This window comes from Shewanella sp. YLB-07 (assembly GCF_009377275.1).
In genome coordinates this window covers 1-57,671 of sequence record NZ_VOQB01000013.1, presented here as the reverse complement: position 1 = coordinate 57,671, position 57,671 = coordinate 1, and the positions used below count along the sequence as shown (strand labels likewise).

At 46.1% G+C, this 57,671-nt stretch carries 40 protein-coding genes and 4 tRNA genes (1 of these 44 running past the window's edge); 21 read left to right on the top strand and 23 right to left on the bottom strand.

Annotation, left to right across the window (positions count from 1 at the left end; genetic code table 11):
• Positions 1-572: the 5' portion of an ABC transporter substrate-binding protein gene (locus FS373_RS23665; RefSeq protein WP_185976909.1), read on the bottom strand. The gene continues 460 nt to the left of window position 1, outside the view; only the first 572 of its 1,032 coding nucleotides appear in the window; the start codon lies at positions 570-572; its stop codon lies beyond the left edge, outside the window.
• A 365-nt stretch (positions 573-937) separates the two neighbouring features.
• On the opposite strand from FS373_RS23665, the gene FS373_RS23660 reads away from it, so the two are divergent.
• The 7 genes from FS373_RS23660 to cysE all read left to right on the top strand — a co-directional run bounded on the left by FS373_RS23660 (position 938) and on the right by cysE (position 8,542).
• Entirely contained in the window at positions 938-1,291 is a 354-nt protein-coding gene (locus FS373_RS23660) for a RidA family protein (protein WP_144048288.1), read from the top strand.
• A gap of 101 nt (positions 1,292-1,392) precedes the next feature.
• The gene (uvrD, locus tag FS373_RS23655; RefSeq protein ID WP_152830758.1) at positions 1,393-3,558 is read left to right on the top strand and encodes a DNA helicase II; all 2,166 of its coding nucleotides are present in this window, start codon (positions 1,393-1,395) and stop codon (positions 3,556-3,558) included.
• A 123-nt stretch (positions 3,559-3,681) separates the two neighbouring features.
• Entirely contained in the window at positions 3,682-4,545 is an 864-nt protein-coding gene (gene ubiA, locus FS373_RS23650) for a 4-hydroxybenzoate octaprenyltransferase (protein ID WP_144049137.1), read from the top strand.
• A 332-nt stretch (positions 4,546-4,877) separates the two neighbouring features.
• A complete protein-coding gene (locus FS373_RS23645) occupies positions 4,878-5,465 on the top strand; it encodes a hypothetical protein (RefSeq protein ID WP_227993200.1) in 588 nt (195 codons plus the stop codon).
• A 168-nt stretch (positions 5,466-5,633) separates the two neighbouring features.
• Positions 5,634-6,740, top strand: coding sequence for a hypothetical protein (locus FS373_RS23640; RefSeq protein ID WP_144048286.1), 1,107 nt, complete (start codon positions 5,634-5,636; stop codon positions 6,738-6,740).
• Between the two features lie 105 nt (positions 6,741-6,845).
• A complete protein-coding gene (locus FS373_RS23635; protein WP_144048285.1) occupies positions 6,846-7,550 on the top strand; it encodes a DUF4336 domain-containing protein in 705 nt (234 codons plus the stop codon).
• A gap of 206 nt (positions 7,551-7,756) precedes the next feature.
• A complete protein-coding gene (cysE, locus tag FS373_RS23630) occupies positions 7,757-8,542 on the top strand; it encodes a serine O-acetyltransferase (RefSeq protein ID WP_144048284.1) in 786 nt (261 codons plus the stop codon).
• Positions 8,543-8,550: 8 nt separating this feature from the next.
• On the opposite strand, the gene FS373_RS23625 is transcribed toward cysE, so the two are convergent.
• From FS373_RS23625 to ilvY, 3 genes are all read right to left on the bottom strand, one after another.
• Positions 8,551-9,354 (bottom strand): GGDEF domain-containing protein, encoded by an 804-nt coding sequence (locus tag FS373_RS23625; protein WP_152830757.1) that lies wholly within the window; start codon positions 9,352-9,354, stop codon positions 8,551-8,553.
• Positions 9,355-9,503: 149 nt separating this feature from the next.
• A complete protein-coding gene (locus FS373_RS23620; RefSeq protein ID WP_144048282.1) occupies positions 9,504-10,334 on the bottom strand; it encodes a substrate-binding periplasmic protein in 831 nt (276 codons plus the stop codon).
• Between the two features lie 98 nt (positions 10,335-10,432).
• Positions 10,433-11,305: an HTH-type transcriptional activator IlvY gene (gene ilvY / locus FS373_RS23615; RefSeq protein WP_152830756.1), complete on the bottom strand. Its 873-nt coding sequence runs from the start codon at positions 11,303-11,305 to the stop codon at positions 10,433-10,435.
• A gap of 187 nt (positions 11,306-11,492) precedes the next feature.
• Here ilvY and ilvC point away from each other — a divergent pair, with 187 nt between their 5' ends.
• From ilvC to FS373_RS23575, 7 genes are all read left to right on the top strand, one after another.
• A complete protein-coding gene (gene ilvC / locus FS373_RS23610; RefSeq protein ID WP_144048281.1) occupies positions 11,493-12,974 on the top strand; it encodes a ketol-acid reductoisomerase in 1,482 nt (493 codons plus the stop codon).
• Between the two features lie 507 nt (positions 12,975-13,481).
• Positions 13,482-15,137 (top strand): acetolactate synthase 2 catalytic subunit, encoded by a 1,656-nt coding sequence (ilvG, locus tag FS373_RS23600; protein WP_194165929.1) that lies wholly within the window; start codon positions 13,482-13,484, stop codon positions 15,135-15,137.
• 39 nt (positions 15,138-15,176) lie between these two features.
• Positions 15,177-15,404 carry an acetolactate synthase 2 small subunit gene (gene ilvM, locus FS373_RS23595; RefSeq protein ID WP_144048279.1) on the top strand — a complete coding sequence of 76 codons (228 nt, stop codon included), beginning with the start codon at positions 15,177-15,179 and terminating at the stop codon, positions 15,402-15,404.
• 103 nt (positions 15,405-15,507) lie between these two features.
• The gene (locus FS373_RS23590; protein WP_144048278.1) at positions 15,508-16,431 is read left to right on the top strand and encodes a branched-chain amino acid transaminase; all 924 of its coding nucleotides are present in this window, start codon (positions 15,508-15,510) and stop codon (positions 16,429-16,431) included.
• A gap of 172 nt (positions 16,432-16,603) precedes the next feature.
• On the top strand, positions 16,604-18,454 hold the full coding sequence (ilvD, locus tag FS373_RS23585) for a dihydroxy-acid dehydratase (RefSeq protein WP_144048277.1): 1,851 nt from the start codon (positions 16,604-16,606) through the stop codon (positions 18,452-18,454).
• A 1-nt stretch (position 18,455) separates the two neighbouring features.
• Positions 18,456-20,006 (top strand): threonine ammonia-lyase, biosynthetic, encoded by a 1,551-nt coding sequence (gene ilvA / locus FS373_RS23580; RefSeq protein WP_144048276.1) that lies wholly within the window; start codon positions 18,456-18,458, stop codon positions 20,004-20,006.
• A gap of 369 nt (positions 20,007-20,375) precedes the next feature.
• Entirely contained in the window at positions 20,376-21,518 is a 1,143-nt protein-coding gene (locus tag FS373_RS23575) for a pyridoxal-phosphate-dependent aminotransferase family protein (protein WP_144048275.1), read from the top strand.
• Positions 21,519-21,600: 82 nt separating this feature from the next.
• Here the strand turns inward: FS373_RS23575 and FS373_RS23570 are convergent, their stop codons facing one another.
• Entirely contained in the window at positions 21,601-23,535 is a 1,935-nt protein-coding gene (locus tag FS373_RS23570; RefSeq protein WP_144048274.1) for a hypothetical protein, read from the bottom strand.
• A gap of 169 nt (positions 23,536-23,704) precedes the next feature.
• The gene (locus FS373_RS23565; RefSeq protein WP_227993198.1) at positions 23,705-24,778 is read right to left on the bottom strand and encodes an MBL fold metallo-hydrolase; all 1,074 of its coding nucleotides are present in this window, start codon (positions 24,776-24,778) and stop codon (positions 23,705-23,707) included.
• Between the two features lie 166 nt (positions 24,779-24,944).
• Here FS373_RS23565 and FS373_RS23560 point away from each other — a divergent pair, with 166 nt between their 5' ends.
• Positions 24,945-25,553, top strand: coding sequence for a TetR/AcrR family transcriptional regulator (locus tag FS373_RS23560; RefSeq protein WP_144048273.1), 609 nt, complete (start codon positions 24,945-24,947; stop codon positions 25,551-25,553).
• Positions 25,554-25,716: 163 nt separating this feature from the next.
• Here the strand turns inward: FS373_RS23560 and FS373_RS23555 are convergent, their stop codons facing one another.
• The 4 genes from FS373_RS23555 to creD all read right to left on the bottom strand — a co-directional run bounded on the left by FS373_RS23555 (position 25,717) and on the right by creD (position 30,246).
• A complete protein-coding gene (locus FS373_RS23555; RefSeq protein WP_152830754.1) occupies positions 25,717-27,075 on the bottom strand; it encodes a sodium-dependent transporter in 1,359 nt (452 codons plus the stop codon).
• 245 nt (positions 27,076-27,320) lie between these two features.
• The gene (locus FS373_RS23550; protein ID WP_144048271.1) at positions 27,321-27,803 is read right to left on the bottom strand and encodes an Lrp/AsnC family transcriptional regulator; all 483 of its coding nucleotides are present in this window, start codon (positions 27,801-27,803) and stop codon (positions 27,321-27,323) included.
• Positions 27,804-27,938: 135 nt separating this feature from the next.
• The gene (locus tag FS373_RS23545) at positions 27,939-28,745 is read right to left on the bottom strand and encodes a phosphatase PAP2 family protein (RefSeq protein WP_227993197.1); all 807 of its coding nucleotides are present in this window, start codon (positions 28,743-28,745) and stop codon (positions 27,939-27,941) included.
• Between the two features lie 82 nt (positions 28,746-28,827).
• Positions 28,828-30,246: a cell envelope integrity protein CreD gene (creD, locus tag FS373_RS23540; RefSeq protein ID WP_407695617.1), complete on the bottom strand. Its 1,419-nt coding sequence runs from the start codon at positions 30,244-30,246 to the stop codon at positions 28,828-28,830.
• 473 nt (positions 30,247-30,719) lie between these two features.
• Here creD and FS373_RS23535 point away from each other — a divergent pair, with 473 nt between their 5' ends.
• On the top strand, positions 30,720-31,562 hold the full coding sequence (locus tag FS373_RS23535) for a DUF417 family protein (RefSeq protein WP_152830753.1): 843 nt from the start codon (positions 30,720-30,722) through the stop codon (positions 31,560-31,562).
• A gap of 86 nt (positions 31,563-31,648) precedes the next feature.
• Here the strand turns inward: FS373_RS23535 and ubiK are convergent, their stop codons facing one another.
• The 4 genes from ubiK to FS373_RS23515 all read right to left on the bottom strand — a co-directional run bounded on the left by ubiK (position 31,649) and on the right by FS373_RS23515 (position 37,200).
• Positions 31,649-31,909, bottom strand: coding sequence for a ubiquinone biosynthesis accessory factor UbiK (gene ubiK, locus FS373_RS23530; RefSeq protein ID WP_144048269.1), 261 nt, complete (start codon positions 31,907-31,909; stop codon positions 31,649-31,651).
• Between the two features lie 210 nt (positions 31,910-32,119).
• Positions 32,120-35,209 (bottom strand): multidrug efflux RND transporter permease subunit, encoded by a 3,090-nt coding sequence (locus FS373_RS23525; RefSeq protein ID WP_152830752.1) that lies wholly within the window; start codon positions 35,207-35,209, stop codon positions 32,120-32,122.
• 12 nt (positions 35,210-35,221) lie between these two features.
• Positions 35,222-36,340, bottom strand: a complete 1,119-nt coding sequence (locus tag FS373_RS23520) for an efflux RND transporter periplasmic adaptor subunit (RefSeq protein ID WP_152830751.1) — start codon at positions 36,338-36,340, stop codon at positions 35,222-35,224.
• Positions 36,341-36,603: 263 nt separating this feature from the next.
• A complete protein-coding gene (locus tag FS373_RS23515; protein ID WP_144048267.1) occupies positions 36,604-37,200 on the bottom strand; it encodes a TetR/AcrR family transcriptional regulator in 597 nt (198 codons plus the stop codon).
• Positions 37,201-37,482: 282 nt separating this feature from the next.
• On the opposite strand from FS373_RS23515, the gene rep reads away from it, so the two are divergent.
• The gene (gene rep, locus FS373_RS23510) at positions 37,483-39,495 is read left to right on the top strand and encodes a DNA helicase Rep (protein ID WP_152830750.1); all 2,013 of its coding nucleotides are present in this window, start codon (positions 37,483-37,485) and stop codon (positions 39,493-39,495) included.
• A gap of 79 nt (positions 39,496-39,574) precedes the next feature.
• Here rep and FS373_RS23505 read toward each other — a convergent pair whose 3' ends face one another.
• Complete coding sequence (locus FS373_RS23505; protein WP_144048266.1) at positions 39,575-42,205, bottom strand: diguanylate cyclase domain-containing protein; 2,631 nt, start codon at positions 42,203-42,205, stop codon at positions 39,575-39,577.
• A 247-nt stretch (positions 42,206-42,452) separates the two neighbouring features.
• On the opposite strand from FS373_RS23505, the gene FS373_RS23500 reads away from it, so the two are divergent.
• The 4 genes from FS373_RS23500 (at position 42,453) to FS373_RS23485 (ending at position 43,218) form a co-directional block, all read left to right on the top strand.
• A tRNA-Arg gene (locus FS373_RS23500) sits at positions 42,453-42,529 on the top strand.
• A gap of 54 nt (positions 42,530-42,583) precedes the next feature.
• A tRNA-His gene (locus FS373_RS23495) sits at positions 42,584-42,659 on the top strand.
• A 209-nt stretch (positions 42,660-42,868) separates the two neighbouring features.
• Positions 42,869-42,945: transfer RNA gene (locus FS373_RS23490), tRNA-Pro, on the top strand.
• Between the two features lie 196 nt (positions 42,946-43,141).
• Positions 43,142-43,218 (top strand) — tRNA-Pro (locus tag FS373_RS23485).
• 117 nt (positions 43,219-43,335) lie between these two features.
• On the opposite strand, the gene FS373_RS23480 is transcribed toward FS373_RS23485, so the two are convergent.
• From FS373_RS23480 to FS373_RS23445, 8 genes are all read right to left on the bottom strand, one after another.
• Positions 43,336-43,530: a DUF1059 domain-containing protein gene (locus FS373_RS23480; protein ID WP_013053116.1), complete on the bottom strand. Its 195-nt coding sequence runs from the start codon at positions 43,528-43,530 to the stop codon at positions 43,336-43,338.
• Positions 43,531-44,189: 659 nt separating this feature from the next.
• Positions 44,190-46,115 carry an EAL domain-containing protein gene (locus tag FS373_RS23475; protein WP_144048265.1) on the bottom strand — a complete coding sequence of 642 codons (1,926 nt, stop codon included), beginning with the start codon at positions 46,113-46,115 and terminating at the stop codon, positions 44,190-44,192.
• An 8-nt stretch (positions 46,116-46,123) separates the two neighbouring features.
• A complete protein-coding gene (locus FS373_RS23470) occupies positions 46,124-46,831 on the bottom strand; it encodes a transglutaminase-like cysteine peptidase (protein ID WP_144048264.1) in 708 nt (235 codons plus the stop codon).
• Positions 46,832-46,849: 18 nt separating this feature from the next.
• Positions 46,850-47,449, bottom strand: a complete 600-nt coding sequence (locus tag FS373_RS23465; RefSeq protein WP_144048263.1) for an OmpA family protein — start codon at positions 47,447-47,449, stop codon at positions 46,850-46,852.
• Positions 47,449-48,864 (bottom strand): TolC family outer membrane protein, encoded by a 1,416-nt coding sequence (locus tag FS373_RS23460; RefSeq protein ID WP_152830749.1) that lies wholly within the window; start codon positions 48,862-48,864, stop codon positions 47,449-47,451. The genes FS373_RS23465 and FS373_RS23460 overlap by 1 nt, the downstream gene beginning before the upstream one ends.
• Before the next feature lie 30 nt (positions 48,865-48,894).
• Positions 48,895-50,277 carry an HlyD family type I secretion periplasmic adaptor subunit gene (locus tag FS373_RS23455; RefSeq protein ID WP_152830748.1) on the bottom strand — a complete coding sequence of 461 codons (1,383 nt, stop codon included), beginning with the start codon at positions 50,275-50,277 and terminating at the stop codon, positions 48,895-48,897.
• The gene (locus FS373_RS23450) at positions 50,270-52,447 is read right to left on the bottom strand and encodes a type I secretion system permease/ATPase (RefSeq protein WP_144048260.1); all 2,178 of its coding nucleotides are present in this window, start codon (positions 52,445-52,447) and stop codon (positions 50,270-50,272) included. The genes FS373_RS23455 and FS373_RS23450 overlap by 8 nt, the downstream gene beginning before the upstream one ends.
• A gap of 110 nt (positions 52,448-52,557) precedes the next feature.
• Positions 52,558-57,671: VCBS domain-containing protein (locus FS373_RS23445; RefSeq protein WP_152830747.1), on the bottom strand; the 5,114-nt coding region annotated here is incomplete at its 5' end.

The window sequence follows — 57,671 nt, the reverse complement described above, 5'->3', positions numbered from 1 at the left end:
CAAGCTTGGTGTTCATCGAAAGAGCAGGCGATGATGTTGACATCTCGGGCACTAAGCTCTGCCGCATCCAGTGCACCGTTAAGTAGAATCGCGCCAACAGCTGTGTATTCCACGGCGATATTTTTTCCCTTAAGTTGTGTCAGGGAGCTGATTTCTGGCTTGCTGAGTAGAACATCACCGCCATTGGAAAAATCCATCACTAAGATGACTTTCAACTGGTAACCATCTTCCATCACAGTCAATACTTCATCCAGAGTTAGCGCAGCTCCTTCTATGGTGTGATTACGTAATGCATGAATGACCTCGGATGCAGATGTCATCTCAACTAAGTTCACTTGAGAGTTTTGATAGTAGCCCAAGGTACGAGCAAGATAGAGAGGTTCATATCCGGGCCAGGTATTGCTGGCAATACGCAGTGGCGCTTCCGGTATTGGCTTACAAGAAGATAGAGGAAGTATTAACACTAGCGCTAAGAAGATGAATTTCAGGCAGTGAAATAGGGACTCGCTAAAACGAGGTTGTATCCTGTGAGAGTGTGGGGAGAGGTTCAAGTGTGAAAGAGAATAAGTCACTAAACGCACCATCCTTTAGTCCATTAATTGATCAAGTTCATCTCTGCATCTGAACTGAGCGGATATATATAGGTCGATAAGAGTTCAGTTATTAGCTTGCTTATAATCTTAATGAGTATAGTTGAAAAATTGAGCGGGCTAGTATTGACGAATGTAATTTTTTCAGATTATTCAAACTCATCCATGAGCCAGAGTAGCCAAGGTGTAGTCTTTTATAGTTGATGCTACTGCGTTCCCAAGATGTTGGGTTTATGACTGATGCACCTCTTCGATTTTCAGTCATCATTTTCATCTATCAATGGTCGATAATTGAGGCTCTTATCGGTAAGATAGCCCTCTTTTAAACTCTCCTTACAAGGCTTCCAATGACAATCGAACGTTTAGAAACGGGTACCCGCATGAGTCGTATCGTTAAGCATAATGGCACTGTTTATTTATGTGGTCAGGTATGCAAAGACGCCAACGAAGGGATCACTGAGCAGACATCCAGCATGCTCGAAAAGGTTGACGCTCTTCTTGAGCAGGCGGGAAGTGATAGGAAACATATACTTTCTGCGACAATTTATATCAAGGATATGCAATACTTCGCCGAGATGAATGCGGTATGGGATGCTTGGGTTGCCGAGGGGCATGCCCCCGCTCGTGCTTGTGTCGAGGCTAAGATGGCCCGCGATGTTTTATTAGTCGAGATATCAGTAGTGGCGGCCGAAAAGGTCTAAAACAAGGTTTTAGAACCTAGAACCAAGATCCTAGGGCCTCGTTCCTAGGATCTCATCACCCGCTCCTGTTATACTGCTTCTTCGATTTTTTGGAGGCAAGAATGGACGTATCTTCTTTACTAGACGGCCTGAATGATGAACAGCGCGCAGCCGTAGGGGCACCTCAATCCAGCATGTTGGTATTGGCGGGGGCAGGCAGTGGCAAGACTCGGGTGTTGACCCATAGAATTGCCTGGTTGATGCAGGTCGAACAGCAGAGTCCATATTCAATTTTAGCGGTAACCTTCACCAATAAAGCGGCGGCAGAGATGCGCGAGCGAGTGGAGAAGGTCAGTGGCAGCAATATGGGCCGCATGTGGATAGGGACCTTCCACGGTTTAGCTCATCGTCTGCTAAGAACCCATTATCAAGACGCTAACTTGCCCCAGACGTTTCAGATCATCGACTCTGATGATCAGTTACGTCTAATCAAACGTATTCTTAAGAGCCTTAACTTAGACGAGAAGCAATATCCGCCTCGCCAAGCTCAGGGCTACATCAACGGCAAGAAAGATCAGGGATTAAGGCCAAAGCATATCGATGCGGGTGGTTTCCCGATAGAGCAGAATCTTTTACAGATCTATCAAGTTTATCAAGAGTCCTGCGATAGAGCCGGTCTGGTCGACTTTGCCGAAATTTTACTGCGTGCCCACGAGTTATGGCTCAACAAGCCCCACGTTCTTAAACATTACCAAGACAGGTTTAAGAACATTCTGGTAGACGAGTTTCAGGATACCAACGCGATTCAGTATGCTTGGATCCGTGTGCTGGCGAGCGAAGGGGCCAATGTGATGATCGTCGGTGATGACGATCAGTCTATCTATGGTTGGCGCGGTGCTCAAGTCGAGAATTTACACAAGTTCCTCGAGGACTTCCCCAAGGCTGGCACTATACGTCTGGAGCAAAATTACCGCTCCACCGGCCATATTCTCAAAGCCTCCAATGCATTGATTGCCAATAACCCAGATCGCTTGGGCAAGAAATTGTGGACCCAAGATAAAGACGGTGAACCCATCTCAATATACTGTGCATTCAATGAGATGGATGAGGCTCGATTTATTGTGGGACGCATAAGTGATTGGCACGATATGGGCGGAGATCTAAGTGGTTGCGCCATTCTGTATCGTTCTAACGCTCAGTCTCGAGTATTAGAAGAAGCCTTGCTCCACAAGGGCTTAGCCTATCGTATCTATGGTGGACTGAGATTCTTCGAGCGCCAAGAGATTAAAGATGCCATGAGTTATCTGCGTCTCATCAACAATAAAGATGATGATGCGGCCTTCGAGCGAGTGGTCAATACCCCAGCTCGTGGGATTGGCGGACGTACACTAGATATCTTACGTTCTACCGCAAGGCAGCAGCAGTTAACTCTGTGGCAAACTTGCTTACGTGCCCTCGAAGAGAAGCTGCTCAGTGGTCGTGCGGCTAATGCTGTACGCGGCTTCATGGATCTTATCGTAGAGATGCAGCAAGATACCCAAGAGATGACACTGCATCGTACAACCGACCATATCATTGCCAAGTCAGGGCTCAAGGCTATGTATGAGGCTGAGAAAGGCGAAAAGGCGCGTTCTAGAGTGGAAAACCTCGATGAACTCGTGACCGCTGCACGTACCTTTATTATGCCCGAAGAGATAGAAGATATGGGTGAGCTTAATGCTTTCCTATCTCATGCGGCGCTAGAGGCCGGAGAGGGTCAGGCTGATGCATTTACCGATGCGGTGCAGCTGATGACATTGCATTCGGCTAAAGGCCTGGAGTTTCCAGTGGTATTTATGTCGGGTGTCGAAGAAGGAATATTCCCCAGCCAGATGGCTATGGATGAGGGGGATAGACTCGATGAAGAGCGTCGTCTCTGTTATGTCGGCATGACTCGAGCTATGGAGAAGCTGTACATCACCTATGCCGAGACGCGTCGAATCTATGGCAGGGAAAATTTCGCCAGACCATCACGCTTCATCAAAGAAATCCCAGCTGAGCATGTGGAGGAGATCCGCCTTAAGACTCAGGTGAGCGTCCCTCGGAAAACCAGTAGCTCCCGTACTCGTAGCATAGTGGTAAATGATTCGGGCTTTAAGGTTGGCCAAGGGGTGATGCACCATAAGTTCGGTGAAGGTAAGGTGACCAATACCGAGGGCAGTGGTTCCCAAGCCAGAGTACAAGTCAATTTCTATGATGTCGGCAGTAAGTGGTTGGTTGTTGCCTATGCTCGACTAGAGACTTGCTAATAACCTACTAGAAAGCGGTTGAGTTCTTGAATGTGTCGGTCATGATGCCATTTATGATGATTCACAAGGTTAGGTTTAGATCGTTAAATTGAGCGTTTGAGCAGTATTTGGAGAGCCTGAATGATGAGTTTTTTAAAGGGAAAGTTAGACGTTTATATGCGTCTCGCTCGCATGGATCGCCCAATAGGGACTTTATTGCTGTTGTGGCCTTGTTTGATGGCGTTGATATTAGCCGCAGATGGTATGCCCGATCTCAAGGTGCTGGCGATCTTTATTTTAGGTGTGGTGGTGATGCGGGCCTGTGGTTGTATCATTAACGATTACGCCGATAGGGAGCTCGACTCTCACGTAGACAGGACTAAGTCCCGGCCCCTAGCCAGTGGCGAGATCTCCAGTAAAGAGGCGCTGCTACTATTTGCGGTAATGGGGCTATTCGCTTTCGGTTTAGTCTTGATGCTCAATCCTCTGGTCGTCCAGTTATCTGTCGTTGGCATCATATTGACTGTTATCTACCCTTTTACTAAGCGCTTTACCAACATGCCGCAGATGTTTCTCGGTGTGGTGTGGAGTTGGTCAATTCCTATGGCCTACGCGGCGCAGACTGGCAGTGTTCCTGCCGAGGCCTGGTGGTTATTCTTCGCCAACTGGTGCTGGACCGTAGCCTACGACACCATGTATGCCATGGTGGATCGAGAAGATGATTTGAAAGTTGGTATCAAGTCCACGGCTATCCTGTTTGGTCAATATGATAGGCAGATCATTGGCTTGTTTCAGCTAGCCGCGTTAGCCTGTTTTATTACGGCGGGTTGGGCGGCAGACCGTGGCCTGGTATATGCTTTAGGTGTGATTACTTTTGTTGGCTTTAGCCTTTATCAACAGAAGCTGATTTACGCTAGGGAACGTGCCCCTTGCTTCAAGGCGTTTCTCAATAATAACTGGGCAGGCCTAGCCCTGTTTGTTGCCTTAGGTGTCGATTACCTTATTTAAACTTTTCGAGACATTGAGCCTGGTGGTTCAATGTCTTTTCCTCTTCACTTTCTCCTGCTTTTTTTGCTCCATTCTCTATACTTCATCTAGTATTAGTTAGTGCTTCATTACGTCTATAGCTTCATCTCTAAATGGAATGTTTCTTGTGCCAAGACTTATGAATAGTGAGGCGTATCCCTATGTGTAATTTTATTAGATGCTCTAACGCTACTTTACCGTTGAAATTAGACGCGTATCGCGTTTGCAGAAATTCGTTTGGTATTTTACTACAATGTTAGGTTATTATTTGTTCACTTTCTCATGGTTAGAGTGAGTTTTACTGCAAAGAGTAAATGGATTTAGTTATTTATATGGAGGGATTCATGGCCTATTCAGGTACGGCTTTCGAAGCGGGAGAGTGGCAACTCTTCGAGCTTATTTTGGCTGCCAGTGTCGCAGCACTTATCATTTTTTGGTTGATTTTGACTCATTTCAAGCGCCAGGGATTTTTGTCCTGGGGCTTGGTGATTCTGGCGAGCGTTGGAATGGGGAGTCTATGTGTACATAGTCGGTTGAATGCCTTGCAGCTAGATAGCTTGCTGTCTCAAGGGAAGGGCATAGAGATTATCGATGGTGAGTTTCGTTATGGAGAGTATCATTTTCCCTATATGGCAGAGCATGGCATAGATTATCGTGAGATCAGTCTGGATGACAGAGTCATAAAGCTCTATCACTCAGGTTATCTGCCAAATTCTCGCTGTTATCGTGATTTTTATAGTGACAACCACTTCAATGATGATGTGAATCTGCGTCTCTATATTCATTGGTTCGAGAGTGATTATGAGTTCCAGCAAAAGACTTATAAACTCAAGGCACCCTGCATTATTAAAATTGAGCGGCTTAAAGCCACAGGTAATATGTCAGTGGCTACCACTATCTAATTCTGGCAGCTCAAACCTAATTTTATGTATCTCAGCCTAACTCCACGCTGTGTTGTAAGTCTAGGCTGAGTGAAAGTGTCATTGAAGTATTTTTTCTTATTAATGCCTTCCTAGTAAATAGATATCATGTAACATGATGACAACATCTGTTCGCTGGGGAGGGGGGCTATGAGGCGTAGTATAAAGTTCAGGCTGATTTTTCTTGTCAGTGCAATCATCAGTTATACATTGGGTTTTCAGCTGCTTCCTGAAAACCTAGATGGGACTAATAGCCATCTCTATGTATTAGTCTTCTCAATTCTCTACTTCTTGGTACTGCCGATTACCTATTGGTATTGCATCATCAAGATGGGTGAGCAGAAGCTGTGGAAGATGCTGCTCATATTTAGCATGAGTAGCTTGATGACCAGACTTAGCTTTCCGGCCGAAATCGCCAGTTATTTCGAGTTTATCGCCTGGCTACGTTACCCGATAATTGCCATATTGCTGGCTATCGAGTTATATCTGATGGTGAGTATCATCAAGGCGTTGTGGCTGGCGCGTAACTTATCCGGTGACCCCAGAGTACACATCTTGGATTCTTTCCAAGAGGAAGACGATAAGAAGCGCTCTTTGGCATTAGTCTTAGCGTCGGAGCCTGCGAGCTGGTACTACGCTATTCCTCGTTTATCACGTAATCATGTCGACGCCATTACCAAGCTAAAATTACGCTCGGCTGCTAGATGGCATTGGTTGGTTATGACTCTGGGAGCCCTTGTCATGGCCGCCTTAGCTTATGTGATCATCTCTCCCTGGAGTGAGTTGCTGGCCATTATTGTGTCGAGCATTACTGGTTATGGTGTGATCATGCTTGCTGCTAACTACAGGATCTCCCGCTATTTCTCTATCTATGGGCATCAAGATAAGCTGGTTATCAACAATAGTGTTTGGGGCTTTATATCGATAAAACTTGAGGATATAGAAAGTGTGGAAGTGGGCCGCTATCCAAGAAAAAATGACAAGGAAGGCCTGCATTTCGGCTACGGTGACAGCAGCAATATCAAGTTGAGATTTAGTAAGCCTCAGACCTATTTTGGCGGCCTAGGCCAGCTCACCGAGCGAGTCGATATTATCGATATGCATGTATCAGAGCCTCAGGTATTAGCCGACTATATCCAAGAATACTCTGAAAATATTTTTGTTAAAGATGCGCTGGTGAGTCAGAACCAAGATCGTGAACCAGCTAGTGATAACTGTGATTTCCCAGTTCAGGCTAACTCGGGTATGAATCAATGAAGAAGGCATAAATTTTTACGATTTACTCCTGTCCTTTAAAGGCTAGTCTAGGTAGGTTAGCTATTACGCCACATTAATTTACGCCAAGACTAAACAGGGATAGGTATGACGTTAGCAATAGAGCAGCTAGGTGAAGATATTTGGGCCCACGAAGATACTATGCCGTTAGGAGGGACTCAGTTAAGGCTACGAATGACTGTGGTTAAATTAGCCTGTGGTGGATTATGGCTACATACGCCCACTAAACTCAGTCCTGAATTGCAGGTGGCCATGGATAAACTCGGTCAAGTCCGCTATCTGGTTGGGCCGAGCAATGGCCATAATATTTGGTTAAATGACTGGCAAAGCGCTTATCCTGAGGCAAAAATGTATGTGAGTGGTGGCATACCGAAAAAAATCTCAATTGAAAATTATCAGGTGCTCGATGAACATTTCGACAATATCTGGAGTGATGATTTTGAAAGGCTATATATGCCTGGCGTTAGTTTTTTCAATGAATCAGTGTTTTTTCACAAGAAGTCAAAGTCGCTGTTGGTGACAGACCTTATTCAAAATCATAGTGATGCTTGTCCATCTGGTTTTGCAGGCTTGATGACTAAGTGTGTATTTAGACCTCTTGGTTTCAAGGACCAATGTGTTGCCCCTCCTTTGAAAATGGGCTTTACCATTAAGGACAAGCCAGCATTTTCCCTATTTATTACTAAGATCAAGGCTTGGGATTTCGATAAGATAGTCGTCACTCACGGCGATGTTATCACGCAAGATGCTAAAGCCGTGTTTGCTGGTTTAGTACAGAGGTTTATCGACTGATTCATCAGATAATTCATCGGTTAATGCTTACTTCCCAAAAGTCGCATGTCTTAATCAGCTGGCTTTATTTTGTTATGCCATATAGCTATTTACTCTTATAGCTTGATGTATTCTTCACAGATTAGGTTAGACTTTACACTTCTGCATTTTTTACAGATATTTCATTTTTACATCTTCTTCGTTCATTATTTAAGAGTTTACGTCATATGCGTTATGAAGTTTGGGAACAGCTTAGGGTAGAAGCCGAAGCCTTGGTTCGTAAGGAACCTTTACTTGCCAGTCATGTTTATTCATCGATACTCAATCATGAGTGTCTGGGATCGGCGCTCAGCTTCATCGTGGCTAATAAACTCTCAGATGGGGTAGTTTCTCCCTTTACCTTTCGTGAGCTATTCGATAAAGCCTTCATTCATTGCGATCAGATGCTGACCAATGTGGCTACCGATATCAAGGCGGTGAAAGAGCGAGATCCTGCTATCGTGAGCTACCTAACAGTTATATTGAATCTCAAGGGGTTTCAGGCGATTCAGGTGCATCGGTTAGCCAATTGTCTCTGGAATCAAGGGCGCACTGAGTTAGCGCAATTTATTCAGAGCCGTAACTCGGAAGTATTCGGTGTCGATATTCATCCGGCCTGTAAGATGGGCACTGGCATCATGTTTGACCATGCTACGGGGATTGTCATAGGTGAGACTGCGGTTATTGAAAATAATGTGTCTCTGCTCCAAGGGGTGACTCTTGGTGGTACGGGTAATCAGCAGGGAGACCGTCATCCAAAAATCCGTGCCGGTGTTATGATTGGCGCTGGAGCTAAAGTATTGGGTAATCTCGAAGTCGGTGAAGGTGCCAAGATAGGCGCGGGCTCAGTGGTGTTGTTCGATGTTGCTCCCCATACTACGGTTGTAGGTGTGCCAGCGAAAGTCGTTGGTAAGCCCGAGTCCATGTGCCCGGCGGAAACCATGGAACAAACTATATTCGGGTCTGACTGCTAACTCTTAATTTAAGTAAGATGAGCTTGGTATATTTGGTAATGCTCATCGTTCTTCTTAGCATGATACATGGCTATATCCGCACTCTTCATTATACTTTTTCTGCTACCGCCGTCTTTTGGGTATTGAGCTATTCCGATGCTGACGCCTATGATGAGGGAATGGCTCTCACAGCTAATCTCTTTTAGTAACTCGTTTTGGATAGCTTGAGCTATGGTGACGGCATCCTCGGCCAAGATGCATGGAAGCACTACGGCAAGCTCATCGCCACCCAATCTCGCTGCAATGGCATCTTGTGGAATAACCTTCATTATCCTCTCTGCAACGACCTGCAGTACATGATCGCCTTCAGCATGACCGAAGGTATCGTTAATCATTTTAAAATCATCGAGATCCATCATAAGGCAGCTAAATATCAGGCCTTCTGTGGCGATCAGCTTGTCGATATCTTCATAGAATTGATTGCGATTGGGCAGGCCGGTTAATTGATCATGGTGAGCTTGGTAGTGCTTCTCTCTAATGGTTATTTTTAACTTAAAGATGGTCTCCCGACTCATCTTAGTCACTAGCCAGACAAAGCCACCTCCACCACAGAAGATGATAGCTATGATTAAATCTAAGGTATCGGTTTCATGAGTAAACAGGCTCCATAGAAACCCCAGATAGCCGAAAATAAACATAAAGATCATGCTGAGCAAAACTAGCCAGCCATTATGTTGATGATCGGGAATATTGCAGACCTGGTGAGTGGGAACCAGAGAGGCAATGAGCCCTAATAATCCAATAATTACCAAGACAATCGCAAGGATATCCATAATTTTTTGTTGATAGTTCCAATAAGTTATACCAATAGGTATTAAGCAGGCTTGTTGTGGACTTTTTTTATCTGGATTAAGTATAGATGAACTTATTCTGGGTGAGAGATGTGTGAATTAGGCTCTATTATAGGGGGATAATATAGGCGTTAGTCGTTTGCTTCTTTGGCTCCTTTTCTAAGCTCATTAAGGTGATACTCTAATAGGCGATCAAGCTCACCACTCTTTCTTAATTCAAGCACTTTCTTATTGAATAGTTGGTTAATTAAATTGCCATAAGCCGACTTCTTCGACACTAGCATATGAAATGGTTCAGGTTGTGAGTTGGGAACTACTTTCCCGGTAAGGAGTTCGCCTAGGTAGTACATATTATTGATGGCTAAGGTGCCTGCGAATGTCTCTTTTCGTGCTAAGAAAAAACGACAGCGACTCTTCTGCAGCATGGTAGGCAGTTGGGATATGTCATTTATCTCATAGAGCTTATCTAAGCTGTCCCAACCAAAATTGAGGTAGTTGAAGCCTACTATTCCGCAGACTTTTCCCAGCTTGTCTAGTTCACTCAGATTCGATATATCTAAACCATCGGGGTAATTAAACTCGAGGTAGAAGTAGCTTGGAGTTATATGATAGTAGGGAGCGGAGGGAATGTAGTCGCGTATTCGTTGTGGGTTCAATGAGGCACTCATTGCGGCGTCGACTATTCCTTCATAGACCTCTTTCAGGCATCTGCGCCATGGAAGAACTATCACTTGGTATTCTATGCCTGCTGGTTCGAAAACCTGTTTTAGCAGGTCAACATCATAACCACTGGATTCTGTCTTCTTCCCTTTGACGCGTTTGAAGTAGTTAAAGGGGGGAAATTCAGTCGACTCTACACAAAATTTGAGTTTTGGTTGTAAATAGTCTTGTTCGGCCAGAGGAGCAGAGATAACAAATCCAAATAGCAGAGCCGAGATGATCCAGCTAAAACGAATTATCATAAAGCTTCTTTAGATGGTCAAGAATAAACCAAGTATAGCCTCTGTGTTCGAGGCCGATTGTCTTGAATCGTTTTAGATAGACCTAGCTCTAAGTGTACCTATATTACCTTCAAAAAGGCCGCTACTATCGGGTCGTCTAATTTATTGTTTCTGCAACAGCAACCTAGCTCGAAGGGGGGGATATCTATGGGGGTGGGGATGATTTGAATTCTATCTCGCACCGGACTGTTATTAATCACAATTTCAGGTGTGATACTCACCCCACATCCCAATGCCACCATAGAGGCTATTGCCTCTTGTCCGGAGACCTGAGCATAGATATTGGGAATGAGGCCCAGCTGCTTAAACCAGTTGTCGATGCGTCGTCTCCCCGGCCCATGTTCAGGCACGATAAAGGGCAGACGGTCCCAGGGAGTATAAGATTCCGTTAATAATTCCTGAACCTGACAGCGGTATGTTGGCGCTATGATGACCAGGGGAATGTCATCTATCTTGGCGAAGTGCAGATTCTCTGGGAAAGGATCCGGCAGCGCGGCGATGGCGATATCGACGCGGTTATTTTTGACTTCACTAACCGCGTTGGCGGCGTCACCTGTCGTCAATGTTATTTCAACAAGAGGATGCTCCCGCCTAAAGCTATCGAGTAGCCCGGGAAGATGGCTATAAGCTGCTGTTACCGAACAGTAGAGGTTCAATCTTCCCCTGAGCAGATCTTGCTTAGGATCAATCTTAGTCTTGAGCTTGGTCCAGTGATCTAAGGTCTGTTCGGCGAAGTGGCGATATTCGACGCCGGCGCTGGTCAGGGCAACACTGCGGTTATCTCGTAGGAAAAGCTTGGCACCTACCTCATCTTCCAGCCTCTGCATGACCCGGCTCAAGGTCGAAGGACTGACGTGCATCGCCTGAGCTGTTCTGGAAAAATGCAGGCTTTCCGATAAGTGCAGGTAAAGTTTGATTGTTTTTATATCCATTTTTACCTCATCAGAATCTAGGGTCGGAGCTAATCAGTATTGCAAAAAATGCAATGCAGCATCCCGAATATATCATTTTAAGCAATCAAAATCATGAGCTATAGTGATCTCAATCACTGCTCGTGCTCACGTTATCTAAGCGCATGAAGCAGCTCTCCTCAATTCGATACAGAAGGTGGTACATCAGATGGCTAACTATTTTAACTCTCTGAATTTGCGTCAACAATTAGAACAGCTGGCTCAGTGCCGCTTTATGGATCGTAATGAATTTAGCGAAGGCTGCGATTTCATTAAGGGGTGGAATATCGTCATTCTAGGGTGTGGTGCACAGGGCCTCAACCAAGGTTTGAATATGCGTGACTCTGGTCTGAATATCGCTTATGCACTTCGCGCCGAGGCGATCGAAGAGAAACGTGCTTCATACCAAAAGGCGACTGGAAACGGTTTCCGCGCTGGCACTATCGAGGAGCTTATTCCTGATGCCGATCTTGTGCTTAACCTGACGCCAGATAAACAGCACACTAACGCCGTGACTACTATAATGCCGCTTATGAAGCAAGGTGCAACTCTGTCTTACTCTCACGGTTTCAATATCGTTGAAGAGGGCATGCAGGTTCGTGAAGACATCACAGTCATCATGGTTGCCCCTAAGTGTCCTGGTACCGAAGTACGTGAAGAGTATAAGCGTGGTTTCGGCGTACCGACTCTGATCGCTGTTCACCCTGAGAATGATCCTAAGGGTCAAGGTTTCGATATCGCTAAGGCATATGCCAGCGCTACCGGTGGTGATCGTGCGGGTGTGCTCCACTCATCATTTATTGCCGAAGTTAAGTCTGACCTTATGGGTGAGCAAACTATTCTCTGTGGCATGCTACAAACTGGCGCTATCTTAGGTTACGAGAAGATGGTTGCCGACGGTGTAGAGCCTGGCTATGCGGCGAAACTGATTCAACAAGGTTGGGAAACCACCACTGAAGCGTTAAAGCATGGTGGTATCACCAACATGATGGATCGCCTGTCTAACCCTGCCAAGATCAAAGCATTCGACATGGCTGAAGAGTTAAAGGTCATTCTTGCTCCTTTGTTCGAGAAGCACATGGATGACATCATAGGCGGTGAGTTCTCTCGCACCATGATGGTCGATTGGGCCAACGACGATGCAAACTTGCTTAAATGGCGCGCCGCTACCGGTGAAACAGCCTTCGAAAATGCACCCGTTAGCGATGAAGATATCGACGAGCAAACCTATTTCGACAAAGGTATTTTCCTTGTGGCCATGATCAAAGCGGGTGTCGAGCTTGCGTTCGATACTATGACTTCTGCCGGCATAGTCGAAGCGTCGGCTTATTACGAGTCGCTACATGAAACACCACTCATAGCTAACACAATCGCACGTAAGCGTCTTTACGAGATGAACGTGGTTATCTCTGATACCGCTGAATATGGTTGTTACTTGTTTAATCACGCCGCCGTGCCTATGTTGCGCGACTACGTCAATGCCATGTCTCCAGAGTACCTAGGTCGCGGACTAAGCGACAGCAGCAATGGTGTCGATAACCAACGTCTGATCGAAGTTAATGCTGCCATTCGCGGTACTGGCGTTGAGAAGATAGGTGCCGAGCTACGTGGTCATATGACGGCTATGCAGCAAATCGTCGAAGAGAAGTAAAAGATAATTTCAAGATTGAGGCTAGGCTGACCGAAAAATCAAAGGATCATTTTTGACGTATCGTTTGAATAATGAAACTAAGTGTTTCTTCTCGGTAAAAGGTTTTTGTTGTGTTTTTTATTGGCTTTGTGGTATTGATTAGCGGTCTCGCGATCTTAATCGAAAAGACACCGAATTCAAGCAAACTAATTAGGATACAGTCTAAGCATGTTAAACCAGGCAGCCCTACTCATTATTGAGATTATTACCGTGGTGATTATTAGATCACAGCGGGGGGCTCCCATGGCGCATCGACAAACCTAATTAGGTAAAGATTGCAACTAACCCTCCGCTCCGCAAGGACCGGGGGGTTTTTCGTTTAAAGCCCGACTAAGAAAGATGCAAAAACGGCTTTACCCTACAAATACTGAACCGTTAAGGTTTGGCAGAAAGTGAGAGATGCAGATGGAACAAGGGCAGACACAGCAAGGCAATTCAGAGGCAGGACAAGCGGATAGTGGGCAGATGATGCGCGGCGCCGATGCCGTGATCAAGGTGTTAGTCGACCATGGGGTAACGAATATTTTTGGTTACCCCGGCGGCGCTATCATGCCGATTTATGATGCGCTTTACGGTGCGCCAGTGGAACACCTTCTGAGTCGTCACGAGCAAGGAGCCGCATTTGCAGCCTTAGGTTATGCCCGCGCGACAGGCAAGACTGGAGTGTGTTTCGCGACGTCGGGTCCCGGGGCTACCAATTTGGTGACCTCATTGGCCGATGCCTTGCTCGACTCCGTGCCTGTTGTCGCCATCACAGGTCAGGTCTCTACCGCCGTGATTGGCACCGATGCTTTTCAGGAAATCGATGTCTTGGGCATGTCGTTGTCGTGTACCAAGCACAGCTTCATGGTGACCGAAATAGAACAGCTGGTCCCCACCCTGTATAAGGCGTTCGAGATAGCGGCTTCGGGGCGTCCGGGTCCAGTGCTGGTGGATATTCCTAAGGATATCCAAATTGCTATGTTTGAGTACTCTACTCCCAAACAGGAGAAGTATCCTCAGCCTCAAGCTGATGCTAGTAAACTTGATGATGCTTTGACTCTGCTTAAGCAAGCCCATAAACCTATGCTCTATGTAGGAGGCGGCGTAGGTATGGCAAGAGCCGTTCCTCAATTACGTGAATTTATCCAGCTGACGGGTGTGCCCTCAGTGGCAACACTAAAGGGTCTGGGTACCATTGAGAAAGAGACGTCGGGTTATCTGGGCATGTTAGGCATGCATGGCTCCAAGGCGGCCAATATTGCCGTTCAGGAGTGTGACTTGTTAATCGTGGTTGGCGCTCGTTTCGATGATCGGGTTACCGGCCGTCTAGCGACCTTTGCCGAACATGCCAAGGTGATTCATTTAGATATCGATGCGGCGGAGCTCGGTAAGTTACGCCTGCCGGAAGTCGCCATTGCTGGCGATCTACGTCAGGTGTTGCCCGCATTGGCGACCGAGTTGGCTATTGCTCCCTGGCGCGAAGAGGTTGAGCAACTGAAAGCCGAGCATACGTGGAAATACGATCGCCCCGGTGAGCTAATATTCGCCCCTGCCATGTTGAACCGCTTAGCCGCTAAACTGCCGGAAGATAGCGTGGTGACTTGTGATGTTGGTCAGCACCAGATGTGGGTGGCCCAGCATATGTGGTTCCGTAATCCTGAAGATCACCTGTCCAGCTCAGGTCTGGGGACTATGGGATTCGGCCTTCCTGCCGGCATCGGCGCTAAGGTGTCCCGTCCCGATGCAACCGTAGTGGTCGTCTCAGGCGATGGCTCATTTATGATGAATGTGCAGGAACTCACCACCATCAAACGCCGTAAATTGGCGGTTAAAATCTTGCTGATAGATAACCAGAAGTTAGGCATGGTGAAGCAGTGGCAGCAGCTCTTCTTCGAGGAGCGTTACAGCGAGACTGACCTGTCCGATAACCCGGATTTTGTCACCTTGGCATCGGCATTCGATATTCCCGGTCGCACCATTACCACCACAGATCAAGTAGAAGAAGCGTTAGATCATCTGGTGAATTGCGAAGGCCCATACCTGCTGCATGTGAGGATTGATGATGCTCACAATGTTTGGCCACTCGTCCCCCCGGGGGCCTGTAATCGCGACATGATGGAAGAGATGGACAAACAGACTTAAAGCCTAGTGCAGGAAAGAACAAGTGGATAGGGAGTAGAGATGAGTTATCAATTGAGCTTAACCTTAGTGCAGCAGCCTGAAGTACTAGAGCGTGTATTGAGAGTGGTACGCCATAGGGGCTTTAAAGTGACCAAGATGGATATGCAGTTAGAAGGTGAGCAAGGTGTTGGGCTCGCTATGCATGTCGAAGGTGAGCGGGCCATCGAGCTGCTGACTAATCAGCTAGATAAGCTTTTCGATGTTGTCGATTGTCGGGTACATGCTTAAGGCCTATAGATACTGACGGCAGATTATTAGATTAGCGATAATAACAAAGTAAACAGTTAACGCCTGTTGTAGTGAATATTGAAAGTAGAGTGAGGAAATAGAGATGACCGCGAAGAAAGCAGAGTTTATATGGTTCAATGGTGAGATAATGCCTTGGGGTGATGCCAAGGTACATGTAATGTCTCACGGCTTACATTATGGCTCTTCTGTCTTCGAAGGGATCCGTGTCTATGATACTCATCTGGGCCCGGCGGGATTTCGCTTAACCGATCATGTTCAGCGTCTGTTCGATTCGGCTAAGATTTATCGCATGCCAATTCCCTATATACATGATGAGATTATGCTGGCCTGTCGTGACAGCGTGCAGAAGAATGGTCTCAAGAGTGCCTACATTCGTCCGCTGGCCTTCTATGGTGATGTAGGCATGGGGATAACCCCGCCTAAAGATGCCGTGTGTGATGTCATGGTTGCAGCATTCCCCTGGGGCGCCTATCTAGGTGAAGACAGTATGGAAGCTGGGGTCGATGTGGCTGTGAGCTCATGGAATCGTCTGGCACCCAATACCATACCTACTGGCGCTAAGGCTGGTGGTAACTACTTGTCATCGATTCAGATCTCGACCGAAGCTAAGCGTAACGGCTTCGATGAGGGTATAGCCCTCGATGTGAATGGTTTGGTCAGCGAAGGTGCTGGCGCTAACCTGTTCGTGGTCAAGAAAGGTAAAATCTATACACCGCCAGCAACCGCTGCTATTTTGATGGGTTTGACCCGAGATAGCATCATCATTTTGGCTCGAGAGAAGGGTTATGAAGTGGTTGAAGAGGCCATGTCTCGTGAGTTCCTCTATCTCGCCGATGAGATATTTATGACTGGCACCGCGGCTGAAATAGTGCCTGTGCGTAGCGTCGACAGAATTGATGTCGGTGCAGGGAAGCGTGGTCCCATCACTAAGTCGATACAGGAAAGCTTCTTTGGCCTGTTTACCGGTGAGACCGAAGACAAGTGGGGTTGGTTAGAAGTGCTTTAAAAGAAGGCCCTAGGTTTTATGACCTAGGAGCTAGGTCATAGGAAAGACAAAGAATAAAGACACTTAAGATGCATTCATTCTTAGGTTTGAGAATTAACTAGAAAGGTAACAGCAGAGGGCTCCTAGGAACTAGGAACTAGCACCTCGAACCTTCTCAATAAGGACAGTCGCAATGCCTAAATTACGTTCAGCTACCAGTACCGAAGGTCGTAACATGGCCGGAGCTCGCGCCCTATGGCGTGCTACCGGCGTCAAAGATAGTGATTTTGGTAAGCCAATTATTGCGATTTCCAACTCATTCACGCAATTTGTTCCCGGTCATGTGCATCTCAAAGATATGGGCTCGTTAGTCGCTGGCGCCATAGAAGAAGCGGGCGGAATCGCCAAAGAGTTTAATACTATCGCGGTAGATGACGGTATCGCCATGGGTCACGGTGGCATGCTCTATAGCCTACCTTCTCGTGAGCTTATTGCCGACAGCGTCGAGTATATGGTCAATGCCCACTGCGCCGATGCCTTGGTGTGTATTTCCAATTGTGACAAGATCACTCCTGGCATGATGATGGCGGCTCTTCGCCTAAATATTCCGGTAATTTTCGTCTCTGGTGGCCCTATGGAAGCGGGTAAGACTAAGCTTTCGGGTAACATCATCAAGCTGGATCTGGTGGATGCCATGGTGGCGGGGGCGGACGATCGCGTCTCGGACGAAGATAGCGAGAAGATTGAGCGTAGCGCCTGCCCTACCTGTGGTTCATGTTCCGGTATGTTCACCGCTAACTCGATGAATTGCTTGACCGAAGCCTTAGGCCTGTCTTTGCCGGGTAATGGCTCTATGCTTGCCACTCACTCCGATAGACGCGAGCTCTTCTTAGAGGCGGGTCGCCGTATCATGGACTTGGCTACCCGTTACTACAAGCATGATGATGAGTCTGCTTTGCCACGCAATATCGCTAACTTCAAGGCATTCGAGAATGCCATGACCTTAGATATCGCTATGGGCGGCTCCAGCAACACGGTATTGCATCTATTAGCCTCGGCCTATGAGGGAAAAGTTGATTTTACCATGGCTGATATCGACAGGTTGTCCCGCCTGGTGCCTCATTTGTGTAAGGTGGCACCTTCGACTCCCAAGTATCATATGGAAGATGTGCATCGCGCCGGCGGCGTGATGGGGATCTTAGGCGAGCTTGACCGGGCAGGTCTCATTCATAATGATGCCTATCATGTGGCAGGGGCAAGCTTGAAAGACGTGCTGGCCAAATGGGATATAGCTCAGAGTAAAGATGAAGCGGTACATAAGTTTTTCTCGGCAGGACCTGCGGGCATCCCAACCACTAAGGCCTTCAGCCAAAGTTGTCGCTGGGATAGTGTTGATGATGACCGCGAAGGCGGTTGTATCCGTAAGCGTGAATTTGCTTTTAGCCAAGAAGGTGGCCTAGCAGTGCTTTCCGGCAATATTGCCATCGATGGTTGTATCGTCAAAACTGCAGGTGTGGATGAAGAGAATCATATCTTCATCGGCTCTGCCCGTGTGTTTGAGAGTCAGGACGATGCCGTTGCCGCTATCTTGGGCGGTAAAGTGGTTGCGGGTGACGTGGTCGTTATTCGCTACGAAGGCCCTAAAGGTGGCCCGGGTATGCAGGAGATGCTTTATCCAACCAGTTACCTTAAGTCTCGCGGCCTGGGTAAGGCGTGTGCGCTTATCACTGATGGTCGTTTCTCCGGCGGCACTTCCGGCCTGTCTATCGGCCATGTTTCGCCAGAAGCTGCGGCTGGTGGCACCATAGGTCTGGTTGAGACCGGTGACAGAATTGAAATCGATATTCCGGCGCGCTCGATCAAACTCGCTATCAGCGATACTGAATTAGCGGCTCGTCGTACAGCAATGGAAGGGCGTGGTAAGCAAGCCTGGAAGCCTGTGGGTCGTGAACGCTCCGTATCTCTGGCACTCAAGGCTTATGCCTTGCTTGCGACCAGTGCCGATAAAGGCGCGGTGAGAGATGTCACCATGCTGGAGGATTAATATGTTGGCATTAGCCTCAAAATCTAAGTTAGATCTGGCTCACTATTATTTGCAGAAGACCTTATTGTCTTCTGTCTATGATGTGGCCAAAGTCACGCCACTCTCTAGTTTGAATAAGCTGTCGGCCCGCTTGGGCTGTCAGGTGTTCCTCAAGCGCGAAGATATGCAGCCTGTGCACTCATTTAAGCTGCGTGGTGCCTATAACAAGATCTCTGAACTCACAGCCGATGAGTGTCGGCGTGGTGTGGTGTGTGCGTCTGCGGGCAATCATGCTCAGGGTGTGGCAATGTCGGCCGCCGCCCGTGGTATCAGTGCGGTGATTGTGATGCCGGAAACGACTCCGGATATCAAGGTCGATGCGGTCAGGCGTCTCGGCGGTGAGGTGGTACTTTACGGCCAGGCGTTCGATCAGGCTAATACTTATGCTCAGGAGCTTGCGGCTGCAGATGGTCGCGTCTATGTGGCGCCATTCGATGATGAGGCAGTGATTGCCGGACAGGGCACCATTGCCCAGGAGATGCTGCAGCAACAAAGAGACTTAGAAATTGTCTTTGTCCCTGTGGGTGGTGGCGGTCTGATCGCCGGTATTGCCGCGTTTTATAAGGCTGTTATGCCTCAGGTTAAAATTATTGGCGTCGAGCCGGAAGATTCTGCCTGTTTAAAGGCGGCATTAGAGGCCGATGAGCGGGTTATTTTACCTCAGGTCGGCTTGTTTGCCGATGGCGTTGCCGTTAAGCAGATTGGTGCCGAGCCATTTAGGCTTGCCCGGGAATATGTCGATGATGTGATAACCGTTAGCTCGGATGAGATCTGCGCCGCGGTGAAAGATATCTTCGAAGATACTCGCGCCATAGCGGAGCCTGCAGGAGCCCTGGCTCTGGCTGGCCTGAAGAAATATATGGGTGATGCCGGTCAGGGCGAGAAAGTGGCCGCCATTCTCAGTGGCGCTAATGTGAACTTTCATAGCCTGAGATATATCTCCGAGCGCTGTGAGCTTGGGGAGAAAAAAGAGGCTATTCTGGCGGTTAAAGTCCCTGAACGTCCGGGGATCTTCCTGCGCTTCTGTGAACTGTTAGAAAAGCGTGTGATGACTGAGTTTAATTATCGCTTCAGCAGTCGGGATAAGGCAGTAGTTTTCGCCGGGATCCGTCTATCGGAAGGTCAGATCGAGCTGGATAAGATCATTGCAAGATTGGAGAATGATGGCTTCGAGGTGCAAGATCTCTCCCATGATGAGACGGCGAAATTACATGTGCGCTATATGGTGGGCGGGCATCCGCCGGAGAAGCTCGATGAGCGCCTGTTCAGTTTCGAGTTTCCCGAGCATCCTGGCGCCTTGTTTAAGTTTCTGACGACCCTGCAGAGTAAGTGGAATATCAGTCTGTTTCACTATCGAAACCATGGCGCCGCCTTTGGTCGCGTCTTGGCTGGCTTCGAGGTTCCCGAGTCCGATAACCTGGCATTCCAGCAGTTCTTAACCGAGCTGGGCTTCGTCTATCATGAAGAGACCCAGAGTCCGGCTTATAAGCTCTTCTTAGATAATCGAGATTAAGAGCGTGATTAGCCTTAGGCTTGCTTGGCTCGAAATACTTCGCTCTAATAGCGAATAAAATAGAGGACGCATATGCGTCCTTTTTTATGTTACCTTTTAAACGCTGGTTTGAATTTGGATATCAAGCATTAGTCTTTAGTCCATTGTTTATAGGTATAGATAGAAAATAAGATGCCATAAGGCACATGAATCGCTTCACTATAGTCAAAGTGACGCTAGATGATTTAATACGTAGGGAATGAGTATGTGGTCTTAAGACTAGGTACTAATCAATTAGTTAACCATTACCTTTAATACCAATCGGTATAAAGGTGTGGTCACTTTCTTATACCGATTGGTATATTGAGAAGGATTTTTCGAGGAAGTTATATGTTAGCAGCACCTAGTATCGATGCGTTTAATCCCCCGCGTAGAATCTTGATGGGGCCAGGTCCCTCCGATGTCTATCCTGAAGTATTAGCCGCTCAAGCTCGCCCCACTATCGGTCATTTAGATCCTCTGTTTATTGCCATGATGGACGAGCTTAAGGCGCTTATTCAGTATGCCTTCCAGACTAAGAATGAGATGACCTTAGCCGTGTCGGCGCCGGGTAGTGCCGGCATGGAAACTTGCTTCGTTAACTTGGTTGAGGCGGGTGAGAAGGTAATTGTTTGTCGCAACGGCGTGTTTGGTGAGCGTATGCGCCAAAATGTCGAGCGTGTTGGAGCCACGGCTGTGGTAGTCGATAATGAGTGGGGAGAAGCGGTCAGTCCTGCCGATGTCGAGGCGGCATTAAAGGCGCATCCGGATGCTAAGTTTCTTGCTTTCGTTCACGCAGAAACCTCTACAGGTGCACTGTCTGATGCTAAAACCTTGTGTGCTCTGGCGAAGCAGTATAATTGTTTATCTATAGTCGATGCCGTAACCTCAGTGGGCGGCGTCGAGCTTAGGGTCGATGAGTGGGGCATAGATGCCATCTATGCCGGCAGCCAGAAGTGTCTCTCTTGTGTACCAGGGTTGTCGCCAGTGTCATTTTCTCCGGCTGCGGTTGAGAAGATTAAGAGTCGCACCACCCCAGTGCAGAGCTGGTTTTTGGATCAAACCTTGGTCATGGGCTATTGGAGTGGTACCGCCGATAACAGTGTCAAACGCAGTTATCATCATACGGCGCCTGTTAACGCGCTTTATGCCCTGCATGAGTCACTGCGCTTGCTGGCCAAAGAAGGCTTAGCGGCTTCGTGGCAACGTCACGCCGATATGCACCAGGTGCTCAGACAAGGACTCGAGGGATTAGGGCTTAAGTTCGTGGTCGAAGAGACTTGCCGTCTGCCTCAGCTCAATACCGTCTATATTCCGGAAGGAGTCGATGATGCCGCAGTGCGTAAGCAGCTGTTGGAAAATTATAACCTCGAAATTGGCGCCGGCCTCGGCGCCTTAGCAGGTAAAGCATGGCGCATAGGCTTGATGGGCTTTGGTGCTAGAAGAGAGAATGTAGCGCTTTGTCTTAAAGCCTTGGAAGAAGTATTGAATTAGATCTAATATTGGTCAAAATAATCCGTAATCGAATGCCAGTAAGTTAGACTTACTGGCATTTTTTATCCGTTAACCTTTTTGCTTACCCCGAGTTAAGATTGTTACCGTAACAGCTCGCCTGAGGTAAGGGGGTGTCCTCTGTTATCTTTAATTCGCCAAAGCGTGCTGATATTTGGCTGTAGAGCTCAGGATACTTGAGTCGTAGCAGTGCTAATGCTCTTTTATGGTAGTCGTGTACAGGTGGCGAGAGTTGCATCAATACCTCTAGGTAATCCAATACTTCATTTGGATTGAAGTAATAGCTTGAATCTATTACTAAGTATAAAGGGTCTGTGCCGATAGGGTTATCATGATAGTCACTCCTTTGGCTGACTAAATAACGGAGTAAATCTAATTTACGTCTCTCGATGCTATGATAAATAAGCGTCTTTCCTGTGTGATCCCTTCCTGTAATATCGAGTCCATTGATGTGTAACTCTTCGAAATAAGTTGAGTTATTTCCTCCAAACATCATCAGTAACGTAAAATCTATCTGCTCCTGCCTAAGTTGACTACTTTGCAAAGCTTGATAATAACTGGCATCCCATGGGAGGATTTGATAGAAAAACCAGCGCAGCTGTGCCTCTGTTAAATTAGCGGATTCAATGATTTTTATTACTTCAAAAATTTTATTGTTACGCAGTTTCTTACCAAAAACCTTAGATTCTAGTTCTTTATTTCTTGGGTGGGAAAGTGGGAGAGCCATTTCTTGGCGGTTCATAGAACATTGTGCTAATACTGGATCGATATTGTGAAGGTTGCTCGCATTCACTGCTCTATTCTCATTTTCTAGCTGAGCAGTATAATAGTTAAGCGTTTTTGGTTGCCATTCTTTATCGATTTTAGAAATTCTAGCTTGGCAGGAAAGTAATTGTTCTGGTGAAGCCTCTTTCTCAAGTAATAGGTCTCGCTCTTGCGTGAGTCTAACGATCAGTTTTGCATCAGGGTCGAAAGGTAACCTTTTTCTAGCTTGTATTTGCGTTAGGTCTAGCTGATAGTGAGTTATCAGCGAGGTGAGTTGTTCTTCAGTAAAATGATAAGAGTTTCGCGGGAAGGAGCCTGATACTGATTGATCTGTTTGTGTATCGAAGAAGGCGGGTGCATTTAGGCCTTGTAGTTGTTCAATAATATTAACCTGACTGATAATCGCATCCTCCTCGTTATTACTTGCTAGTACATAGTATAAATTGGCTAAAGCATGCTCCATAGTTGAGCCAAGATAAGCATCGTTAGACAGTGTACCGTTTTGTTGTAATAGCTCGGCGACAACTTTGTCTTGTCCGTGAAAAGCTGCGACATCAATCAATAATAGCTTTTCCTTCCCCATCAATCCGTAGCCAAGTAGTTGGTTAATATCATTTAATTTATTTATGGCTTCAGTTAAGGTTTTTTGTGATATATCTTCCTGTTCGACTAACCAAGCGACATCATCAATACTTAACTCTGTTATTTCAATAAGTTGTAATGCGGCTTTATCGGTTAAATCGGCAATATTTTCTAAGACTGGTGTGGGTACTCGTGTTGTTATCTTGAAATATTCAGGTAGTTCAGGAAATTCATCCTTTAATTTTTCACTTATGTTTGCATCTTGCAGGTCTAATTTTGAATGTTGTTTTAATTGTTCAGCGCGCCAGCTGGCGGCGAAATTAGAGTTTGAGAAGTGATCGATTGCCGATGTGATGTCATCAATCGAGTATCCCTCATTGAGGTATTTACTCCAGTTTTGGGAACGACCAAAATTATCCGATTTAACACGGTTATTTTTAATGAGTTGCTTGCACTGCTGATAATCGGTGACGGATAGGCTGGGTGCGTGAGTATCCATCTCTTCTGATGCATTAACTGTGTTGGTCACAGTATCAATATCGCTCACATTAGACTGAGCCGGTACTTTTTGAGGGGTAGGCCATAAAAAGTAAAATACAATAGTCACAATTATGGTGACCATTGTGATGAGCCGTGTGCGTTTTTCTTTCACTTAGTTTCTTCCCTAAAGCTGAGTAAAATTAATTGAGGTATTATCTCTTTTTCGTCATTGATAAGAGAGTGATAGCTGATTTATATCGACTATCACACTGAGTTTACAGGCTTTAATTCTTATGTGGAAATATATTAATAGCGCATAATTGCACTTGATATCCTTAACCCTATAAAGCTAGGCTTAGTTCTGTTTGAATTTGTGTTCTCCACCAGTACTGACTTTCTCTTATCTGTTTAGTTTTTGTAATTTCTACTATTTGCCCCATAACGGGTGTAACCAACTTTACATCTGCAGCGTCTGCCAGCTCTACAATTTTCTCTAGAGGTTCATACCAGCTGTGAAAGGCCAGATCGAAGGTGCCATTGTGGATCGGCATCATTTGATGTCCTCTAAGGTCTATATGGGCTTGCAGGCTTTGCTCTGGAGTCATATGGATTGTTGGCCAGTCTTTGTCATAGGCACCTGTTTCTACCATGGCCAGATCGAATGGGCCAAATCGTTCACCTATCTGTTTAAAGCCATCGAAATAGCCAGAATCTCCGCTAAAGAAGAGTTTGTTTGTCTCTGACTCTATGACATATGAGGCCCATAAGGTCTCATTTTTATCGAATAGTCCACGGCCTGAGAAGTGTTGGGTCGGAGTCGCGGTTAATGTCACCTTGCCAAAATTGGCCGATTGCCACCAATCCAGACTCTGAATGTGAGTCGCCGGGACTCCCCATTTTATTAAGTGCTTATCTACGCCTAAGGGGACAACAAAATGCTTCACTTTATTAGCTAAAAATTTGATTGTTTGCTTATCCAGATGGTCATAGTGATCGTGAGAGATCATCACACCATCAATGTGTGGTAGAGATTCGAGACTGATCGGGGGTTGATGGAAGCGCTTTGGTCCGGCAAAACTGAAAGGAGAGGCTCTGTCACTGAAAACCGGGTCGATTAGCCACCTTTGTCCTGAGATTTGAATGAAAATGCTCGAGTGTCCGAGTCGAATAACGCTATCCTGTTCGAGTGGTAGTTGCTCGAGTGAATGTGCAGTTTGCTCAATGAGGGGGATAGCATTTTTCGGTAGTGCATCGATGCGATCTTCGGTGATATAGCGTTTTAGCAATGGAAGAATCGCAGTGTTCTCAGTGAAGTCTTTAGCGGTATTGATATAGCCACCATCAAGATTATGGTGCGGCGCTAGGCTATTAACTGTCTCAGATAAATCTGTTTGTGACTGTGTAGTGGCAAGCATAATGCCTCCTATGAGTAAGCTGATGATTATTATCGTTAGTTTCATAAATAAGGTGTTTAACGAAAGTAAACTATACTGTGTAGTTTACTTTGTGTTTTTGAAAAGTAAACTGATTAGTGTAATATAGTCGCTGGTAATCTGAGTTTAATGAAATAAGAAGCTGAAAATGCAAGAGAAAAAAATATCCCGCTCCGAGTTAAAACGTGCAGCTATTATTCAGGCTGCCATGACTGAGTTTGAGGCGAAAGGCTTTCAATCGGCGAGTATGGATGATATTGCCAAGGGAGCGGAAGTCTCTAAGCGTACGGTTTACAATCATTTTTCTAATAAAGATGCCTTGTTTAGCGCGATCATGGTTGAGATGATGTCGCTGCTTTGTGCATTTGAACATGTGCCTTTTTCAACTGAAGGTTCACTGGAAGATCAACTTAGGCTGTTAGTTGCCCATGAAGTTTCGCAACTCAGATCTGAGGCCTTTCTCTCTATGGCCAAGGTGATCATTGCCGAGGCTATTCACTCTCCCGAGCTTATTCAGGATGCGATGAATGAGTTCAGTAAGCAGGAATCCCCCTTGACGAGTTGGTTTTATGCGGCGGCGGATGCCGGTGTGCTTAAAACCAAACACCCCGAACTTGTGGTTACGCAATTTATGGCGGTGATCAAGGCGTTTTGTTTCTGGCCTCAGCTGATACAGGGGGCTGAATTTCCCGATGAACAGCAAATTGACCTGATTTCGGATACTGCGGTGCAGATGATACTGAAGCAATATACTTAGCATTACGCTAGCTAGTTTTAGCTCGAGTGAAATTAAAATGAAGCAACAGCAGGCATAGACTGCATCTGCTGTCATTCGTTTTAAACTAGACTACTTAATGGCTTAGAAATGATGAGTAACGACTCTACATGATTCGACATGGAGAGTCGTTTACTAGGTAGGCCTAAGTATTAAATAGCTGCACTATGATCAAAATGATCAGAAGTGGGCAGACAAACTTCACATAGATTGGCCATAGACGCCAGAATAGACTGTTGCTATCAGCTCCCTCTTGAGCCTGGATCTCTTTAAGTAGGTCGTTGCGTTGCCATACCCAGCCTAAATAGATGGCGATACCCAGGGCGATGAGGGGTTGAGCTCTCTCTGTGGTCAAGGTGATCATAAAGCTAAATAACTGCTCAAAATTCCAAACTAGGCTCAATGACAACACCATGATTAAGGTGCCAATTAAGTAGGTTGCCTTGTTGCGGCCGATCTCTCTCTTCTCCATCAGGTAGCTGGTGGGGACCTCGACGATAGAGATAGCCGATGTCAGACCTGCGATAGTCATCAAGATGAAGAATACCAAGGCTAAAATATACTGCAGGTTACCACCTAAGGTATCGAATAACGCAGGTAGCACGGTGAAGACTAGAGTATCAGAATTCAGCAGGCTGCCATCTGCGGCGAAAATCTGTACGCCGTTATGCTGCGCCACATACATGGCTGGAATGATCATCAGCGCGGCCAGGAAGGCCACACTTGTGTCCATTAGGGTGACATAGGCGGTGAGCTTAGCTATGTTCTCTTTTTCATTCAGGTAAGCGCCATAGACCATCATGGCACCAGTACCTATGGTCAATGAGAAGAATGTCTGTCCCAGAGCTCCGACGAGCACGTCGCCATCCCAGATTTGTGAAAAGTCAGGAACGAGTAGTACCTCTAGCCCTGTCATGGCGCCGGGTAGAGTCAGTATGTAGACAACGCCTAAGACTAAGATGCCTAGCAGCAGAGGCATTAAACGTTTAGACCAGCGCTCGATCCCCTGTTGTACTCCCTGACGTATCACCCAAATCACCATTAATATGAAGATGGCGGTAAACACTAAGTTGCGCGACAGTGAGAAATCCATCAACCAGGCGGAGGCCTGTGAGAATCCGAATATTTTCGCTATTGGGGCTAGAGCAAAGCTGACAAACCAGCCGGATAATATGGTGTAGAAGGTACAGATAAGGGTTGCGGTAACGATAGAGGTGAAGCCAATCAGTTTACCTATGTTTCGGCTTACTGGACCCGTACCTATCTTGCCCATTGCGTCGGCTGGGTTAGTCTGGCCATGACGACCAATCATCAACTCGGCGACAAGCATGGGATAACCTAAAATGACTATAAGTACCAGATAGACTAAGAGAAATGCGCCACCGCCATGGGTTGCGGCTTGCGTCGGAAAGCCCCAGATATTACCGACACCGACGGCGGAGCCTGCGGCGGCCATGATAAAGCCTAGTCTTGAACTGAAATGGTTAGTGTCTGTGGAACTCATGCTTATCTCTCACTTTTTGATGAGGACGCATCATAGTCTTTTATTTTAGCTGGTCAATGAAGGTTTATATCAAAAAAAACAACATTTGAGATTGTATATCCTGATAATTCATAAATGTTTGGTGATTCCGATCTATTTTGGCGGGTTTTTTGAAATGATATTGCTTTGTGGTTGTCTGCGCTGTGCGATACGCAAGAATATTGCGTATTCAACTTTATTCATTTTTGCGATCGACAAGCGACAAATTAAGCTATTTTGGGCAGTGGAATGCTGGTTTGGCTTTTCACTTGTTTCAATACGAAGCTGGAATGGACTCCGGCTATATGAGGATGTGTGGTTAATTTATCGAGTAAGAAGAGTTTGAACTGGTTCATGTCCTCAACTAACACTTTTAGCTGATAATCGGCATCGCTGCCAGTGAGCAGACAGCATTCCTGTACCTCGTCATAGCTGCTTACCTTGGCCTCAAAAGACTCCAGAATTTCTTTCGCGTGTTTCTCTAGTCGTACCTGCACATAAGCTGTGAGTGACAGATTAAAATGTTCGGCAGAGAGTATGGTGGCATAACCTGAGATAAAACCGGATTCTTCCAGGGCTTTTACTCTGCGAGAGCAAGGGGAGGGCGATAAGCCTACCCGTTCGGCGAGTTCCTGATTGGAGAGCCGCCCCTGACTCTGCAGCAGGCGTAAGATATCCAGATCAATTTTGTCTAGTTGCAGTTCTGCCATAGGAAGCTCATTAGTGTTTAGGTAAGTAAGATATCAATCCAGATGTTTGTCGCTAATGATATCCCATTCTATCGAGTCGTGGTTAGCCAAAGAGAAGTCTTTATAGCGATTGGTATTATCTCTTTGGCATCATGGCTACTGATTCGCTTTTATCTGTCGTGGTGCTAGCCTGGATGAAATTGACCAGATAAAAGGAAATACCTTGTGAATAACCAATAGACTGATAAGTCCGATTATTCCACCGAGTAGAGTCGAGGCGAGCACATCTCGAGTCCAGTGCATTCCCAATAGCATTCGGCTGAATCCCATGGCAATACTCCAGAAAAAGAGCAAACCAGGTATCCATATATTACCTGCTATCAGGAGGTAATAGCTGGCAACCATGGTCAAGGTGATAGCAAATAGTGTGTGCCCCGATGGAAAGGAAAATCCTATCTCGTGTTGCCAATGTTGCTTAACTAATGGCGCTAAGGTGATCTCTGTGTTGGCGTGTTCAACCTGATTGACTGCCGCCATCATCTGTATTTTGCGCTCCGTTTTAGAAAGAGTGTAAAAACTATCGGTGTTAAGCAGGTTATGTTGATCTAGCCAGACCGCATTAGGGCGCGCCTCATTGAAGAAAGGCTTAAGGAAATGGTTGAGTCCGAGTGTGGTACACATACTCAGTGAGATAGCGAGAAACAGACTAAAAAATCTTGAATGCTCCAGTCTTCGATAGCTAAGGAATAATATTAACAGCACGGTCGCTACGCCATAGGGAGCCGTTCCGGTCGAAGTGATCCAAAATAGTGTTTCGGCGGCTGTGGAATCGAGAGACAACCAGGGAAATAGCGATGCGTCAGAGACAAACAGTATACCGGGTATGATGAGCAGGACAAACCAGCCCAATATCATAGGAAATAGCACGGCAGACCTAAAGGGGAAAGGACGCTTCAATGGCATGGCCTCATTTTAAAAGTGCATAGGCTAACTTGCGCATTCGCGGCAAGCTAGCCTAGTTGGCGGAAATATCAATTAAATATCGTTAACTTGATGGATCGACTCGACTTGTTTTATTGGGTTTGTCTGAGTTCAAAGTCTCTTGTCCTGCCCCTCGAGTGACAAACATAAGAAGCAACATGATGACCACTAAGAGCCCGGTCCCCATTAGCAGGGCATAATCTTCCAGCTTGAGGATGGAGTAGAGCACAGTATACAGGGCAATCAGCATGGCTGACATGATTCCACCGCGTTTGATACAGGATGTAGCACTTGCCACATAGGCCGAAACTGAAATGACCGGGACGCTGGCCGCTATGATGTAAGCCAGTGAAAAGGTTAAGTGCTCAGATAGAGACAGTAGCAAGAGATAAAATAGTGTCATAGCGCATCCCACCAGCAGATATTGGATTAGACTCAGGCTGGTCTTCTGACCCAGTTCAAATATCAGTAATATGATGAAACTGAGTACGATAAACAACAGGCCGTATTTAACCGAACGCTCAATTTTACCGTAGTGGGTGACAGGCTCGAACAGTACCGTATTGGCTTCTATCTCCCTCAAGTCGATCTCTTGATTCTTGCTAAAAACTTGGGGAAAATTGCGACTGAGGTGGCTGATCTCCCAGTTGGCACTAAAACCCTGCTTAGTGACTTCTCTATGTGCCGGAAGTATTCCCTTGAAACTGGGGTGGGGCCAATCGGCGCTGATCTTGATGCTGGTCTGCTCACCCAGAGGGAGTGCGCTGATAGATTGTGAACCTCTCAGTTTAACGGCAAAATTTAAGGTTAATTTCTTCTGCCCACTTTCTAGCTTGATGGGCTGGTGGAAGCCACGTTCCAGACCTATCTGGTTTGACAGGCCTGTGCCCGACATTATGCTGGATTGCATGATTAATGCCCCTGTAGATTCACTTATCAGCTCGAAAGTCTCTATTTTATCTATGGCTTGATTGGCCGATATGCCGAAGACGATACGGGCATTTTCGATATCGAACTTAGACATGTTTGGCACCTTGGCTGCTGCTACTTCGAAGTTCGCCGAGCCTGTGATGCGGGCATTGTAGACCAGAGACTGAAATATGCCTCTGGAACGAAAGTCATGGGTGAGATCGATATTTAGCGCTAGCTGCTTAGGTAAAATCACCAGTTCATTTTGATAAGTGCTGGTAAATTTTCTGACCTTGCCTTCGTCATTGATTGTCTCTTGCACAACTTGATAGGTATAGGGCACGACCAGAGCTGGCCCGGATATCTGCTGTCGCTCTCCCCAAGATTGACCTATCTCCTCCACCACTTGGTGATATAAGTTCTCCCTTTCCCAAACCATATCCATCACTAATCCCAATGGGATGAGTGACAAAAGAGACAAGAGTGCAACCAGTAGTATTTTATGGGTAAGATTAGTTTTAGCTGAAGTCAAAAGATCTAACATGAAAAATCCCTCTAATGTGATAGGCATCATTTAAACAAATTCCTTCATGGATATGGGGGCTAAGCTATGATCAATGATGGCGAAAATAGGGCAATCTGGTGAGGAATTGAGGAGTAAATACCAGTTCCATTAAGTAAGTGGTCATTCAGCGGGAGTTAAAAATGCTGTAGGCAAGTAAGGGGATTGAAGCTAATAGTTATTCTATATCGAAAGCCACTTGCGCAGCATAAAGTGTTTTTCCCTTTGCCTTAAACATCAGCCGCACTACGTGAGCTTCTCAGGGCTTCTACTTCTGTGTTGCATTGTCTTAAAAGGGAATAACCATTTTCTCAACAATGCGCCTTGAATTAACAGCCCTGAGAGAGCTCTGAATTGAGCATAAATTTAATGGAATTGGTATTATCCCGATTGATATTAGTGTGGGTGATGTATTTTTATTCAGTTTCGATGAAATAGCGATTCCGATTTAAGGGTCTATTGCTGCATCTGAATTGGAGATTGAAATGTTTGAGAAAAAATCTATACCAGCGTTAGCCGCTGCATGCGTGTTATTGGGACTCTTCCTACTGACCACAGCAATGAATCGATTTACAGCCCTAGATGTCGGCTATTTTTCTAAACAACTCGCGGCCATAGGCTTGCCTGACTTCCCTTGGCTATCGGCTTTGTTAGGTGTCATGCAGCTCATAGTCGTCGCGGCGTTAATCTTTCCTAGGCATAAATTAAGCCATGCAGTCCTCTATCTCTATTCGCTAATAGCCTTGATACCTATGTTGATGTTATTCACCCACCCGGTTTGGATCGATAGTCTGGGTGGTTTCCCGGCTATCGGTGCCGGACAGGGATTGATTAAGTATCTGGCCATAGTCGGCGTCTCTGTTTTTATTGCCTCTCATTACGCTGGTCATCAAAAATTAAATAGGCTTTCACTTAAGGTTATCTGGGCCGGAGTGGTATTGGTGATGCTGTGGATAGGCGGTATGAAGTTTACTCAGTTCGAAGCCGATGGCATCGAGAGGTTGATGGCAACGAGCCCACTATTTAGCTGGATTTACGATTTTTTTAGTGTACTTCATGGCTCATACTTTATCGGAGTGGTTGAGTTGCTTGCGGTCTTCGGTCTTATTATCGGTAGTAAATATGCCTGGGCCAGAACATTGGGCTTAGCGGTAGCGGCATTGACCTTTCTGGCGACCCAGACCTTTATCATCAGCTTACCCGCTTATGAGATGAGCCAAGGTGTTCCTCTATTGACCGGGAGTGGTCAGTTTATCGTGAAGGACCTGGTCTTGCTGGCAGGATGTATATTGCTGCTCACTACAACGAACAGATCAGAAGCCGAATAGCTGCAATAAGAAGTAAAGCAATAAAAAGAGCGCTTAAGCGCTCTTGATTTGTGTCATGTCTTATATCGATTGATATAATTTGAAACTTATTCGCTTTCACTCTCGTTGAGTCGCTTCTCTAGCGCATCGACTTGTGCCTGTAGGGCTTCTAATTTTTCACGGGTCTTGAGTAAAACATGTTGCTGAACTTCAAATTCTTCATGGGACACCACATCCAACTTCATCAATTGGTTTTGCAGGATCTGTTTACTCTTATCTTCAAATTCACCGGCGAATTGCTTCAGACCACTTGGCAGGCTTTCGGCTAATTGCTTAGCAACTTCTTCAATTTTCTTTGGATTTATCATTATCTATGGTCCGCCGTTGGCTAATGCTATAAATACGAGTGCTTTAATATTAGCTGGATTGTACCTGAGCATACTCGCTATTGGAAAAAGATTACTCACAAAAGTTGAGTTATTGAATTTAATGCAAATAAAAGGCCTGAATAATACCAATTAGTATTATCCAGACCTTAGTGTTCTAGAACCTAGAACCTAGAACCTAGAACCTAGAACCTAAGCTTTTGATGTATCGAGCCTTGGCTCCTCGTCAAACACGGGTAGAGGTTCGTGTCTCTCTGCTAAATAAGTGTAGATAACCGGCAGAACAAACAGGGTGAACAGTGTGCCTATAGCTAGGCCTGATACTATCACTAGACCTATGTTGAAGCGCGCCACCGCGCCGGCTCCAACTGCGAATAGCAGAGGAATAAGGCCGGCAATCATGGCCGCCGTCGTCATCAGGATTGGGCGTAAACGTACGGTTGCCGCAAGCTTAATCGCATCCATTTTACTCAAGCCGTTATGGAGTTGCTCCTCCTTGGCGACTTCACACATCAAGATACCGTGCTTGGTAATCAAACCCACTAAGGTGATCAGACCAACTTGGGTATAGATGTTCATCGACGACAGACCAAAGACATGAGTCCAGCCTAGGGCGATGAGTGCACCACTGATGGCGAGTGGCACTGAGACCAAGATCACCAGAGGGTCGCGGACACTCTCGAACTGACTCGCCAGCACCAGGAAGATGATCGCCAGTGCCAGGCCGAAGGTGGCAAAGAGGGCTGAGCCTTCGGTGACATACTGACGTGATTCTCCCAGGAAGTCATAGCTGTAGCCTTTTGGCAGATCGGTATCACCTATATTTTGCAAGAAGGTGATTACATCCCCCATAGCCACTCCGGGTGTGGCTACACCGCTCACCGTCAGTGAATTCATCTGATTAAAGTGTGGCAAGGATCTCGGCTCAGATATCATCTCAATATCCACCAAGCTAGATAGCGGGATCGAACGGCCGTCGGCGGCTTTCACGTAATAGCCGTGGAGTGATTCCGGATTGGCGCGGTACTTACGCTCAACCTGAGGAATAACTTCATATGAGCGGCCATCTAAGTTGATGCGGTTCACATAGCCATCGCTCATCATAGTGGTCAGGGTCACACCGATATCTTGCATCGTGATGCCGTAAGTGCCGGCTAAGTCCCGCTTGATGTGCAGCTTCATGGTGCCCGAGTCGAACTTGAGGTCGATCTTCGAGTAAACAAACAGTGGGCTATTCTGCACCTTCTCAAGCACACCACTGCCAATTTGGAACAGGCTCTCGAACGAGTTTGAGGTGGTGATAACGAACTGTATGGGTAAGCCGCTGGATGCACCAGGAAGTTCTGGCATCTGGAAGGTGGTGACCGCTATTCCCGGAACTTCTTTAACTTCTTTACCGAGTATCTTCTGCATCTCTTTCTGAGATTTATCACGCTCACTCCAAGGGACGAGTGGCGCGATACCGAAGGCTTGATTAGAGTTAGGTACGCCGACAAAAGCCAATGATGCGGCGGCTTCCGGGTGGGCCTTAATCATGTCGGTGACTATTGCCATATTAGCCTGGATATAGTCTAAGTTAGCCGTCGATGGTGCAGTGCCCATCATCATGACCACACTCTTATCTTCGTTCGGCGCAAGCTCTGACGGGATAAAGTGAAACATCACCGGCAGAGAGGCGAAAACGATAGCCCCGAAGCCGATGACCACGGGACGTTTTTCCATCACGGCATTGAGCATGCTCTGATAACGCTTAGTCATGCCTTCAAGGAAGTTTTCGACGCCACGCTCGAAACGATTAGGAGCTGTGTGAGGCTTGAGTATTTTGGAGCACATCATAGGTGACAGTGTCAGTGCCACGATCCCCGAGATAAATACCGCGCCGGCTAAGGTCAGGGCAAACTCTTTAAACAAAGATCCTGTTATGCCTCCCATCAGGGCGATAGGCGCATAAACGGCTGCCAAGGTGATGGTCATGGATATTACGGGAAGTGCAATTTCTCGGGTCCCGATAATGGCAGCCCTGAAAGGTGTTTCACCTAGCTTGATGTGTCTGTCGACATTCTCCACCACCACGATGGCGTCATCCACCACCAGGCCGATGGCCAGCACCATGGCCAGGAGTGTCATCAGGTTCAGAGTAAAGCCGAACATCTGCATGATGATGGCTACCCCGATCAGTGATAGAGGAATGGTGACTATCGGTATGATAACGGCGCGAAAAGAGCCTAGAAATAGGGTTATCACCACGATAACGATCAACGAGGCTTCACCAATTGTCTTGATCACTTCGTTGATCGACTCATCGATGGCGAGAGAGGAATCATACAAGATGCGTGTCTTCATCGAGACCGGCAGGTTACGCTCGATATCTGGCATCATAGCGCGTGCATCGGCTGCGACGACTAAGGGGTTAGCCGTCGGAGTGACATCCAGTGCAACGACCACAGCTTCTTGTCCATCGGCCAAAGCGCGGTAGATATCGTGACTCTTCTCCAGACTCACATCGGCAATATCACCGAGACGAATAATCAGACCCTCTTTGCTGCCTATAACGAGTTTCTTAAGCTCATCGACGGTGGCGACTTGAGTATCTGCCGTACCATTGAATAGGGTAAACACCCCATTGACCTGACCCACGGCAGATTGATAGTTGTTAGCCTGTAGCACCTGCATCACCTCGGATGAGGACAAGTTAAAGCCCCCCATACGAGCGGGATCTAACCATATTCTCATGGCGTATTTGATGCCGCCATAGAGATTAACTTTAGCAACTCCATCTATGGTGAAGAGTTCAGGTTTTACCACCCGCTCCAGATAATCAGTTATCTGGCTCGAGTTGATCTGATCGCTATAGAAGGAGATATACAGGACGGAAGTCTGTGAACCTGTAGACATATCCACGGTAGAGTCTTCGGCCTCTTTAGGAAGCTGAGATCGCACCGAGTTAACCTTAGCCAGAATATCGGCCAGGGCGCCATTGGGATCGGTGTTGAGTTTCATGTACACAGTGATCTTGGAGGTACCAAGAGAGCTGTCTGAGGTCATGAAGTCGACGTTATCGGCCTGAGCAAGGGCTTGTTCCAATGGCTGGGTAATAAAGCCCTGGATCAGGTTTGCATCGGCACCATAGTAGCTGGTGGAGACGGTGACCACGGTATTGGTCATCTCAGGGTATTCACGGACCTGCATGCTGTTAAGGGAGTAAAGTCCTAATAGCAGCAGGAGCAAGCTTATCGAGGCGGCGAGTACCGGCCTGCGAATAAAAATATCAGTAAAGCGCATTGCCAGCTCCTATTAAAGTTGTGGCATCGTGGCCGGAGGAGTCAGAGCTTTATCCTCGGTCACTTTGACTTTGCTGTTATTGTTTAGTCTGATCTGGCCGGAGGTCACGATAAGATCGTTAGCCTTCAAGTCACCACTGACTAAGGCGTTATTACCATTACGCTCGAGTACTTCGACATTGATCTGCTTAACTCGTTTGATCATGTTTCCATCTTCACTCACCTCATGGATGACATAGATAGAGTTACCGTAGAGGGTAAAGTTGATGGCTGTCTGTGGCAGCACAAATTGGTTCGTCAATTCTGGCAGTAGAATGGCGACACGGGCAAACATGCCACTGCGTAGCTTAGCGTCTATGTTAGGTATCTTGGCTTGAATCTGGATCAAACCGCTTTGATAGAAAACGGCGGGCTCGATAGCCGATATCATACCTTCGAACGGATGCTCAGGGTAGGCATCGACATAGACATGAATCGTTTGTCCTTTTGAGATACGTGGTAATTGGTTCTGGGGTACGGTGAAGCGAATCTTCATGGTGCTGATATCTTCGAGTCGAACGATATCTGTACCTGTCTGCAGGTATTCTCCTAAATTAACGCTACGGATCCCGATAAGACCGCTAAATGGCGCATCGATTTCTCTGCGTTCTATAGTGGCATTCAGGCTCTCAATATCTGCCTTAAGTGCCAGGTATTTAGCTTCACTGTTGTCTAGATCTTGCTTAGATACCGACTTTTGCTTATACAGAAGTACCAGCCGTTTATAATCGGCCTCTGCAGCTGGAAGCTGAACCATCTTACTCTTAAGGTTGGCTTTTTCTACCGCCGAGTCGAGTACGATTAAGCTCTGGTCAAGCTTGACCTCACTGCCGTTTTCGAAGTTAATTTCAGATACCACACCTGAGAGTTCATTGGCAATGGTGAGTCCTTGGTTAGGCTCCACAAACCCAATGGCATCGATTGTGGGTTGCCAGTTGACACTCGTTAGAGTCAGTGTCGTAACTGGTGATTCGGGCTCTGGCAGATTAGCGATGGCATCGGCAATTTTAGCCTTAACCATCAAGTTAAAGCCTATCACTGAGCCGAATGCCAGCAGAGCGATGATTAGCATAATCAGGGTCCATTTTTTCATAGTCCTGATAGCTCCTTGTGAGTTAAGTTAGGTAAATCGGTTTGGCTGAAAGCGCCGCTGGCAGTATCAGGTTGGTTCATATCATTCATAGTCCTGATAGCTTATTGTGAGTTAAGTTAGGTAAATCGGTTTGGCTGAAAGCGCCGCTGGCAGTATCAGGTTGGTTCATATCATTCATAGTCCTGATAGCTTCTTGTGAGTTAAGTTAGGTAAATCGGTTTGGCTGAAAGCGCCGCTGGCAGTATCAGGTTGGTTCATATCATTCATTTTCCTGATAGATCCTTGTTAGTTAAGTTTGTTGCACAGGTAATGGTTTGCCAGCATAAATTACAGACAAGCTCTAGCTCTGCCTTATCGTATGTTAATTGGCCACGGCGGATGCTGCGTCCTAGAGCGACGGCGGGCTCCAGAGAAATGGCATAGAGAGCCTTGTTTTGCAGGGAGTGAAACAGGCCTTCAGCCTTACCTTCTTCGAAGAACATATGTAGATCGCCAAAAGTTGTTTTTTCGAACGTCTGATGAGGATCTGAGTCTATGCCCGGCAGATGAATATACTGCTCGTAGCTGAGATTTGTCTGTGTGCGCTTACGACCAAAATCGACAATATTAAACCAGATACGCTTGAACCTTTGCTCCAAGGTGCCTATACGGCTGTCTTTTAAGATATGGTTGGCGACGACACGCAGTACATTCTTTCTCAATTCGCCGATCAACTCATCTTTATCTTTAAAATATCTGTAGATAGTGCCGGCGGCGACACCTGCTTCATTGGCTATTTGTTGCATAGATAGCCCTTGCAATCCTTTGGTGGAGATGATCTTCTCGGTCGCATCGAATATCAGTTGGCGTTTGTTATCCATGATAGGTTTACACTCTGTATGAATGAACGTTCATTCACTATTCTATGTCAACGGATTGCCGATCGCAATTCTCAATGTGTGAATATAATAATAGCTGCTTTATCTCGCTTGAATAGTCAGTCTAGTCTGTCATAGACAGCTGATGTGAAAGTAAGTTTTATTCGAACGAAGTTCTGAATTAATTAAACTGGTTGAGAAATTTAAATTGTCAGATTGAAACGTTAGAGTTTCTGGTATGATCACCTGCTTCAAACCCCTTTTAATCTTGGTAAAAGTAACCCCATGAAGCTAAACCCCGGACAAGATGAAGCCGTACATTATGTATCTGGCCCCTGCCTAGTACTTGCGGGGGCTGGTAGTGGTAAGACTCGAGTGATCATCAACAAGATTGCTCATCTGGTGCAGAACTGTGGTTACAAGGCTAGGTCCATCGCGGCGGTGACCTTTACCAATAAGGCTGCACGTGAGATGAAGGAGCGTGTAGCTAAATCCATGGGGCGTAAAGAGGCTCGCGGCTTATGGATCTCGACATTTCATACTCTGGGCCTGGAGATTATCAAGAGGGAGCATAAGGTCGTTGGCCTCAAAGCTGGTTTTTCCCTGTTCGACGATCAAGATACCTTGGCCCTGCTCAAAGACCTTACCGAAGATGAGCTCGATGGAGATAAGGACCTTCTCAGATCCTTGATGACGACGATTTCTAATTGGAAAGGGGATCTGGTGATCCCAACTCAGGCGGTGAAGTTAGCTAAGGATGAGCAATCACAACTGTTTGCCGCTCTCTACGCAAGATATGCCCAGCATATGAAGGCCTACAATGCCCTGGATTTTGATGATCTGATTTTAATTCCGACACTCATACTCAGGCACAATGCCGAGGTGAGAACGCGTTGGCAGACACGTATTCAATATATGCTGGTGGATGAGTATCAAGATACCAACACCAGCCAATATGAGATGGTGAAGCTTCTGGTGGGAGATAGGGCCCGTTTCACCGTGGTGGGCGACGATGATCAATCTATTTATTCATGGCGAGGGGCGAAGCCACAGAATCTGGTGTTATTGGGTAAAGACTTCCCCGCTCTACGTTTGATTAAGCTAGAGCAAAACTATCGCTCTAGCCAAAGGATCTTAAAAGCCGCGAATATTCTCATCGCTAATAACCCTCATATATACGAGAAGACACTGTTTAGTGAGCTTCCCTACGGTGAACCGCTACGAGTATTGATCGCCACTAACGAGGCACAGGAAGCAGAGCGGGTCATTGCCGAGATGATCCGTCACAAGTTTATGGGGAAAACCCAATTTGGAGATTATGCGATCCTCTATCGTGGCAATCATCAATCTCGTCTGCTGGAGCGGGCGCTGATGACGAACCGCATCCCCTATAAACTCAGTGGTGGTACCTCATTCTTCGGCCGGGCCGAAATCAAAGACATCATGGCCTATCTCAGACTAGTGGTGAACCCTGATGATGATAATGCCTTCCTGCGCGTGGTGAATCTGCCTAAACGTGGAATAGGCCCATCAACTCTGGAACGTTTAGGTACGTTTGCCAATGAACGACAAATTTCTATGTTTGAGGCCAGCTTCGACTCTGAGTTGAATCATCATCTGCCTCCGGCGGCCATGGCTTCTCTCTACAAGTTTGGCAAGTTCATTGTCGATACCGGTGAGACCGTGACTCGGGGTGAGCCTATTGAGGCCATTAAGCACTTGATACGTAATATTAACTATGAGGATTATCTCTACGAGACCAGTACCAGTGCCAAGGCGGCGGAGATGAGGATGAAAAACATCTCCGAGTTGTATCGCTGGGTCACTGAGATGCTCGAAGGGGATGAACTTGACGAAGGCATGACCTTACCTGAGGTGGTTACCCGATTAACCTTGCGTGACATGATGGAGCGTAACAGTGAGGATGAAAATGGCGATCAGGTTCAGCTGATGACGCTGCATGCCTCTAAAGGCCTGGAGTTTCCGTATGTGTTTATGGTGGGCACCGAAGAGAGAATTTTACCCCACCAAAGCAGCATAGATGAGGATAATGTCGATGAAGAACGTCGTCTGGCCTATGTCGGCATCACCCGAGCGCAGCAACAGCTCTGGTTTGTACTGTGTCGTGAACGTCGTCAATTCGGTGAGACTATGCGCTGTGAGCCAAGTCGTTTTCTGTTGGAGCTCCCTCAGGATGATCTAATCTGGGAGAATCGTAAACAAGTGCAGAGCGAGAACCAGAGGCAGGAAACCAGCAAGTCTAATATCGCCAACTTGAGAGATATGTTTAAAAAGTAGACTCTTAAATAAACGGATCACTGTACATTAGGGCGCGGAAATCATATCGCGTTCTTGCGCTTAGCACTACGACATAGAGTTAAGCGCAAACTAAATCCTTGGTGATTGAATTCAGATGAATAACATTGCCAAGGGCTTGCCCCTGACCTAGATCGAAACCTATCTCCAGCAGTGTCTCTTTTTGCTGTATAGCACAAATTCCATCCACAAAAACTACGAGTTCCAACGCCTGGGCGGTTAAGTAGTGGGCCTTTAATAGCTTAAGATGTTGCTCACTGTTGAGATGAGTGGTGTAACTAGGGTCAAGCTTTAAGCCTTGCAATGGTAAGAAGGTTAAGCTGCTCAAGGCGCTATGGGCACTACCATAGCCAGTCAGCCCAAGATTAATCTTCAGCTTTTGAAGAAGTTCAAATGCATTGATATGGTTATCCGTATCTAAGATAAACCCTTTCTCATCGAAAAATAGCCAGAGTTGCTCAAGGGGGAATATAAGCTCCTTAAGCTTATTTTTCAGCTGTCTGACAGCATGTTTATGCTTCAGGTGCATGGCCGAAATGTTGAGATGTAGGGGGAAGTGGTCTAAGGATTGTTCGCGCAACATCTGATGATCTGAGTTTAGTTTTTCTAGTAGATAAATATCCAGTTCGGTGGTTAAGTTGCAATGTTCGGCAATGTTATTGAGCTGGACCTGCTTTACTTTACCTAGCAAAGGATGATTCCAATACAAGCGTGGCTCTAAGGCTACCGTAGATAGCTTTTTCAAATTTTGAATCGGTAGATAACTCAGGTGCAGCTCTCGGTTTGATATCGCTTGTTTTAATTCAATTTCAAGCTCGACATCTTTGACTAACTGTTGATGCGACTTATCATCGAAGATAACATAGCAACCTTTGCCCTGGGACTTGGCCTGATACATGGCTGCATCGGCGTCACGTAACAGGGACTCGGCCGTGTCTGACTTATGATTACAGCTAAATGCGATTCCTATACTGGCACCTGAGGTGAAACTTTGGTTGGCTAATTCATAGGGGCGTGATAATTCTGTGAGAATACGCTCGGCAACCTCTTTCGCATCATTGGTACCATTGATGCTGTCGAGTAATATCACAAATTCATCTCCACCGATCCGCCCTAAGGTGTCATTATCGCGAATACACAGGCGTAGGCGCCTTGAGGTCTCAACCAGAAAGCGATCACCTTGCTGATGACCTAAGGTGTCATTAATGAGCTTGAATCTATCGAGATCGATAAATAGCAGACCAAAGCGATCTAGCCCATGTCGGCGAATATGCTTTACGGCTTGTGTCAGGCGCTCCATAAACATGCCGCGATTTGGCAGTCCAGTCAGGCTATCGTGATTAGCGTCATAAACAAGTTGTTCTTCCGCTTTACGTCTTTGGGCTACTTCTTTCTCTAAATCCTGATTTAACATAGCCAGAGCCCGGGTCCGAACGACGACTTTCTCTTCTAGCTGTTCGTAGCTGGACTTAAGCGATTCAGCGGAGAGTTTCTTCTCGATCGCGGTGGCTATGTGTTGAGAAACGAAAGTCAGCAGATCGAGATCTTTATCTTGGTAACTCTGGGACATACATAGGCTATAGATGGTTAAGGCACCACGAACCTGCCCATGGATAAATAAGGGGATGCCAATCCACTGATATACGTCTTGGGTATAGTTGAGTTCAGGCATCTTTGAATAGACAATCCCAACGTCTATCAAGGCATCAAGATCGGTACGTTGGAGTAACAAAGGCCTACGGTTCTTGATGACGTATTCAGTTAAGCCATCAGATGTGGCCCTAGGTTGTGGGGCTGTAGAATCGTTCTGAGTTACATAAAAAGGAAAGTTTATACGAGTCAACTTATCGTCGAGAAGGGCTATATAGCAGTTATTCGCCGGCATTAGATGGCTTATAACTCTATGAATCTCCGAGTAGAAGGAGTCGCTATCTATGTTAGAGGTGGCAAGATCGGTAATCTCGAATAGAGATTTCTGCAGACGCTCGGCGCGACGTCTTTCAAACACTTCACGTTTGAGCTTGTCGTAAGCAACGCTTAACTCTTTGGTTCTTTGCTCTATTGCCTGTTCCAACTGTTCTCTATGTTCTAAACGTTCTAGCACACCGGAGAGTTGATAACTGACAAAGTGAAGCAGTTCTATCTCCATTTCGGAAAAGTTGATATCGGGAGAGTAACTCTGTACCACCAATACACCCGAAACCAAGTTATTGACTTTAATCGGCACACCTAACCAAAGGTGGCATGGCGCCCCTCTACTGACAATTTTTTTAGCGGCGATAAGCTGCTGAAAGCTTGTGTCATCACAAAGGAGTGTTTCACCTGACTTGAGCACGTATCCAGTGAGACCGCTTAACAGGGTCTCGGAAATTTCATCTATAGAATAGATTTTGTTGGGATGCGGGTCTTTTTCGTCGAGGAAAAAAGGAATATTCAATTTGTTAGAGCTTGGGTCTAACAAGGCAACGAAAAAATTATCCGCTGGAAGAAGCAAGTTTAGCGAGCGATGAACTTCTGAGAAAAACGCCTTCGGCGAATCCACATGAGCTGCTAGGTTTGAGATCTCTAACAGTAGATTTTGGGTGACTTCGGCTCGCTTGTATTTAAGAGCCAGACTCTTTAAGCGATCAATCCTTTTTTGCAGACGTTCAGCTTCACGGTGTGAATGTTGAACCAATTCTTCCCTAAACATGATTTCCGCCAATCGCTATTTATTATATGAGAGCTAGGATTTGGACTAAATTTGCACAAGAGATATAGATAGCACAAAAAAACAACAGAGCCAAGTCATTATTTTGACGTTTGACAGTTTAAATTTTGTCCTAAATGGATTAATTTGCTCAAATTAGTCAAAAGGTGAGCAAACAGACGAAAAAAATGCTTTTAACTGTAGACGGCGGGGCAAATAATTCATATTATGTGCGCCGCTAACAAGGCAGGCACCCATAGCTCAGCTGGATAGAGCGCACCCCTCCGGAGGGTGAGGCCGAGGGTTCGAATCCTTCTGGGTGCACCAGATTGAACAGAACGCCAAGTTAGTGAAAAAGTTGTTAGAAGTTGAAAGTCAGTGGTGATTGTAGCTCAGTTGGTAGAGCCCCGGATTGTGATTCCGGTTGTCGTGGGTTCGAGCCCCATCAGTCACCCCATTTCAACCCCTTATTTAGATTTTAGATAAGGCAGTTGTAAAGATACAAAGACTCGGATTCTCAATGAGAGAAAGTGCGCAGCTCGGTAGCGCATTCCGATTTACTCTTTATAAAAGAGAGTAAGAGTGGACCTGAGGGTCAGAGGTTCGAATCCTGCTTTTTATTAAAGGTAGGGCCGACCACATTCAGTTTCAATAGCAACAAATTCTCGGTGATTAGCGCAGCCCGGTAGCGCATCTGGTTTGGGACCAGAGGGTCAGAGGTTCGAATCCTCTATCACCGACCACATTTAAAGGTATTGAATCAAATTGATTTTGATTTGATATTAAAAGTAAAAATTTACGGACTCTTAATGAGTAGAAGTGCGCAGCCTGATAGCGCATCCCGATTTGAAACAAGAGTGGACCAGAAGGTCAGAGGTTCGAATCCTGCTTTTTATAAAAGATAGAGCCGACGACACTAAGTTTCAATAAACAAGTTTACGGTGATTAGCGCAGCCCGGTAGCGCATCTGGTTTGGGACCAGAGGGTCAGAGGTTCGAATCCTCTATCACCGACCACTTTACGAAAAACCTTCTGAGAAATCAGAAGGTTTTTTTCGTTTAAGCCAAAAAGATCAGAGGTTCGAATCCTCTCTTTTTATGACTGGATGGCCGACCACTTTCAAAAGCCTAATACTATAAGGGTGGAGTTCCTTCTTTAAATTCTTTTACTATATTTTCTCTGAATTCTGGGGTGTTTTCATATCCGTGAACACTCCCCCCATGCTCGATGACTGCTTTAAGCAATTCTTCTTTCGTATCAGCAGCAAGTGCTACTGAACATTTGACATCACCAGGGTAATTCCTACAGTCGATATAGTATCTAGACATAATAATTCTCCTTAAATGGTTACAACGCTAACTATAAATAAATCATCTTTTGGCAAGGAACACATCTACCTTAAATTGCTAGTGATGGATAATAAAATTCACCTTTCGTAAAAAGAGAGTCTCATTGTTCCTGTGTCATGAGGTTGAATTTAATATTAGTACAAGCTAGACGCTTTTTTTTAAAAGTGACTTATCGATCAAATTCCTGTCTATGAGGTTGTATTACAAGGCACTCTGGAGAAAAACTGGGTTTCCACCGCTATTCAACTATAAAAATCACAGCGTAATCACTACAGAGCTATCAAAATCATTACAGATTTTCCATTATGCCAGAGAAATGCGGCACCAAGTAAGACTGGCAAACTTAAGCTTGGGAATGACCCCCAAAAAATCAAGTGCATGAAAAAGACCAGCAGCATTTGCTATTGGTCTGATAAAGTCGTCAACCTATTTCTGGACGGGACATTAAGGATAGCTAGAGGATTCAAATCTTCTCTTTTTATGACTGGATGGCCGACCACTTTCGAAAATCCTTCTGAGAATTAGCAGACTTTTTTTGTTAAGCCAAAAAGATCAGAGGTTCGAATCCTGCTTTTTATAAAAGAAAAGGCCTCAGAAGTTAGCTGAGGCCTTTTTATTGATTGATAAGCGTATGGGGGCTAGATTTCTTCAACTTCCACAGGAGGATGGATATAGCCCATGTAGGCACTGGTTTTTAATGGTACGAAGCGTTCTAATTGCTGCTTCTCTTCTATACCTGTGACTATGACTTGAATATCTAACCCTCTCGCGACATTGATCAAGGCTCGACACAGTTCGCTACTATGTTCACTCTCGTCATAATAAGCGAAGGACTGGTCGAGTTTGACATAACTCGGTCTGAGAGTTTGTAAGTAGGCCATAGAGCCAAATTGGCGACCGAAGTGATCGATACCGAAGTGGGCACCATTATCGCGAATAATAGTACATAGGGCTTCACAAGAGTCTGGGTCGCTATATACGCCTGCCTCCGGAATGTCGAAACAGATCCGCTCAGAGAGGCTAGATGCGCGTAAAAAGCCATTTAACCATTCATGGAATTTGGGATCGCTTAGACTGTGGAAGGTTAAGTTAATGGCAATAGGCTCATAGTTTCTTTCGAGTAGCTTCTGGGTGGTTAGCGTTTCGATAAGGCATTTATCGAGCAGGGCACCGAGAGAAAGCAGTTCGACATAGGGCATAAACTGGCCAGCATGTACGGTTTTATCGCCGATTTCCAGCTGACAGTAGAGCTCTCTCTGGGTAATAGAATCACCGTCATTGAGGTGGACAGGTTGCCACTTAAATTTGAACTGTCGGTTGTTAATTGCATTACTTAGATGCTCACGCCATTGTTCACGAGTAAATAGCTGTTTCTCGTTGGTTTCGAACCAGTGAAACACCTTATCTTCTTTGATTGCTTTTTGAAGGGCATTATCAGTTTGAGCTAAGATATCCGATACCGACATCTGTCCAATACGTTCGGCAATACCGATAGAAAAGTTTTCATTTGGCTTACAGCCAGCTTTTGACATCTCTTGATTTATCGTGCGGATTAATGTTTGCAGATATTTACTGGTTTGCTCGTGCTCTGCGCTGGAGATTAAAAATGCAAACTCATAAGCTGAGATTCTAGCAATAACAGAGTTGGTGATAGCGTCTAAATGCTCTTTCATCTTCTGAGAAAGTAGTTTTATGGTTTCGTCTCGAACTTGGTATCCGTATTTACTATGGACTTCTTCTAGCCAGTCAAATTTTGCCATCACCAAGGCGCCACTCTTAGGCTCATTAAGCCAGCTGCTTAAGTGGCCCATCATATATTGACGGTTAGGTAAGCCTGAGACTTGATCGATCAGGTTTTTCTTTCTCAGCTCACCAACCTCTTCATCCAGGGAGTTAAAGATCTGCTTGAGTTGATCCGACATGCTATTAAAAGCGAGTACCACAGATTTCAGTTCCATGGTTTTAGGGATTTTCATGTCCGGGCCAAATTTACGCTGGGCGATATCTTGGGCATGCTCGGCTATTTCGTGCAAGGGGCGTAGAATCCAGGTGAGACCGACACGTGCACAGACTATGGCAATAAGGAAAAGCACAGAAAACACTATGATAGCGTTGGTCATGGTACGCCATAACTCGTGATAACCAAATCCCGGGTGGGCCGTTATCTCTAACCGGGCAAGTTGGATCCAGCCCGACGTAATAGTGCTCTCTTTCTTGATCGTTTCAAAAAAGTCCAGCTCGATAAACCATTGTGGTACACCTTGAATATTGACTGGGTTTTCCCACACTTGCTGTTTTCCATCGACGAGCCAGGTGAGTTTAACTTGTTGGTAGTAACCACCTTCGAAGATAACATTAATCAAGGTTTCGGCGCCGACAATATCACCCGCTTCAAGATCCGGAATTAACATGATCCCTAAAGAGTTACTGGTATTGTTGAGATCTGACTCCATCTGCTTGGTCAGAAAGTTCTGTGTCTCTGTAAACTGTACATAGCCTAGACTTGCCACTACTAATAAAAATAGGCCAAACAGCAGTGAGTATATCTGTCGAAACAGTGTCATCTTTCTAGCTACTCCAATCTTAATTTGGGTTTTCTGAGTCTTTCGACACCCAATCTATATTTGAGATCGTTCCACTTCGCCAGTTTCTTGGATGAACCAGCAAGAACGCCTCGTCCTTTTTCTTTGTTTAGCCATAGCTGTCGACCATTAAAACTGTATACCGGCAGCAAGTCTTTCCTTTGAGTCGCAGGTTTTATTCTTCTATCTAAATTGTCGAGTACCAAAGGAATAGAAGAGGGTTTCTCATAGTAAGCAAGCACCATGTGATATTGATTCACAGTGGTCGCTTTTACCATAGTAATCCTCAGCTTATCTTCAGGGATACCTAACTGAAGCAAGGTGAAATATTTTGCAATGGAGAAATCTTCACAATCGCCGCCATTGACACCAATAAACTCCATAGGGGTAGACCAATAATTACTATCACCCCAGAGCTTGATATCATCAACAAAACGAAAAAGATTGAAAAATTTATTCACCTTAGTGAGCTTCTCTCTTTCGCTGAGGCCTTGAGCCGAGTCGAGTACCTTAAACCAGGCTCTGGCCCTTTTTCCAGCTCGTTCACCATATCTCGACTCGAGAGTCGAGACGATGTGCTCTTTATTCAATGTTTGCGTGGGGGAGGCATATAGGCACGAAGCTACCAGAGCCAGTGCCACTAAGATGAATTGGCAGACCTTCTTGCATGATAATTTACGACTAAGCCTGCCTTTCATGGTGCTCTGTTAATTTCCCTATTCCACTTCTTCATCAACGGTATAGATATGCCATTTCATATCAGCCGTTGTGTCTTCTCCAGTGACTTCGGCAATAACGCGTCTATTTCGAGTTTGGGCCATATCTGTGCCACTCTCATCGACGGGACGATCGTAGCTATAACCTATCGCGGTTAGCCTATCGGATGCAATACTGTATTGTTCCGACAATAGCGAGGTCACTGCATCGGCTCTGTTTTGCGACAAGGCTAAGTTGTGATCGTAAGATCCTGTCTTACTACAGTGGCCTTCGATGGTGACATTAGTATTAGGAAATTCGTTCATGAAAATGGCTATGACTTCAACTTGTTCGTAATACATAGGGTCTATGTAGTGGGAATCGTTGGCGAATAAAATTTTCAGTTCAGAGCGTTCGTGAATGGGCTTTACCTTGCCACAACCATAGTTATCAATCGTTGCACCCATAAGGGTATCGTTACAGCGTTCGCGGGCGACGATGACACCGTCTTTGTCCAGATCGTTAAGATCCTGGAGTTGTGTCGTATTGCCATCCATGGTCACTATGCTTGAGCATGCACTTAGCAGAGTGATGGCTAACAGTGTTATGAAGGTTTTCATTAGTTTACTCCTCCTTCGTAACTACGATCGCCTTGCCATACATCTGGGCGAGTGACTCGCAGAGATTCAAGCAGTCGACCCGTAGCATTTAAAATACGGTATTCAGATAAAATTTCGTCGTATTCGGCTTCAAGATAGTCTTTACGTGCTTCGAATAGCTCATTCTCGGTGTCGAGCAGATCGAGTAAGGTGCGTTGGCCTAAATTGAATTGCTGACTGTACGCGACTTGAGTATCTTTGGCGGCGACCACATGGTCACGAATATACATTTTCTGCGGAACTAATAACTCATAAGCATTCCAGGCTAGGCTGACGCCTTCGACGACTTGACGATAAGCACGCTCGCGGATCTCCTTGGCTTCACCTATCTTGTAGCTTGCTTCTCTTTCTCTGGCACGATCTTTACCACCCGAGAACAGGTTGTACTTTATTCTTACCATAGCAACGAGATCATTGCTGTGGCCGCCTACATCTTGTCCAAAAACACTGCCAGGTAAACCGTCTTCTCCATCCAGATTATTATTCCAGTTACCGTCTAGCTCTAATGATAATTTTGGATAATAATTAGAGAGGGCTGAGTCTCGTTCATTGACTGCGGCATTGATATCGCTACTTGCCGATTTCAATATCGGGTGATTCTCTTGGGCTAACTTAACACTGGTATTGAGATCTTCCGGTATCATGTCATCATCGGGAACCGGCACAATCAGGTCTTCCGGTTGTTTCTCGACCACACGCACAAACTGAGCCTTAGCATCATAGAAATTGTTCTTAGCTGAAATCAGATTGGCATTAGCCCTAGCACGACGTCCTGTGATCTGGGAGAGATCGGCAATTGAGCCTAAACCTGAGTCGGTTCTTTCTTTGATCTGTTCATAAATCTCTTGATGACTTATAAGGTTTTTCTCTGCCAGAGTGAGGACTTGCTCACTTTTGATATAGTTTACATAGACCTTAGTGACATCCAGTGCCATATCTTCTGCCGCGGCAAACAGTGCCCATTGTTCCGCACTAGCCTCGAAGCTGTATCTGTCGACTTCGCTCGAAGTATAAAAACCATCGAACAGCATCTGTTTGATACTAAAGCCAGCTTCGCCGCGTTCTAGCTCGATAACACCTTCATCATCGACTTCACCGAATCCTGCTTTTCTTCTTGTCGACGGGCTATTGGTCTGCTCCCAACCGTAGCCGCCGCTGATGTCTACCGTAGGCATATAACCAGCTATTGCCTGATTAACTTGCTCTTCACGGGCTTTGAAACGGTTGAAGGCGATACGTATTTCAGGATTAGTATCTAGTGTGTGCGCGACAGCTTGCTCCAGTGTTTGGCTATATGCCGAGGCTGGTAGTATCAGCGCGCCAACGGCTAACGCAAGAGCGTTGCGTTTTAACTGCCGAATAGTGCTGGTTTTCATGTTAACCCCTCCAGGTCGATTTTCTTGGGCCTAGCGTTCTCTGAGCGCCGTATCTTTAGCCCTTAAAATTGGATTAAGTATGTACTCTAGAACGGATCTTTGCCCAGTAATTACATCAACCGAAGTCAACATACCTGGTATGATCGGCATTTTAGTGCCATCGTTCTTAGTCAAACTTGATAAATCGGTTCTAACCCTTACAAGATAGAAACTGTTTCCCTCTTCGTCCTGTGTTGTGTCGGCACTAATATGCTCTACAACGCCATTTAATCCCCCATAACGGGTGAAGTCATAAGCGGTAACTTTGACTACGGCGGGCAAGCCAGGATGTAAAAATGCGATATCTTTCGGTAGTATTTTCGTTTCGATAAGCAACTGATCTTCCGATGGAACAATTTCTATGATGTCGATTCCAGGCTGGACCACCCCACCTAATGTGTTGATGTGAATGGTTTTGATGGTTCCGTTTACCGGTGATTTTATCTCTGCTTTATCCACTTTATCTTGTGCGCCGACCTGTGCCTCGTTCATTCGAGAAAGTTTGGTTTGCAGTTCGTTGAGTTGGGTTCTGGCGTCAGCCGCGAAATTTAATACGGCTTCACGCCTTTTTAATATTGCTTCATCCTGAGAAGCTTTGAGTTTAGGTCTTAATAATCTAAGAGAAGCGAGTTCACCCCGAATGTCGTTGACTACACGCTCTACTTTTATCAACTCGACTTCAGGCACGATGCCTTTATCGGCTAAGGGCTTGGTGAGTTCCAGTTCGCGGGAAACCAGCTGGTAACTTCTCGAAAGTGTGTCTATTTTTGACGCTAATTCTTTAGACTCTTGTTGTTTCTGCTGGATCTGGCGGGCTAAAATTTCCAGTTGATTAATCAGGCTATCCAATCGGCCTGTATATTCATTAGACTGACGTTGAATCAAGGCGGGTTCCTCCTTGATTAATTCTCCGGAAAATTGCAGTGGCCTTGGGGTTATCTTGACCTGCTCTCTCCAGTCGACAGACATGCTGGTGATCGTGATGCTGGATAATTCGGACGATAAACGAACCACGTTGGCTTGCAGGCTATATACCTCCTGAGCTTGCTGTTCATAGTCAGAGCGAAAACGAGTGTCATCGATGCGCATTAAGGCTTGGCCTTTAGTAACCATCATGCCTTCTTTGACATACATCTCCTGCATGATGCCGCCATCAAGACTCTGAATTACCTGGATTTGTGAGGAGGGGATGACTTTCCCCATGCCTGTGGTGACCTGATCCAACTCGGAAAAATAGGCCCAGAGCAGAAAGCAAACCCCCATGGCCGCGAGCGACCAAATGATTAACCTGTGGCTAGTTGGCGCATCGGTCATCATGGCGCCGTATACGTCATCGACCATCTCTAAATCTTGGGTAGTCAGATGCTTACTCATTTTTGGCTCCTGAGAGTAAGCCTTTACTCAGTTTATCTAATACCTCGTCTTTAGGACCATCTGCAATGACATGGCCTCGGTCTAGTACTATGATGCGATCCACAAGTTTAAGCAGGTGCATCTTATGGGTGATAATCAGTAAGGTTCTATCGCGGCTGACATTCTGCATCGCACGAATGAATTGCTTCTCGGCTCTGGCATCCAGGCTGGCCGTGGGTTCATCCATTAGCAGCACAGGAGGATCATTCAAGGTTGCCCTGGCTAACGCGACAGTCTGCCTCTGACCACGGGAGAGGGATTGACCGCCTTCGCCAACCTGTTGATCTAGGCCTTCGGTCTCCAGATCGGTAAACAGATTGATTCCGGACAGCTGTACCGCCCTAATGAGTTGATGTTCGGATACCTGTCTGGTACCAAACAAGATGTTATCTCTTATTGAACCATGGAACAGGGTGATATCCTGAGGTAGGTAGCCAAAGTTCCTACGAAGGTCGGTGGGATGTATTTGAGCCGAATCTAACCCATCATACCTAAGGCTTCCTTTTGTTGGCTGGTATAGGCCTACAAGCATCTTAGCCAGGGTACTCTTGCCTGAGCCATTACGACCAATGATAGCTATGCGTTCACCGGGTTTGATGTTGAGTGACATGGTGTGCAGCACAGGCTTCTCAGATCCAGGATAGGAGAAGCTGATATGGTCGGCATTGATCTGGCCTTCCAGGCGCTGACGGCTGACAAGATGCCCTTTGTTTTCAAACTCATCTTCCTGCGCCATGATCTCATTTAGCTGACGCAAAGCGCTGGCGGTGTGGTTGCCTCGGGTCATCAAGCCTGCTAATTGTGCCATCGGAGAGATTGCACGGCTCGATAAGATAACCGCAGCTATAATGCCACCCATAGATATCGCATTATCTGCGACTCGGTAAACACCCAAGATAACCACACACACGACTGAAAGTTGTACGGTGAAATTGGCCAGGTTAGTCACAGAGGTTGATAACTTTTTCGATTTTAACTGCCAGTTTGCCGTATGACCTATCATCTGTTGCCAGCTCTTCTGAACCAGGCCTTCGGCGCCACTGGATTTGATTGACTCCAGAGAAGCTAGGGATTCAATAAGGTGGCCATGTTTGAGGCTGGAGAATTTATTACTCTCTTCTATCGCGGCTTTCAGTTTAGGCTGTACGATTAAGGTATAACCGATAATGATGATACTGCCTATTAGCGGGATAATTGCGAGATCACCGGCCACAACGTAGATAATGATCATAAAGAAGATAGCGAAGGGTAGATCCACCAGAGTCGTAATCGTCGCAGAGGTTAAAATTTCTCGAATGCTATCAAATTCACCCAGTTGTTTAGCCATACCACCTACACTCGGTGAGCGCTTCTCTAATGGAATGCCAATGGCTTTAGCAAACAGTCGTGAGGAGACGATGATATCGACCTTCTTACCTGCGACGTCGATAAGATAAGCTCTTAGTTGCCGCATGATAAGATCAAACACATAAGCAATTCCTGCGCCTATGGCCAAGACCCACAGAGACTCGAATGCTAGGTTAGGCACCACTTTATCGTAGACATTCATGATAAAGAGAGGCGAAACTAGGGCGAATATATTAACCAATACCGAGGCGATCAACGCATCTCGATAGATAGGCGCAGAATCTTTAAGGGTCTGTAACAACCAGTGGCTGCTAGTGTCATGCTGGTGAACATCGAAACCCATATCGCCGCGGTATTGTTGTTTAACCAGAAACAAGTAACCGACATAGATCGCTTCTAACTCTTCTATGGATAAGACCTGTTCACCACCAGTTTCAGGCAGCTGAATCACGGCTCTGTCTTTATCGAAATCTATCTCCCTGAGCAGGCAGGCTTTCTTATCTTTAAGCAGCAAGATACAAGGTAAGAAGATCGGCGATACTTGATCTAGGCCCTTACGGGTTAATTTTGCCGTTAAGCCCGCACGGCCAGCGGCTTGGGGAACCAGATCAGGTGTTAGGACACTAGAGGATAAGGGGAGCCCTGCCGCCAGCGATTCGCTGGAGCATGGGCTACCGAAATATTCAGTAAGTAGGACTAAACTGTCTAGCAAGGGGTCGACAGAGACTCTTTGTGAAGCAGAGACTGTCCATTGCTCAGTTTTATGAGAAGCAGTTACAGGCACCTAAAACTTATCCTTAAGAATTATGCTAAGAATTTATTGCATTTGTATTATGAAATTATTAATCATAATGACCTATATTACTATAGGCCATTGTTAGATTTAATTTTTATTTAAGGAATTAGGTGCTGGATTTGTTCATCTTGTTGTGAGTTAGACTCCGATCCTGAATTATAGGCAAACGCTGTGGAGCTAGACGATGCAGAAGCTTGATTATCTATGATCAGAGCACCATCACCATTGTTACCGAGCAAACCATTAATTATTGCTTCATCAGTCGCACCATATGCCGTGGATAGGTCGACACCATCGAGAACGATTAGTTGATCGACATTACCATCATGATTCGCATCAATTTCGATCGTCGTCGTACCATTATTCACAGTGAAATGCAGGTACTGACCCAGATTACCGGCATTTTCACCTTGTAATAGGTCACTAAGGTCTAGCTTATCTTCTCCGAGATTGAAGTCGGTAATGTGATCGGTTCCCGTAGAGCCTGCAGACCAAACAAAGGTATCGGCACCTATGTCATTTGTATTCGTTCCACCAGTCAGTGTATCGTCACCGAGTCCGCCAATAAGGATATCATCACCTAGACCCCCGATAAGGACATCGTTACCGCCTTGGCCGAAGAGGAGATCATTTCCTTCCCCGCCATAGATTGTATCTGCGCCGTCATCGGTGCGAGACACATCGAATACTCCTGGGTTAGCCGAGATAAACTCATGGACATCTTGCACTGAAATATCGGCGATATCTTGATTAGTCTCTTGTGCTACATACTTCTGCAATGCGGCGTAGCCTTGGCCTTCGATATTATCGAACTTGACCAAGTCGCCGAAGATAATGTCATTACCAGCAGCCGCATCGACGGTATCATCGCCTTGAGTCAGTGTTTGTTCTGAACCGAGAATGATGTTTGCGAGATCCGATGCATTGATATTGGCATGAGCCTGACCATCAGAGTCATATGGAATCAAATCATCTAAATCAATTCCGCTGCCAATACCGATAGCTTCAACTTCAGAAATGGTGTTGAGAACTGCAAATGCTTCAAGTGCTTGATTAGCTGCTTCTGATGAACCACCCGATTGTGAAGCAATTTGACTTACAACATAATTACCTTGTGAATCGACAGCAATAGAACCAGTAACTTGAGATTCCCAGCTTTCATCATCCTCACGATACCAGTAGTAAACATTTCCTTCCTCATCGATTATGACTTTACCTTTATGCTTTAGCTCTTGGCCAAGTATGTAATCACCGATTAATTCATCTAGCTTGTCGTAGTGACCTTTATCTTCATCATAGTAAACCCAGACATCTGCAGGATTGGAATCAACCATAAAGTTATTGGGTTCACCATCGGTGATGAAGTAGGTAAAGTTATTGCCTACATTGCTTGCTGCATCACCATTGTTAAACCAATCTATAACAGTTTCAAAAGCAGATTCGTAGTTGGTTCTGCCACCGCTATAGATGGTATCAAGCGCATTTTCTAAGTTAGAGATAGCATTGGCATCAGCCAAATTAACTGAAACGGTAACCTTAGTACCACTATCGAAATCGACTAGTAGAATGTTTACTACTCCGGAATGATCACCCGCAGCGCTAGCCTTAAGAGTATTGAATACCTCTAAAAGCTGAGCTTTAGCGGTATTGACATTGCTGCTTCCCATACTGCCAGATGAATCAAGAATAAAGGCGATGTTGTAGTTTTCACCTTCAACAACTTGAATACCCGTGGAATCACTGACAATGACGTCATGGTTTTCTGTGCCTGTAATATTGTCATCGCCATATGAGCCATTGTCTTGGGCATAGTCGCGCAATGAAATGTTTAGCGGTACTGAACTTGTCTCGGAATCATTATTGCTGAACTCAGTGCTAGTTACGCTAACGGTTAAGGCAAACTCTAAATCGCCAGCATAATCTTCTTCTACTTGAAGTTTTAGATCGTTTAGCTCAGCAGTCGTTAGTGTCCAACTACCGTTACCATTATTGACTCCAGCTGATAGATAAACGCCATTTGGTACGCCGCTAATAGTTACTTCCGATAGGGTTTCACTTCCATCGTTATCGGTTAAAGCAACGTCAATATCCAGTGGGATTTCTTTAAGCTGTACTTGAGTCAGAGAGCCATCAGGACCAACGACATAAACGCTGTCAGCAAATATCAGACGCTCAACTTGATAAAGGTGGTCACCCGCATCTAAGTTTGTTGTATTGACCGAGCTGGCATCAACTCCTCGACTATCATTGATTAGTAGATACGGCGTTACTGAATGATCAAAGTGATTAGTTATGGTGTAGTCGGCAAAGTTACCCGAGTAGATGGCTGTATCAGTTCCTGAACCACCGTAGATAGAGTCATTTTGCCCGCCGCCGATGAAGATGTCATCACCTGCATTGCCATGCAATGAGTCAGCTTGTGCGCCGCCAATTAATATATCGTTGCCAGTGCCCCCACTGAGTGAGTTTTGAGCATTCTCACTACCTTCAATGAATGAGTTCTCATTCCCAGAGACTGCATGTTGGCCAGCTAATACCGCCTCGATATTAGTGCCAAACACCACATCATTAACTTGAACACTAGCTGGAACACTGGTATCCATCGGAGTCTTATCAATCCAAACCAAGTCGCCAGCAGATGCTGATAGAACTGGTGCATCAGCGTCTGCTGTAATATTAATAGTAACGGTAGAGGCATTACTATCGGTTGTTCCGTCTGTCGCAACATAATCAAACTCAGCCAGTGCGTCACCACGGTTACCTATACTACCTTGATTACCATCGGCCTGATCGTCATTTGGAACAAATCGGACTTGGCCTGCATCAAACATAGCAGAGCTTAATAGCATACCAACCGCAACAGCCTCCCAAGAGCCATTGTTGAGATACTGTAAGCTACCATTGGCGGCGTTTGGAAGGTTTGTTGTTCTAATCGATAGGTTAGCTTTCGCCGTATCTGTGTCACTGACGTTGAAGTCACTCCACTGCAAGATAAGCGCTGTATCCTCAGTGCCTTGAACTGAACCATCAATTGTTATAGGAGCGGCATCGACATGAGGTGTGATAGCAAAGTGACCCGTTACACTGTCACCGTCACCATCAGTAGCTACAACATTGAAGTCTATCTGACTGTCAGATGGGCTTTGCATCGCCTGGTATTGATAAAACTCCCACTGGCCAGTCGCTGGGGTGAATTCGACTTTAAAAATAAGCTCACCAGAGGCCGTTTGTCCCAGCATGGTATTATCAGACTGAGTCATTAGAATCGTTTCACCACTTGCAGTCAGCAGAGCATTTTCATCACTCCCCGTAAATACAAGTGAGCCAAAACCATCGGCTCCCCAATGAGTATCGACTTCTCCGGATGCATAACCAATGGCTTGTGCATCGGTACCGAGGAATTCGATAGACTTGATTGTTATATCGCTATTGTCACCGTGTGCGGCATTGAACCCATTATCGGTTGACTTGATTACTAGCTGATCGAAGCCCCCCTGGAGCACCTCAAAGACTGCGGCATAGTTACCATCTGATGCATCCGAGCTAAATGTTTGTGTTGCGATTAGCTGGCCATCTCGATAAAACTCAACCACGCCAACTTCAAGCTCCCCACCAAACATATTGGCAAACTCAATGTTAACGCCATAAGCCACGGTACCTGGATCTAATGTGATGATTATCTCTTCGGAGGCTTCTGAACCATCGGCAAACTTACGGAAATCTACTTCGTTGGAGATATTGTGGTAAGGGGATCCTACACTGTTAACGCCAATGCCATTACTGGTACTGTTGACGCTGGCATCAATCAATGTTGAATCTGTAGAAGATGTGAATCCTCGAGCTGTAATAGTGAAACCATCAAAATCAATAGAGCTAGAGTTACCACTTTGACCAGTGAGCGAGAATTCACCAATAAGACTATCTGGAATATCTATGTCGGTAACAACTTCTGCAGCTGAATCGGTAATCTCCGGAGCATCATCCTCAATCGTAACGGTAAAGTTTCCGTTGGTTATAGAGCCATTCCCATCATCGACTGAAATGCCGAAGTCTAATGATATGTTGTCTTCACTAGTTGCATTTGTGTGATCGACTGGAGCCAGTAAGGTTACATCGTAGCCCCAATCTCCAGGTGTATTACCTGCAGGAGCCGTAAGCACTACAGACATCACTTCAAGGTAAGAGTTTTCACCTGAAGTACCAATGAAACCTGTAAGAGTTTGTGAACCTGCATCCCAAGACCACTGAACCGTTATGCCGCCGGAAGTTAGTGGAGAAGTAGGACCTGACAAGGCGACAGTCAGCGTATCACCATCAACATCTTCAATACTGATAATACCACTTGCAGCAATAGCATTCGTCGTATCTGTATCACCAGTGTCATCAACTAGGCCATCAGTGAGGCCCTCTTCTGAGACTCGAGCATTGGTAGTTGTTGTGATGTCAGCCGGGTCGTTGGCGCCGACAATGGTGATGATCACGTTGTGTGAGGCGGTGCCATCGGCACTGGTCACTGTGATGGTACGGGTCAGCGTCTGGCCGTCAGTCAGTGACTGAACATCGGCGTGGTCGTTATTAAGTGTGTAAGTCCAGTTGCCGTCAGCGTCGATGCTAAAGCTACCATAGTTGCCATCGGCGACATCAGATTGTACCTGGAATACCGCTTCGCCAGTATCCACATCGGTGACGGTCAAGCTGCCAGAGACCATTTCAACGGTATCGACATCGCTGTCAGTCAGACCATCTTCAGTGACGGTACCGGCATCGCTATCGCCCTGGCCGACGGTGATGTCAGCCGGGTCGTTGGCGCCGACAATGGTGATGATCACGTTGTGTGAGGCGGTGCCATCGGCACTGGTCACTGTGATGGTACGGGTCAGCGTCTGGCCGTCAGTCAGTGACTGCACATCGGCGTGGCTGTTATTTAGGGTGTAACTCCAGTTGCCGTCAGCGTCGATGCTAAAGCTACCGTAGTTGCCATCGGCGACATCAGTTTGTACCTGGAATACCGCTTCGCCAGTATCCACATCGGTGACGGTCAAGCTGCCAGAGACCATTTCAACGGTATCGACATCGCTGTCAGTCAGACCATCTTCAGTGACGGTACCGGCATCGCTATCGCCCTGGCCGACGGTGATGTCAGCCGGGTCGTTGGCACCGACAATGGTGATGATCACGTTGTGTGAGGCGGTGCCATCGGCACTGGTCACTG

Bases quoted from the DNA above. Each gene is read 5' to 3' on its own strand.
- FS373_RS23660 (WP_144048288.1), top strand. From the start codon at position 938: ATGACAATCGAACGTTTAGAAACGGGTACCCGCATGAGTCGTATCGTT.
- uvrD (WP_152830758.1), top strand. From the start codon at position 1,393: ATGGACGTATCTTCTTTACTAGACGGCCTGAATGATGAACAGCGCGCA.
- ubiA (WP_144049137.1), top strand. From the start codon at position 3,682: ATGAGTTTTTTAAAGGGAAAGTTAGACGTTTATATGCGTCTCGCTCGC.
- FS373_RS23645 (WP_227993200.1), top strand. From the start codon at position 4,878: ATGGATTTAGTTATTTATATGGAGGGATTCATGGCCTATTCAGGTACG.
- FS373_RS23640 (WP_144048286.1), top strand. From the start codon at position 5,634: ATGAGGCGTAGTATAAAGTTCAGGCTGATTTTTCTTGTCAGTGCAATC.
- FS373_RS23635 (WP_144048285.1), top strand. From the start codon at position 6,846: ATGACGTTAGCAATAGAGCAGCTAGGTGAAGATATTTGGGCCCACGAA.
- cysE (WP_144048284.1), top strand. From the start codon at position 7,757: ATGCGTTATGAAGTTTGGGAACAGCTTAGGGTAGAAGCCGAAGCCTTG.
- FS373_RS23625 (WP_152830757.1), bottom strand. From the start codon at position 9,354: ATGGATATCCTTGCGATTGTCTTGGTAATTATTGGATTATTAGGGCTC.
- FS373_RS23620 (WP_144048282.1), bottom strand. From the start codon at position 10,334: ATGATAATTCGTTTTAGCTGGATCATCTCGGCTCTGCTATTTGGATTT.
- ilvY (WP_152830756.1), bottom strand. From the start codon at position 11,305: ATGGATATAAAAACAATCAAACTTTACCTGCACTTATCGGAAAGCCTG.
- ilvC (WP_144048281.1), top strand. From the start codon at position 11,493: ATGGCTAACTATTTTAACTCTCTGAATTTGCGTCAACAATTAGAACAG.
- ilvG (WP_194165929.1), top strand. From the start codon at position 13,482: ATGCGCGGCGCCGATGCCGTGATCAAGGTGTTAGTCGACCATGGGGTA.
- ilvM (WP_144048279.1), top strand. From the start codon at position 15,177: ATGAGTTATCAATTGAGCTTAACCTTAGTGCAGCAGCCTGAAGTACTA.
- FS373_RS23590 (WP_144048278.1), top strand. From the start codon at position 15,508: ATGACCGCGAAGAAAGCAGAGTTTATATGGTTCAATGGTGAGATAATG.
- ilvD (WP_144048277.1), top strand. From the start codon at position 16,604: ATGCCTAAATTACGTTCAGCTACCAGTACCGAAGGTCGTAACATGGCC.
- ilvA (WP_144048276.1), top strand. From the start codon at position 18,456: ATGTTGGCATTAGCCTCAAAATCTAAGTTAGATCTGGCTCACTATTAT.
- FS373_RS23575 (WP_144048275.1), top strand. From the start codon at position 20,376: ATGTTAGCAGCACCTAGTATCGATGCGTTTAATCCCCCGCGTAGAATC.
- FS373_RS23565 (WP_227993198.1), bottom strand. From the start codon at position 24,778: ATGCTTGCCACTACACAGTCACAAACAGATTTATCTGAGACAGTTAAT.
- FS373_RS23560 (WP_144048273.1), top strand. From the start codon at position 24,945: ATGCAAGAGAAAAAAATATCCCGCTCCGAGTTAAAACGTGCAGCTATT.
- FS373_RS23555 (WP_152830754.1), bottom strand. From the start codon at position 27,075: ATGAGTTCCACAGACACTAACCATTTCAGTTCAAGACTAGGCTTTATC.
- FS373_RS23550 (WP_144048271.1), bottom strand. From the start codon at position 27,803: ATGGCAGAACTGCAACTAGACAAAATTGATCTGGATATCTTACGCCTG.
- FS373_RS23545 (WP_227993197.1), bottom strand. From the start codon at position 28,745: ATGCCATTGAAGCGTCCTTTCCCCTTTAGGTCTGCCGTGCTATTTCCT.
- creD (WP_407695617.1), bottom strand. From the start codon at position 30,246: ATGATGCCTATCACATTAGAGGGATTTTTCATGTTAGATCTTTTGACT.
- FS373_RS23535 (WP_152830753.1), top strand. From the start codon at position 30,720: ATGTTTGAGAAAAAATCTATACCAGCGTTAGCCGCTGCATGCGTGTTA.
- ubiK (WP_144048269.1), bottom strand. From the start codon at position 31,909: ATGATAAATCCAAAGAAAATTGAAGAAGTTGCTAAGCAATTAGCCGAA.
- FS373_RS23525 (WP_152830752.1), bottom strand. From the start codon at position 35,209: ATGCGCTTTACTGATATTTTTATTCGCAGGCCGGTACTCGCCGCCTCG.
- FS373_RS23520 (WP_152830751.1), bottom strand. From the start codon at position 36,340: ATGAAAAAATGGACCCTGATTATGCTAATCATCGCTCTGCTGGCATTC.
- FS373_RS23515 (WP_144048267.1), bottom strand. From the start codon at position 37,200: ATGGATAACAAACGCCAACTGATATTCGATGCGACCGAGAAGATCATC.
- rep (WP_152830750.1), top strand. From the start codon at position 37,483: ATGAAGCTAAACCCCGGACAAGATGAAGCCGTACATTATGTATCTGGC.
- FS373_RS23505 (WP_144048266.1), bottom strand. From the start codon at position 42,205: ATGTTTAGGGAAGAATTGGTTCAACATTCACACCGTGAAGCTGAACGT.
- FS373_RS23480 (WP_013053116.1), bottom strand. From the start codon at position 43,530: ATGTCTAGATACTATATCGACTGTAGGAATTACCCTGGTGATGTCAAA.
- FS373_RS23475 (WP_144048265.1), bottom strand. From the start codon at position 46,115: ATGACACTGTTTCGACAGATATACTCACTGCTGTTTGGCCTATTTTTA.
- FS373_RS23470 (WP_144048264.1), bottom strand. From the start codon at position 46,831: ATGAAAGGCAGGCTTAGTCGTAAATTATCATGCAAGAAGGTCTGCCAA.
- FS373_RS23465 (WP_144048263.1), bottom strand. From the start codon at position 47,449: ATGAAAACCTTCATAACACTGTTAGCCATCACTCTGCTAAGTGCATGC.
- FS373_RS23460 (WP_152830749.1), bottom strand. From the start codon at position 48,864: ATGAAAACCAGCACTATTCGGCAGTTAAAACGCAACGCTCTTGCGTTA.
- FS373_RS23455 (WP_152830748.1), bottom strand. From the start codon at position 50,277: ATGAGTAAGCATCTGACTACCCAAGATTTAGAGATGGTCGATGACGTA.